The sequence below is a fragment of the Pseudomonas sp. SED1 genome (assembly GCF_034044025.1).
GTDB lineage: Bacteria > Pseudomonadota > Gammaproteobacteria > Pseudomonadales > Pseudomonadaceae > Aquipseudomonas.
The window spans coordinates 56943-113942 of record NZ_JAXCIS010000202.1 but is presented as its reverse complement, the minus strand read 5'-3'; the positions used below and the strand labels follow the sequence as shown (position 1 = coordinate 113942).

Below are 57000 nucleotides of genomic sequence, written 5' to 3'. Positions count from 1 at the left end.
ATGTGCCTGGGCAACGTCAAGCGCACCGTCGAGGTCAACCTCACCGACCGCAGCAGCTTCAACTATCCGCTGCTGATCGGCGCCAAGGCCCTGCGTGAATTCGGCGCTGCGGTAAACCCGGCTCGCCGTTACACTGCGGACAAACCGGACTGCTGACTGACCACCATGGCGCATATCCTGATTGTCGAAGACGAAGCGGCTATCGCCGACACGCTGATTTTTGCCCTGCAAGGCGAGGGCTTCACCACCACCTGGCTGAGCCTCGGCCAGGCGGCGCTGGCCCATCAGCGGCAAACCCCGGCCGACCTGATCATCCTCGACATCGGCCTGCCGGATATCACCGGCTTTGAAACCTGCAAACAACTGCGGCGCTTCAGCGAAGTGCCGGTGATGTTCCTCAGCGCCCGGGACGGCGAGATCGACCGCGTGGTGGGCCTGGAGATCGGCGCTGACGACTATGTGGTCAAGCCGTTCAGCCCGCGCGAAGTGGCAGCCCGGGTTCGGGCGATCCTCAAGCGGGTTGGCCCCGGTGTGGCTCCGGCCGTGTTCCAGGTGGACCTGGAGCGTATGCAGATCAGTTATCGCGGGCAGCCGCTTAACCTTACGCGCCATGAATTTCGCTTGCTGCAAAGCTTGTTGGAGCAACCCGAGCGGGTGTTCAGCCGCGAGCAACTTTTGGATGCGGTGGGCGTGGCGGCCGATGCAGGCTACGAGCGCAATATCGACAGCCATATCAAAAGTGTTCGCAGCAAATTGCGCACGGTGGCGCCTGAGTCTGAACCGATCCAGACCCATCGCGGCCTTGGCTACAGCTACAGCCCGGGCAACAGCTGATGCGCCTGGGGATCCGGTTCTTCCTGGTCTATGCGCTGTTTATCGGCCTGACCGGCTATTTCGTACTCAGCACCGTGATGAAGGAAATCCGCCCCGGTGTGCGCCAGTCCACCGAGGAAACCCTGGTGGACACCGCCAACCTGCTGGCGGAAATCCTGCGCGAGGATGTGAAGAACGGCACCCTCGGCCAGAGCCATTGGCCCGAGCTGCTCAAGGCCTACGGCGAACGCCAGCCCGGCGCCAACATTTGGGGCCTGCCGAAAAACCAGGTCAACCACCGCATCTACGTCACCGACGCCAAGGGCATCGTGTTGCTGGACTCCACCGGCGAGGCCGTGGGCGAGGATTACTCGAAGTGGAATGACGTGTACCTGACCCTGCGCGGCGAATACGGTGCGCGCTCGACCCGCAGTGAACTGGACGACCCCGCTTCATCGGTGATGCACGTCGGCGCGCCGATCCGCGATAACGGGCAGATTATTGGCGTGGTCACCGTCGCCAAGCCCAACAGCTCATTGCAGCCCTACGTGGACCGCACCGAAAACCGGCTGCTGTGGTACGGCGCCGGGCTGGTTGGCCTCGGCCTGTTGTTTGGCGCGTTGTTGTCGTGGTGGTTGAGTGTCGCGCTGCGCCGGCTCACGGCATATGCCCAGGCAGTCAGCGAAGGCCGGCGTGCCGAGTTGCCGCACTATCGCGGCGGTGAGCTGGAGCAGCTTTCTACTGCGGTGGAGCACATGCGCACCCAGCTGGAAGGCAAGGCGTACGTCGAGCGTTATGTGCACACCCTGACCCACGAACTTAAAAGCCCGCTGGCGGCGATTCGCGGGGCGGCGGAGCTGTTACAGGGCGACATGTCCCGGGATCAGCAGCAGCGTTTCGTGGGCAATATCGACAGTGAAAGTGCGCGCTTGCAGCAGTTGATCGAACGCCTGCTGAACCTGGCTCAGGTTGAGCAGCGCCAGGGACTTGAAGACCAGAGCAGCTTGTCGCTGGCAGTGCTGGTGAGCGAAGTGCTCAAGGCTCAATGCGCGCGCATCGAAGGTGCCGGGTTGCAGGTTGAGCAGGCGATTGCGGCGGATGTGCAGGTGTACGGCGAGCCGTTCCTGTTGCGCCAGGCCCTGGGAAATCTGCTGGAAAACGCCCTGGATTTCACCCCGCCCGGTGGCGCCTTGCGGTTCAGCGCCAAGGCCTTGAGTGACGGCATCGAATTCATCCTGTTCAACCAGGCCGAGCCGATTCCCGAATACGCCTTGCCGCGCCTCAGCGAGCGCTTCTATTCCCTGCCGCGCCCGTCCAGCGGGCGCAAGAGCACCGGCCTCGGGCTCAATTTTGTCGAAGAGGTGATGAAGCTGCACGGCGGCTCACTGCAGATCGGCAACGTACCCGGTGGCGTGCAGGTGAAACTGCATCTCCACACAGTCTCCACATTCCCTTCATAAAGTCCCCTTAAGCGCCCGCCAGACTCTCCCCCATCAAAACAGGGAGAGCTTCATGAACCGCAATCTGCTTTTCAAACTGGGCACCATCGCGCTGCTGGTGGTGCTGTTGTTGATTCCGTTGCTGATGATCCACGGGGTGATTACCGACCGTCAGCAGTTGCGCGACGATGTCTTGCAGGACATCGCCCGTAGCTCCAGCTACAGCCAGCTCCTCAACGGCCCGGTGATGGTGGTGCCTTATCGCAAGACCGTCAGGGAGTGGAAGCTCAATGAAAAGCTCAATAAACGCTACGAAGAAACCCGTGAGGTGCGCGGTCGTCTGTATTTCCTGCCGGAGCTATTTGCCCTCGACGGGCAGGTGCAAACCGAAGTGCGCTCCCGGGGCATTTACCAGGCGCGGCGGTTCCACGCCGACAGCCGGATCAGCGGGCGCTTTGTATTGCCGGAGCAATTGGGTATCAAGGAAGATTTTGCCGATTACCGGTTTGACCCGGCGTATCTGGCGGTGGGTATCAGTGACATTCGCGGCATCGAAAACGCGCTGAAGCTGGAGCTGGGCAGTCAGCAACTGGAGTTTTCGCCGGGCACTCAAGTGGCATGGCTGGGGGAGGGCGTACACGTGATGCTGCCCGAGCAGGACAGCAAGAAGCCGGCACCCTTTGACTTCGCCTTTGACCTGCGCCTGCAAGGCACCGAGCAACTGCAAGTGGTGCCGGTGGGCAAGACCAGCCAGGTCAAGCTGGCGTCCAACTGGCCGCACCCGAGCTTTATCGGCAACTTCCTGCCGTCCCAGCGCGAGGTCACCGCTCAAGGCTTTTCCGCCAATTGGCAGACCACATTTTTCTCCACCAACCTGGAAGAAACCATGCGCGGCTGCTCGTGGGACCAGGTGTGTGACGACTTCAATGGGCGCAGATTCGGCGTGAGCTTTATCGACCCGGTGGACCAGTACCTCAAGAGCGACCGGGCGATCAAATATGCGCTGTTGTTTATCGCCCTGACGTTTGCCGGTTTCTTTCTGTTCGAGGTGCTCAAGAGCCTGGCGGTGCACCCGATCCAGTACGCATTGGTGGGGGTTGCCCTGGCGTTTTTCTACCTGCTGCTGTTGTCGTTGTCGGAGCACATCGGGTTTGCCCCGGCGTATCTGATATCGGCGACTGCCTGTGTGGTGCTGATTGGTTTTTACGTCTGCCATGTGCTGCGCAGTGTCGCCCATGGCCTGGGATTTTCTGCGGGGTTGGCGGCGTTGTATGGCTTGCTGTACGGGTTGCTGAGTGCCGAGGATTACGCGTTGTTGATGGGTTCGTTGCTGCTGTTCGGGTTGTTGGGCACGGTGATGGTGCTGACCCGCAAGCTGGATTGGTATGGGGTGGGCAAGCGATGAGTCGATCTCTGGGCTTGCGTGAGGATCGGCGAGAGGGCGCGCAGTTGCTGGCGAGGATTATCGGCTTTCTCACCGATTCCGCCGCCCACTGTAGGAGCGAGCTTGCTCGCGAAGAACCTGAGAGCGCCGCGTTAAACCAGAAGCGCTGCGTTATCGTTGGCGATTTTCGCGAGCAAGCTTGCTCCTACAAGGGTGGCTTGGCTTTTAAATAGGCGGTTGGGTCTGGAGCATCGACGGCCGCTGACTCACCTCGGCATACCACGCCGCCAGCTTCGGATGGCTTGACCGCCACTGCATGTCCGGGTGGCGGAAGTCCAGGTAAGCCAGTGCACACGCCACGCTGATCGCCGCCACATCAAACGGCCCGGCCAGCTCGGCAATGGCGTCCTGTTCCAGCATGTCGAGGGCGCGGCGGATCTTGTCCCGCTGGCCTTCCAGCCACAGGTCCCAGTGTTTTTCCTCGGGGCGCATGGCGGTTTCATAACGCACCAGTACGGCGGCATCCATGATGCCGTCGGCGGTCGAGGCCAGGGTCAGGCGCCGCCAGCGGGCCGGGCCGTTCCGGGGGATCAGCGGGGTCCCGGTATGTTGATAGTCGAAGTAATCGAGGATCACCCGGCTGTCATGCAATACGTTGCCATCGGCCAGGCGCAGGGCGGGGATCTTGCCCAGCGCGTTGTCCAGGATTACATCGGCATCGGGCTTGACCGGCGTCGGCACGCAGGCGTGCAAGGTCACGCGATCCAGTTGGCCGGTCTCGTGCAGCAGCACCCGTACTTTGCGAACAAACGGCGAGGCAGGGTTGTGGAACAACATCATGCTTGGGGTGGACATGGGCATTCCTCTGTAGGAGCGAGCTTGCTCGCGAAAGGCGTCAACGATAACGCAGCGCGTCTGGTTTAACGCGGCGCTCTCAGGTTTTTCGCGAGCAAGCTAGCGCCTACAAAAGGCCCATACCCCAATTGCAGCCGGAATGCCCAGCCCCACCCAGCTCAACGAATCCCACAACCCATCCCCCAGCAACGCCGCAAACAACCCGGCAGCACTCAGCAGCCCGATGGCCAGCGGGATACCGAACACCTTCCAGAAATTCGACTGCCGCGGCTTCATGACTTGGCCGCCTTGCGCCGCACCAGCCACAGGTACACGCCACTGCCCAGAACGATAATGGTCAGCACATCCAGCACCGCCCAGAGAATCTTCATCGGCATGCCGCCGTAGTCACCGAAGTGCAGCGGTTGGGACATGCCCATGGCGTCCATGTACCACGGCCGTTGGGCGATAGCAGTGACGTGCAGGTTGCTGGCGTCGATCAACACCGGCGTCAGCAGGTGCGAGGTCAGGTGAGTGCTGCCTTTCATGAACACCGCGTAGTGATGCTCGCTGGAAAAGCGCGTGCCGGGGAACGCGATAAAGTCCGGCTCCATGCCCGGCGCGGCCTTGGCGGCGATCGTCAGCAGGTCGGCGGCGGGGGCGCGCAAGGTCAGCGGCGGGGCGTCTTTGTAGGGTTCGATCATCGCGCTGAGGCTGTCGGTACGCCAGGCGGCGATGATCAGGTCGGCGCAGGCGCTGATCACGCCGGTCACGCCCACCACCAGCGCCCAGGTCAGGGTGACCACGCCGATCAGATTGTGCAGGTCGAGCCAGCGCAGGCGGGTGGATTTGTCCTGGCGCACCGTGGCGAATTTCAGCCGGCGCATGAACGGCAGGTACAACACCGTGCCGGAGATGATCGCCAGCACAAACAGAATGCCCATGAACGCCAACAGCAACTTGCCCGGCAACCCGGCGAACATATCGACGTGCAGGCGCAGCAGGAACATCGTCAGCCCACCGTTGGCCGACGGCGTTTCCACCGCTTCACCGGTGCGGGCGTCGAGCATGAAGGTATGGGACGAATTGGGTTCGGTGCCGGCAGTGGCGGCCATGATCGCGATCACGCCGTTCTTGTCGTCTTCGTCCCACGCCAGGTATTGCATGGCTTCGCCGGGGCGATGGGCCTGGGCTTTGGCTACCAGTTGTTCGAGGTTCAGCTGTGGGGTGTCAGCCGGCATGTGTGCCAGTTCGGGTTCGTTGCCCAGCAGGTGATCGATCTCGTGGTGGAAGATCAATGGCAGGCCGGTGAGGGCGAGCAGCAGTAGGAATACGGTGCAGACGAGGCTGGTCCAGGTGTGGATGAAGGACCAGCGGCGGATGGTTTTGCTTTTCATTTTCTAGCCTTCAGACACACCGAAGCCGCCCACAGGGGCGGCCTGGTTGTTAGCTCAGTCGATTACCACTGGTAGGTGGCACTGGCGACCACGCTGCGTTGGTCGCCGTAGTAGCAGTACGAAGCGTCGCAGGTGGAAATGTAGTCCTTGTCGAACAGGTTGGTGGCGTTGAGTTTCAGCGATGCACCTTTGAGACTGTTGTCCAGGCGGCCGAGGTCGTAATGCACGGAGGCATCGAACACGGTGTAGGCATCGGCTTTGCCCAGCCAGGTGTTGCCTTGGTCGCCATAGGTGTTGCCGGTGTAGCGGGCACCCGCGCCAATACCAAAGCCGTCGAGTACACCGGCGTGCCAGGTGTAGTCAGTCCACAGGGACGCTTGCTGGTTCGGCATCAGTTGCAGGCGGTTGCCTTTGTATTGGCCTTTTTGAACTTCGGATTTGGCCAAGGTGTACGCAGCGATGACCTTGAGGTTCTCGGTCACGTCAGACACGGCTTCCAGCTCCAGTCCCTTGACCTTCACTTCGCCGGTCTGGTTGGTGATCGACTGGCCACCGGCACCGAAGCTGGTAACCAGCACGTTCTTTTGGGTCAGGTCGTAGACGGCCGCACTCAGCAGGGTATTTGAGCCGGGCGGCTGGTACTTGACCCCCAGTTCCCATTGCTTGCCTTCGGTGGGTTTGTACGACTCGGTCGGCGAGACGCTGGCGTTGCTCGCTGGCTGGAACGATTCGGCGTAGGAGAGGTACGGCACGAAGCCCGAATCGAACACATAGCTCAGCGCGGCGTTGCCACTGAAGTTCTTGCTGCGATCAGTGTTGGTTGCATCGTTTTTGTTGAAGTACGTGGTGCCTTGGTGCACCCAGTCTTCACGACCGCCCAATGTCAGGCGCCACTTGTCCAAGGCCATCTGGTCCTGGGCGTACAGGCCGGTCTGGATGGTTTTCTGGTTGTAGTCGTAATAGGCCGTGGAGCGCGCCGGGCGCACCACCGGTGTGGTGTTGACCGGGTTGTAGAGGTTGACCGTTCCGCCATCACCGAAGATCGACAGGTACGAGGTGTCGGTGCGCTGGTGATCCAGGCCGAGCAGCACGGTGTGGGTGATGTCGCCCGTGGCGAAGTCAGCCTGGAAATTGTTGTCGACGGCGAACTGGCCGATGTTTTCGTCCACGTTGGTCGACCCGCGGCTGGTATTACCCTCGGCATCAATGGTCGAGTAGCCGTAGGAACCCACGGTCAGTTGCTGGAAAGCCAGCTCCGACTTGGTGTAGCGCAGGTTCTGCTTGAACTGCCAGGTGTCGTTGAAGCGATGCTCAAAGGCATAGCCCAGTGCGTAGTAGGTGCGGTCGTAGTACTCGTAGTCCGGGTCACCCAGGTTCTTGTGGTGTGACACTTCGCCCAGTGGCGAGTGGATCTTGGTGCCGACAATCGGCAGGAACTGGCTGGTGGCGCCGGTATCGTCACGGGTGAACTGCGACAGGAAAGTCAGCTTGGTGTCGGTGTCGATGTTCCACGTCAGGCTGGGGGCGATGTTGTAGCGCTGGTTGTCAATGTGATCGACCTGGGTGCCGGCATCGCGCACCACGCCGCTGAGGCCGTAGAGAAACTGGCCTTCATCATCAATCTTGCCGGTGCTGGCGAAGTTGATCTGGCGGTAGTTGTCGCTGCCGTATTGCACTTGGATAGCATTGCTCGATTCAGCGCTGGGACGTCGGCTGACCATGTCCAGCAGGCCGCCTGGCGGGGTTTGGCCGTAGACCGATGAGGCTGGGCCACGCAGCAGCGCGAGGCGGTCGAGGTTCCAGGTTTCCGCTTTCGGGTTGGCGTACACGCCGCGTGGCAGCGGCAGGCCGTCGAGGAATTGGGTAGGTTCGAAGCCGCGAACACGCATCCAGTCGTAGCGGGTGTCACTGCCGTAGCTGGCGGACACGATGCCGGGCATGTATTTGACGGCGTCATCCAGGTTCTGGACGTTGCGGTCCTGCATTTGCTGGCGAGTGGCGACGGAAATCGAACGCGGGGCTTCAACCAGTGCAGTATCGGTCTTGGTGCCGGCAGCGGTACGAGACGCCAGGTAACCCTCCACCGGCCCCCACGCACTTTCCGCATCCGCCTGCCCGGTAATACTGGTCTCCGGCAACGCCACAACCCCATCCGGAATCGCTACCAGGCTGAACGTGCCCGCACTGCTTTGCTCCAGTTGCAGCCCGGTCCCACGCAACGCTTCACGCAACGCGCCCTGTGCATCGAATTGCCCTTTCACCGGCGCGGACGTCTTGCCCGACGCCAACCCTGGATTCAGCGTGAGCGCCAAACCAGCCTGGCTGGCGATCTGGTTCAGGGTGGTGGACAGCGGCGCTGCCGGCAGGTTGTACGCGCGCACGCTGGACGCCTGTTCGGCGGCGATCAGCTGAGTGCTGGCCAGCGGGGCGCTGAGGGCAATGGCCACGGCTAACAGGCTGGGGCGCAACAAGGTGTCTAGGGTGCGGGACATAGGGCGGCTCCTGAATGGAAATATTTCTCAATTGCCTATGTGCCGAACGAGATGCAGAAAGTGATAGGGCCGAATGAAAATAATTTCTATTTGGCCCGCATCGGTGGCTCCAGGCGCTATTTTCCGTAGCGGCTATTGCGTGGGCGGCTTGGCCTTTACGGTGACCCACCATGGGGTGTGCTGCTCGATTTGCACGGGCAAGGTCGGCAGCAGTGCATTCAGCGCCAGGTTGGTGTCGTGCAGCGGAAAGCTGCCGGTGATCCGCAGGCCGGCCACTTGTTTATCCACACCCAGGTACCCGGTGCGGTAGCGGCTCAGTTCCTCAATCACATCACCGAGGCGCGCGTTGTCTACCACCAGCATGCCGCGCGTCCAGGCGTCGGTGCCGGGGCTGACAGCCAGCATCGGGCCGAGGCCGTCGCGGCGCATCAGTACCTGCTGGCCTTCCTTGAAGACCTGCTCCTGATGCAACGCCTCAGGCTGCGCGCCGACGGCCGACTGCAACACGCTGAGGCGCGTGCCTTCCTCTTCGCGCTTGACGATAAACCGCGTGCCCAAGGCGCGCAGGCTGCCTTCGCGGGTTTCGACAAAAAACGGGCGGGCGTCGTTGTGGCCGGTCTCGACGAGGATCTCGCCTTCCTGCAACACGATCACTCGACGTTTCTCGTCGAAGCGCACGTCGATAGCGCTGTGGGTGTTGAGGTTGATCACCGTACCGTCCGCCAGCTTCAGCGTACGCTGTTCGCCGGTGGCGGTGCGCTGGTCGGCCAGCCAATAGTTGAGCGGCATGTAGCGCTGGCCGGCGAAGAGCACCAGGCCGCACACCAGCACCACACTGGCCAGGCCGCTGCCGAACTTGCGCACGCGGCGGCGAATGCCTTCGCGCGAGCTCAATAACGCCGCACGGGCCGGGCCCGAGGCCACGCTGAAACGCTGATCGAGCATGCCCAGTTGGCGCCAGGCCCGGGCGTGTTCTTCATTGCTGGCCAGCCATTTGGCGAATTCTTCCTGTTCCACGGCGCTGCCGTCGCCCGAATCGAGGGACAGTTGCCAGGCAATGGCGGCGTCGAGCACCCGTGCCGAGACCGGCTTGGAGCTGACCGGGCTCACAGCGGCTCGCCATACAGGGCGATGTAGCACTGGCGAATGCCTTGGGCCAGGTATTGCCGCACCCTAGGCACGGAAACCCCGAGGCGCTGGGCGATTTCGGCGTGGCCCATGCCATCGAGGCGGTTATAGAGGAAGGCCGCGCGGGCTTTGCTCGAGAGTTTGCCCAGCAGGCGGTCGATGGCCTTGAGGTCTTCGAGGATCAGTTGCTGCTCTTCCGGTGACGGGTGCTCGCTTTCCGGGATCAGCATCAGCTCGGTGAGGTAAGCCTGTTCCAGCGCGGCGCGGCGGAAGTAGTCGAACAGCAGGCCCTTGGCGATGGCCACCAGGAAGGCCCGCGGCTCGCGGGGTTCGCGCAGTTCTTCACGGCCCAGCAGGCGCATGAAGGTGTCCTGGCTCAGGTCTTCGGCACGGCTGGGGCAGGCCATATTGCGTCGCAGCCACGCCAATAGCCAGCTGCGATGGTCGCGGTACAACGCGCCAACAAGCTCACTGTGGGGACTTTGGATTGACGACAAGGCGACACCGATCGGGAGGTTTAAACTAACGAGAATTATTCGCGATTGTGGCAGAGGTGTTGGAAGGGTGCAATTGGCGTTGGTCGGGCGGCGGCGTAATGATATCTATCATGATGATGCAGCTTACTGTGGCGAGGGAGCTTGCTCCCGCTCGGCTGCGCAGCAGTCGTAATCCAGGCAGTGCATTTATTCAGTTGGAAATGGGTTGGCTGATTTTGGGGGCGCTTCGCACCCCAGCGGGAGCAAGCTCCCTCGCCACAATTAGAATGAGGGCGCTTGCTTGCGGCGTTTCCATTGGCCCAGGCGCTGTTGTAACGCGTGCGGGCTGTCGATCTGCTGCTGCCGTGCGCGGCTGAACAAAATCAACATCAACTCCGCCGTCGCCAATGCATCCGCACTGGCGTGATGGCGCTCGCCCACTTGCAGCTTGAAATGCGCGATCCAGTCATCCAGCCCCGCCTCGCGAATGTTGGCATCAGGGCACAGCAGCGGGGCGATGTCGGCCACGTCCAGGAAAGGGTGGTTCAAGCGATAGCCCAGGCTGTCCTTGAGTGCCCGGCACAGCATGTGTTGATCGAAGGGCGCATGAAACGCCAGCAGCGGGCTGTCACCGACAAACTCCATGAAGTCCATCAGCGCTTCTGCCGGGTCACTGCCCGCCGCGATGGCGCTGGGCCCCAGGCCGTGGATCAGCACACTGGGGCTGAGCTTGGTCTCGGCCCGTTGCAGGGTGCGTTCGAACAGCTGGGAAAAGTCCACCGCGCCGTCCTCGATCACCACCGCGCCGATGGAAAGCACTTGGTCACGATTGAGGTTCAGGCCGCTGGTTTCCAGGTCCACCACCACCCAACGCTGGTCCCGCAGCGAACCGTCCCCCAGCTCTCGAGGTTTGGGCAATTGCTCAACCCGCCGCTGTTGCGCTGCGTCCAGGCCAGGTTTGGTTTTTCGCAGCCAGCCAAACAAGCTCACAGCTGATACCGCAAGGTCAGGCTGCTTTGCAGGCGTTGGGCCTGGCGCAGGGATTCGCGCAGGATGCGCCGGTCCAGATGGTTGAGGCTGTCGGGGTCGACGCGGTTGGAATAGGGCAGGTTCTCGCGGGTTTGCAGTTGGTGCTGCTGCATGCGGGTTTGTTGGATGAAGTGGTAGGCCTCTTCATACGCCGCGCCGTCCAGGCGTTCGATGACTTCCTTGGCCACCAGTTGGCGCAAGCGCTCCAGGGTGTTGATGGCGCTGATGCCATTGGCCAATGCCAGCAGCCGGGCGCCGTCGACAAAGGGCGTGAGGCCTTGCACCTTGAGGTCGAGTGTCGCCTTGTCTGCGCCTTTGCGCGTCAGCACGAAATCCCGGAAACGCCCCACTGGCGGGCGCTGGCGTAACGCGTTGTCCGCCAGCATGCGCTGGAACAAACGGTTGTCTGCCACCTGGTCGAGAATGCCCTGGCGCAATTGCTCGCACCCTTGCTCATCGCCCCAGACCACCCGCAAATCAAAATAGATACTCGAACCCAGCAGGTTCTCTGGCGTTGCCTCGCGAATAAACCCGGCAAAACGCCGCGCCCATTCCGCCCGGGACAGGCACAGCTCAGGGTTGCCGGCCATTATGTTGCCCTTGCACAGGGTAAAGCCGCACAGCGCCAGGCTTTGGTTGATCTGCTGTGCCAGAGGCAGCAGGCGGCCACGAATCTCGGCGGCTTCGGCGGCGTCCTTGGCTTCGAACAGAATGCCGTTGTCCTGGTCGGTATACAGCGTTTGTTCGCGGCGACCCTCGCTGCCGAAACACAACCAGCTGAACGGCACGCCGGGGTCGCCTTTTTCGGCCAGGGTCAGCTCGATGACGCGGCACACCGTGTGGTCGTTGAGCAAGGTGATGATGTGGGTGATCTGCGTGGACGAAGCACCGTGGGCGAGCATGCGCTCCACCAACTGGCCGATTTCGCCACGGATCGCCACCAGGTTTTCGACCCTGGGCGCATTGCGAATGGTGCGCGCGAGGTGCACCAGATCTACCCGTTGCAGGGAAAACAGATCACGTTCGGAGACTACGCCGCACAGACGCTGATCCTTGACCAGGCACACGTGGGCAATATGCCGTTCGGTCATCGCGATCGCGGCGTCGAAGGCGCTGTGGTCCGGGGTGAGGAAGAACGGCGCCTGGGTCATATGGCGCTTGATGCTCTGGTTGAAATCACTGGTGCCGTCGGCCACCACCTGGCGCAGGTCCCGCAGGGTGAAAATCCCCAGGGGCGCCTTGTGCTCATCCACGATCACGATGCTGCCGACTTGTTGCTCGTGCATTTGCGTGACCGCTTCACGCAGCGGCGTCAGCGGGCTGCAGGTCACCGGGTGACGCATGGCCAATTCGCCCAGGCGGGTGTTCAGCGAGTATTGCGTGCCGAGGGTTTCCACGGCCTTTTGCTGGACTTGCTGGTTGACCTGGTCCAGCAGGCTGCTCACTCCGCGCAAAGCGAAGTCGCGGAAGGCGCTGGAAAGGGCGAACAGCTTGATAAAGGCCGGCTTGTTCAGTTGCAGGCAGAAGGTGTCTTCGGCGGCTTTATGCTCGGTGCGGGTCGCCCGTTCCCCGAGCAACGCCGCCAGCGGAAAACATTCACCGGTGGTGATTTCAAAGGTGGTTTCGGCCGAGTCGGGGCGCTCGCCGACCACGCGCCCTTGCTTGACGATATAGAAGTGTTCCACCGGCCCGCCCGACGGCTTGAGGATACTTTCGCCGGGGGCGTAGAAGCGCAATTGGCACTGCTCTACCAGAAATCCCAGGTGGGTGTTTTCCATCTGGTTGAACGGTGGGAAGCGTTGCAGGAATTGCAGGGTGCCGTGGATGTTCTGCAACACAGCGGTTTTCCCCGCTTGTGTGAAAGCATCAGCTTTACTCATACCTATGACCGCAGTTTTTTTGTCGTTATCGTGCCTCATGGTCGGCTCCTGCGCTGCGGGTGCCCATTGGACGTAAGTCTAGGTAGCGATTCGCCCTCACTGACTAGGGAAAAACCTTACATGAATATCGTCCAAACCCCGTAGAACGCCCACTAGGCAAACTTTCCGACGAAGTGCACATTGTTCGCCCTTCCGGTGATGTCTGACTTCTGTGCTGGGAGATTGATCAGAACTGCCGAGAAACGTATGTCCGACCACGATATTTTGAGTGACGCCGAGCGCGAGGCCCTGAGCGCGGTTATGCAGGAGCCTGATTTACCGCCACAACGGGTTTTGATCGTGGATGACGACAAGGACGCGCGTGAACTGCTGGCAGAAATTCTTGGGTTGGACGGCATTCGCTGCATGACCGCCGATAGCGGCGAGTCGGCATGGGACTTGTTGAGCTCCACCAGCTCCATTGGCTTGCTGATCACCGACCTGCGCATGGCACCGAGCAACGGGTTGCAATTGATTCGCCAGGTGCGCGGATCCACCCGGGCGGCACTGCCGATCATCATCATGTCGGGGGACGCCGAAGCGCCGGATGTGATCGATGCGATGCATTTGAGCGTGGTGGACTTTTTGCTCAAGCCGATTGATAGCGTGAAGCTGGCGAAGATGGTGAAGCGGGAGTTGGGGATGGCGCAGTAAAAGCGCCGCCACAAAAAAAGCCCTGATCTTTCGATCAGGGCTTTTTCGTTTCCAGCGATTAGTTACAAGCCATTTTTGGCCTTGAACTCCCGACGCCGACGGTGCAATACCGGCTCGGTGTACCCGTTGGGTTGCTTGGTCCCTTCAATCACCAACTCCACCGCTGCCTGGAACGCGATGTTGCTGTCGAAATCCGGAGCCAGCGGGCGATACAGCGCGTCACCGGCGTTCTGACGGTCCACCACCGGCGCCATGCGCTTGAGGCTTTCCATCACCTGGGCTTCATTGACGATGCCATGGCGCAACCAGTTGGCGATGTGCTGGCTGGAGATACGCAGGGTGGCGCGGTCTTCCATCAGGCCGACGTCGTTGATGTCCGGCACTTTCGAACAACCCACGCCCTGGTCGATCCAGCGCACCACGTAACCGAGGATGCCCTGGGCGTTGTTGTCCAGTTCGTTGCGGATTTCTTCGTCGGACCAATCGGTATTCTGAGCCAGAGGAATGGTCAGGATATCGTCCACCGAAGCACGTTCGCGCTTGGCCAGCTCGGCCTGGCGGGCGAATACGTCGACCTTGTGGTAGTGCAGCGCGTGCAGCGCAGCCGCCGTTGGCGAAGGAACCCACGCCGTGTTGGCGCCGGCCAGCGGGTGAGCAATTTTCTGCTCAAGCATGGCGGCCATCAGGTCGGGCATCGCCCACATGCCTTTACCGATTTGCGCGCGACCTTGCAGGCCGGTGCTCAAGCCGATATCGACGTTCCAGTTTTCGTAGGCGCCGATCCATTTCTCGGTCTTCATGGCGGCCTTGCGCACCATCGCGCCAGCTTCCATGGAGGTGTGGATTTCATCGCCGGTACGGTCGAGGAAGCCGGTGTTGATAAACACCACACGCTCGCTGGCCGCCTTGATGCAGGCCTTGAGGTTGACCGTGGTGCGGCGCTCCTCGTCCATGATCCCGACTTTGAGGGTGTTGCGTGGCAGCTTCAGTACGTCTTCGATACGGCCGAACAGCTCGTTGGTGAACGCAGCTTCTTCCGGGCCGTGCATCTTCGGTTTAACGATGTAGACCGAGCCGGTGCGGCTGTTCTTGCGGCTGTTGTTACCGTTGAGGCTGTGGATCGCCGACAGGCTGGTGAGCAGGCCGTCGAGAATGCCTTCCGGCACTTCGTTGCCGTCTTTGTCGAGAATTGCGTCGATGGTCATCAAGTGGCCAACGTTACGCACGAACAGCAGCGAACGACCGTGCAGGGTCACTTCTTTGCCGTCAGCACCGGTGTAAACGCGGTCGGCATTCATGGTGCGGGTAAAGGTCTTGCCACCCTTGGCGACTTCTTCCGACAGATCGCCCTTCATCAGGCCCAGCCAGTTGCGGTAGATCACCACCTTGTCATCGGCATCGACGGCAGCGACGGAGTCTTCGCAGTCCATGATGGTGGTCAGGGCGGCTTCCATCAGCACGTCTTTCACGCCGGCGGCGTCGGTCTGGCCGACCGGGGTGCTGGCGTCGATCTGGATTTCGAAGTGCAGGCCGTTGTGTTTCAGCAGGATGGCAGTCGGCTTGGCAGCGTCGCCCTGGTAGCCGATCAGTTGCGCATCGCTGCGCAGGCCGCTATTGCTGCCGCCCTTGAGGCTGACCACGAGTTTGCCGTCGACGATCTTGTAGCCGGTGGAATCCACATGACTGCCGGCAGTCAGTGGCGCGGCTTCGTCGAGGAAGGCGCGGGCGAAGGCAATGACTTTGTCGCCACGCACCTTGTTGTAGCCTTTGCCCTTCTCGGCGCCGTCGGCTTCGCTGATGGCATCGGTGCCATACAGCGCGTCATACAGCGAACCCCAGCGCGCATTCGAGGCGTTGAGGGCGAAACGGGCGTTCATCACCGGCACTACCAGCTGCGGGCCGGCCATGTGGGCAATTTCTTCATCGACGTTTTGGGTCGAAGCCTGGAAATCCGCGGCTTCTGGCAGCAGGTATCCGATATCTTGAAGGAAGGCTTTGTAGGCCACGGCGTCGTGTGCCTGGCCGGCGTGTGCCTGGTGCCAGGTGTCGATCCGCACTTGAAAATCGTCGCGTTTGGCGAGTAGGGCTTTGTTCTTCGGCGCCAGGTCATGGATGACCTTGTCGGCACCGGCCCAGAACTGGTCGGCGGTAATGCCGGTACCAGGAATGGCTTCGTTGTTCACGAAGTCGAACAGGACTTTGGCGACCTGCAGGCCACCGACTTGAACGTGTTCAGTCATTGCTTGCCTCACTCTGCGGAGCTTATGCGCTTTTCAGCTTTTCAATTTACCAATGAAGCCTCTGGCCATGTAAACCGTGAACACGCTGCACCAGTACATGCCGTTGAAGGCGGCTGGGCGGGCTGCGTCGCGGTGCGTGGTTGCCTTGGCAGACATCGACCTAACGTTATGTAGTGCGCGATTGGGCATACTACATGATGAGTTGCGGTTGTGAAAATTAGACTAAATACGTCGTTTAGCGACCCACTTTGGTCGTTCAGTCACAGTGGGGTACAGGATGTTCTCAAAAAACTATTGGATTGTTCCAGATAAATATAAAAATGGTACACGATTTGTTTTCACGGGCGCCTGCGTCCACCTTGTAGGAGCGAGCTTGCTCGCGAAGATCGTTAACGATAACGCGGGATGCCTGACACCCAACGGTGCTCTCACGTTCTTCGCGAGCAAGCTCGCTCCTACAGAATCATAAGAAGAGGACGACACCATGGACCATCTCGTACTGACTGTCATCGCCCCGGACAAACCCGGCGTGGTCGAACGCATCGCCCAATGCATCGCGTCCCACGGCGGTAACTGGCTGGAAAGCCGAATGGCGCATATGGCCGGGCAGTTTGCCGGGATCTTGCGGGTGAGCGTGCCGGCGGAAAATCGTCTGGATTTGATAGGTGCGCTGGAAGACTTGTCCACCCACGGCATTCGCGTGCTGCTGGGCGAAAGCAGTTCGGTCGCCGCCGGTGAGTCGCAACCGATCGCGATGGCACTGGTGGGCAATGACCGGCCGGGGATTGTTCGTGACATCACAGCGCTGCTCAGCAAGCAGGGCGTCAACCTGGAGCGCCTGATCACCGACGTGCGCCCGGCACCCATGAGCAGTGACCCGCTGTTCCACGCCGAAGCCCTGTTGGCGGTGCCTTTGACACTGCCGTTGGAGACCTTGCAGGCAGCATTGGAAACCCTGGCAGACGACCTGATGGTGGAGCTGGAACTGCGCAGCGAGGAATAGTTGCCCACAAGGTTATGCATGGAAATCTTGCATGGGCCTGTGGATAACCTGTAGAGACCCGCGTCCAGCCCAGGCGGGCCGTGGCTCTGTGCGGATTGAGCAAAAAACGAGCAGTTTCAAGGGCTTGTGCACAAACGCCGGGGATCAGGCTGTGGATAACCTTGGGGTGAATGCCTGGAAGCCGCGCCGGCTGTGGCTTGCAGGGGTTTGTACGTTATTTGATCAGTTTTTCCGCATGGTCAGCCACGCGTCGAGGCTGTAAACCACCAGGCCGGCCCAGATAAAGCAGAAGGCGATCAACGTGGCCGGCGCCAGGTGTTCATTGAACAGCAACACCGCTTCCAGCAGCACCAAGGTCGGTGCCACGTATTGCAGGAAACCCAGGGCGGTGTAGGGCAAATGCCGCGCGGCGGCGTTGAAACATACCAGCGGGATCAGCGTCACCGGGCCAGCGGCCACCAGCCACCACGCCTCGGAGGTGCTCCAGAATTCCATCTGTGCACTGTGGGCAGACGGGTTGAACAGCAGCCATGCAATGGCAATCGGCACCAACATCCAGGTTTCCACTACCAGCCCGGGCAGTGCCTTGACCGGCGCCTGCTTGCGGATCAAACCGTAGAAACCAAAGGTGGCTGCCAGTACCAGGGACACCCACGGCAAGCTGCCGACTTGCCACACCTGTTGCGCCACACCCACGGCAGCCAGCCCGACGGCGACCCATTGCAGGCGGCGCAGGCGCTCACCCAGGATCACCATGCCCAGCAGCACGTTCACCAGCGGGTTGATGTAGTAACCGAGACTGGCCTCGAGCATGCGGCCACTGTTCACCGACCACACATAGGTCAGCCAGTTGGCTGCGATCAAGGTGCCGCTCAGGGCCAGGATCGCCAGGCGCTTGGGATTGTCCCGCAGTTCGCGAAACCAGCCCGGGTGTTTCCAGACCATCAGCAGCAAACTGCCGAACAGCGCCGACCACAGCACGCGATTGACGATGATTTCTGCGGCGGGAACGCTGGCGATGGCTTTGAAGTAGATCGGGAACAGGCCCCAGATGACGTAGGCACTCAGGCCCAATATGTACCCGCGACGGGGGTTGGCGGCTTGCATGCAGAATCCTTGCTTAGGCAGCTAACAAAGCCGCGATTGTAAGGATATTTGTCAGGGGATGTGTGTTGAAAGTGTAGGGCCCAAGGTCAGGGCCCAGACGGTAGGGATCAGAACAGCTTCAACGGTTCTTCGTTGAGCGCCGACAACTGCTCACGCAACGCCAGCACTTGGTCGCCCCAGTAACGTTCGCTGCCGAACCACGGGAAGCTATGGGGGAACGCCGGGTCGTCCCAGCGCCGTGCGAGCCAGGCGCTGTAGTGCATCAGGCGCAGGGCGCGCAGCGGTTCGATCAGGGCCAGTTCGCGTGGGTCGAAGTCGTGGAATTCCTGGTAGCCGTCCATCAATTCCGACAGCTGCCCCAGGCATTCCTGACGGTCACCGGCGAGCATCATCCACAGGTCCTGAACGGCGGGCCCCATGCGGCAGTCGTCGAGGTCGACGATGTGGAACATCTCGTCGCGGCACATCATGTTGCCGGGGTGGCAATCGCCGTGCATGCGGATGTTCTTGTGAGGCGTGGCCTTGTAGACCTCTTCCACACGCTTGAGCAGGTCGCGGGCCACGGACTCGTAGGCCGGCAGCAGGCTGCGAGGAATGAAATTGCCTTCCAGCAGGGTGTTCAGGGAGTCGTGACCGAAATTCTTCACGCCCAGGGCTTCGCGGTGCTCGAAGGGCCGGGTTGAACCGACGGCGTGCAGACGCCCGAGCAGTTGGCCAAGACGGTACAACTGGTCGAGGTTGCCCGGCTCCGGCGCGCGGCCACCCCGGCGCGGGAACAGGGTGAAGCGGAAACCGGCGTGTTCGAACAGGCTTTCGCCGTTGTGAATCATCGGCGCCACCACCGGCACGTCGCACTCGGCCAGTTCGAAGGTGAAGCTGTGTTCTTCGAGGATCGCTTCGTTGGTCCAGCGCTGTGGGCGATAGAACTTGGCGATCAAGGGCTCGGAGTCTTCGATGCCGACCTGGTAGACACGGTTTTCGTAGCTGTTGAGCGCGAGGATGCGGGCGTCGCTGAGGAAACCGATGCTTTCGACAGCGTCGAGCACCAGGTCAGGGGTCAGTGTTTCAAACGGGTGTGCCATGCGAACTCCTGCGCGCAGCAGGGCGCCGCGTCCGGCCGGGTATGGTAACGCACCCAGGGTTGGATAGGTGGTGACTGTTCTGACGCCTTCGCGAGCAAGCCCGCTCCCACATTTGACCGCATTCCAAGGCTAGGACTCGGTTTAATGTGGGAGCGGGCTTGCTCGCGAAGAGGCCTTGTCAGGCGCCGACGATCCCCCCGTCGTCCCGACGAATCGCCATCACCGATGACCGTGGCTTGCCATTTGGCAGGTGCTCCGGCCAGGTCGAGCCACCGGTTTCCCCAGGATGCTGAATCCCCACAAACAGGGTTTTCTGGTCCGGCGAGAAGCTGATTCCGGTCACTTCACAGGCCACCGGCCCCACCATGAACCGGCGAATCTCACCGGTCGACGGGTCGGCACACAGCATCTGGTTGTTACCCATCCCGGCAAAGTCGCCACCGTTGCTGTAGTCGCCATCGGTCAGGATCCACAACCGCCCGGCCTTGTCGAAACCCAGCCCATCCGGGCTGTTGAACATGTTCTGCGGGTTGATGTTGGACGAGCCGCCCTTTGGCGTCCCGGCATGCAGCGCCGGGTTACCGGCCACCACAAACAAATCCCAGTTGAAGTCCGGCGCGCCATGGTCGTTGGCGTTGGCCTTCCAGCGCAGAATCTGCCCGTAGACGTTTTTCTCCCGCGGGTTCGGGCCGCCGACCGGCTGGCCTTCTTCGCCGCGCTTGGCGTTGTTGGTCAGGGTGCAATACACCTGGCCGTCGGTGGGGCTGACCACGATCCATTCCGGGCGGTCCATGCGGGTGGCTTTCACCACGCTGGCGGCGAGGCGTGCGTGGATCAGCACTTCGGCCTGGCTGGCAAAACCGCTGTTGGCATCGATGCCATTCTTGCCGTAGGTCAGTTCGACCCATTGGCCCTGGCCCTTGGGATGGTCGGCATTGCCGTCGCCCGCGTCGAAGATCGCCACGTACAAGGTGCCGTGGTCCAGCAGGTCCTTGTTGGCCTTGGGGTTCTTGTGATTGATCTTGTCGCGGCTGATGAACTTGTAGATGAACTCGCCGCGTTCGTCGTCGCCCATGTACACCACGGCGCGGCCGTCGCGGGTTTCCGCCAGGGCGGCGTTTTCGTGCTTGAAGCGACCCAGAGCGGTGCGTTTGACCGGTGTGGATTGCGGGTCGAACGGGTCGATTTCCACCACCCAGCCATGGCGATTGAGTTCGTTGGGGTTCTTGGCCATGTCGAAGCGCGGGTCGTGGGGGTGCCAGTTGATGTCTTTGCTCGCGGCCACCACACCGTAGCGTTTCTGCCCGGCGTCGAAGGTTTGTTGCGGGTTGCTGCTGCCGAAGCAGTCGGTGAAGTTTTCTTCGCAGGTCAGGTAGGTGCCCCACGGGGTCTTGCCGTTGGCGCAGTTCTGGAAGGTGCCCAGGACTTTCTTGCCGGTTTTATCGGCGCTGGTTTTCAGCCAGGCATGGCCCGCCGCCGGGCCACCGAAGCGGATCGGCGAGTTGCCGTGGATGCGGCGGTTGTAGCGCGAGTCCTGGACGAACTGCCAGGTGTCGCCTTTGCGCCGCACTTCGATCACCGACACGCCTTCGCTGGCCAGCGCCTTGCGCACGTCTTCAGCCGATTGCGGCGCGCCGCCGTGGGCGTAGAGGTAGCGGTAGTTGGTGTATTCGTTGTTGATCGCCATCAGCGCGCGGTTGTCGTCACCGGGGAAGGCGAACAGGCTCATGCCGTCGTTGTTGTCGCCGAACTGTTGTTCCTGGGCCTTGGCGGTGCCGTTACCGCTGGGGTCGAAGGCCGGCGCATTCTTGTGCAGCGGCTGGCCCCAGCTGATCAGTACCGAGGCGCTGTAGCCGGGCGGCAGGGTGATGGTGTCGCTGGTGGCTGCGGCGATGCTGGTGAAACCCAGTAGTGGGCTGTTTGCTGCGGCGTTGACCGCCAGGGCGCTGCGGGTCAGCAGGTTGCCGCCGAGAAACATCGCGGCACCGCACAGGGCGCCGGCGCCGATAAAACGCCGACGGGTGAGGCCGACCATCTGTTCCAGGTCGGTGGCTTGGTTTTCTTCTAATAGGCTCATTTCAGGCTCCCTGCGGGTTTTTGCAGACACCTTAGGGAGCGGTCGTGACGAAATTGTTGCAGTTTGAAGCGTTACACCGGGGTGCCCAGCAGCACGTTGCTGGGGGAGAACTGCACCTTCACCTGCATGCCTTTGGCGGCATTAATCTGCGCAAGCGCGTCGGGCCGGGCCAGAGCACATAAAACCTGGCCATTGGGCAGGGTGATACGAACCTCGCTGGGGCCGTCTTCGGCGTCGAGAATCGCCTCGATTTTTCCTTCCAGGCAATTGTGTCCAGGTGTTTCTGACTGCGAGGCGGCCAGCACTTCAAGCCAGCCGGCCTTGATCAGAGCCACCACTTCGGTGCCGGTCTCCAGCTCCAGATGCAAGGTGCTGTCGTGGGTGATCTGCGCAGCCAGGCTCAGCCCGCCGGCCAGTTCCAGGCGAATCAGGTCGTTGCGGCCATGGCTGTCGATGGCAATGACCTTGCCATGCAACTGGTTGCGCGCGCTGGTGCGCAGCATCAGGCGGCCCAGCAGGTTGAAGTCGCTGGCGTCTTCGGCGGAATCCAGCACCTGGGCTTGCAGCACTTGCAGGCGCTGGTAGAGGCGCAACACCCGTTCGCCCTCTGCCGTCAGCTTGGCGCCGCCACCGCCCTTGCCGCCGACACTGCGTTCCACCAAGGGCTTTTGCGCCAGGTTGTTCAGCTCGTCGATGGCGTCCCAGGCAGCCTTGTAACTCAGGCCGGCACTCTTCGCTGCGCGAGTGATGGAGCCTTGTTCGGCAATGTGTTGCAGCAGCGCAATGCGCTGGGGGCGACGGACGATGTGTTGGCTCAAGAGGGTTGGCAGGGACATGGGGACACGCTTCGATGGAATGGGCAGACGTTGCGGGCAGGGCGCCTTAGAGTCAAGTCATGTGCCGGGCTTGGGCGTGCGCGCGAGGCAATACACATCCACCTGTCGGGCGCCGGCGTCCATCAACAACCGGGCCAGGCTGTTGGCGGTGGCGCCGGTAGTCAGTACGTCATCGATCAGCGCCAGGTGCCGGCCTTTGATTTGCGCACCGTCCGCCAAGGCAAAGGCCTGGAGCAGGTTGCGCTTGCGGGTCTTGGCGTCCAGGTCCTGTTGCGCCACCGTTTCATGAGGCCGCAGCAGCAGGTGCTCGTCGTAGGGGATATTCAGGTCCTTGCTCAGCCAGCGCGCAAGCATGGCCGACTGGTTGTAACCTCGTTCCCGCAGGCGTTTGCGAGCCAAGGGCACGGGCAGCAGGCAGTCGGGGCGCGTCAGTTCGGCATCGTCATAACGGTGTTGCAGAAACTGCCCCAGCAGGTGCGCGAGCAAATGGCCCAGCGGCCATCGAGCCTGATGCTTGAAGCGGCTTATCAGGCTGTCGACGGGAAAGCTGTAGGTCCAGGGTGCAACCACCTGTTTAAACGCCGGTGGTCGCTTCAGGCATTGGCCGCACACCAGGCCCGCCATGGGCAACGGCAGCGCGCACACTTCGCAATGATCCATCAACCAAGGCAGTTCGGTTTCGCAGGCGTTGCAGATGGAATGGGCTGTTTCACTGCTTTCATCGCAGATCAAACAGATTTGGTTGTTTTTTTAACCAGATGTAAACCTCATGTTTGTTCTCAAGTTGACAGTGCATGAATCTTCCTTAAATATGCCGAGCATCCGTGTCGTGCCTGTGGGTATTACTTCCCGCAGGGCTTGCCAAAGCATAATCAAGGAATCGCCCATGAGCGCCAGCATCACTGCCAACCTGCGTCACGATTGGTCTTTAGCCGAAGTCAAAGCGCTGTTCGTGCAGCCCTTCAACGACCTGTTGTTCCAGGCGCAGACCGTGCACCGCGCGCATTTCGACGCCAACCGCGTCCAGGTTTCCACGCTGCTGTCGATCAAGACCGGCGCCTGCCCGGAAGATTGCAAATATTGTCCGCAGTCGGGCCACTACAACACGGGCCTGGAAAAAGAGAAGCTGATGGAAGTGCAGAAGGTCCTCGAAGAGGCCGCCCGCGCCAAGGCCATCGGTTCGACCCGCTTCTGCATGGGCGCCGCCTGGAAGCATCCGTCGGCCAAAGACATGCCCTACGTGCTGGAAATGGTCAAAGGCGTGAAAGCCATGGGCCTGGAAACCTGCATGACCCTCGGCCGCCTCGACCAGGACCAGACCGAAGCCCTGGCCCAGGCCGGCCTCGATTACTACAACCACAACCTCGACACGTCGCCGGAGTTCTACGGCTCGATCATCACCACCCGCACCTACGGCGAACGCCTGCAAACCCTGGCCTACGTGCGTGATTCAGGGATGAAAATCTGCTCGGGCGGCATCCTCGGCATGGGCGAGTCGCTGGACGACCGCGCCAACCTGCTGATCCAGCTGGCCAACCTGCCGGAGCATCCGGAATCGGTGCCGATCAACATGCTGGTGAAAGTCGCCGGTACGCCGCTGGAAAACGCCGACGATATTGACCCGTTCGACTTCATCCGCATGCTGGCAGTGGCGCGTATCCTGATGCCGCAGTCCCATGTGCGGCTGTCGGCCGGGCGCGAGGCGATGAACGAGCAGATGCAGGCCCTGGCGTTTTTTGCCGGTGCCAACTCGATTTTCTACGGCGACAAACTGCTGACCACTGCCAACCCGCAGGCGGACAAGGACATGCAACTGTTCTCGCGCCTGGGCATCTTGCCGGAGGCCCGCGAAGAGCACGCCGATGAAGTGCACCAGGCGGCGATCGAGCAGGCGCTGGTGGAGCAGAAGAGCAGCGAGCAGTTCTATAACGCGGCTGTTTGATAAGTCCACTTTGGAATGCCATCCAAATGTGGGAGCGGGCTTGCTCGCGAAGGCGGTGTGTCAGCCAATACATAAGCTGACTGATCCACTGCTTTCGCGAGCAAGCCCGCTCCCACATTTTTGACCGCGTTCAACCTGATCTACCGAGGTCTGCATGTCTTTCGATCTCACCGCGCGTCTTGCGGCTCGTCGTGCCGAACACCTGTATCGCCAACGTCCACTGCTGCAGAGCCCGCAAGGCCCTGAAGTGGTGGTCGACGGCCAGCCGTTGCTGGCGTTCTGCAACAACGATTACCTGGGCCTGGCCAATCACCCGCAAGTGATTGAAGCCTGGCGCGTGGGCGCAGCGCGTTGGGGTGTCGGTGGCGGCGCTTCGCATCTGGTGATTGGCCACAGCACGCCGCACCATGAACTGGAAGAGGCCCTCGCCGACCTGACCGGTCGCCCGCGAGCGCTGTTGTTCACCACCGGTTACTTGGCCAACCTCGGAGCCGTCACGGCGCTGGTGGGGCAGGGCGATACGGTGCTGGAAGACCGTCTTAACCACGCCTCGTTGCTGGATGCCGGTTTGCTCTCCGGCGCGCGCTTCAACCGTTATCTGCACAACGACGCCGTCAGCCTGGCCAAGCGCCTGGAGAAAGCCACCGGCAATACGCTGGTGGTCACCGATGGCGTGTTCAGCATGGACGGCGACCTGGCTGACCTGCCGGCACTGGCCCGTGAAGCCCGAGCCAAGGGCGCATGGCTGATGGTGGATGACGCCCATGGCTTCGGGCCTTTGGGCGCCAACGGTGGTGGGATCGTCGAGCATTTTGGCTTGAGCCAGGAAGATGTGCCGGTGCTGGTCGGCACCCTCGGCAAGGCCTTCGGTACTGCCGGCGCGTTTGTGGCGGGCAGCGAAGAGCTGATCGAAAGCCTGATCCAGTTCGCCCGCCCGTATATCTACACCACCAGCCAACCGCCGGCACTGGCCTGCGCCACGCTGAAAAGCCTGGAACTGCTGCGCACCGAGCATTGGCGCCGTGAGCATCTCAATGGGCTGATCCGCCAATTCCGCCAGGGCGCCGAGCAGATTGGCCTGGAGCTGATGGACAGTTTCACGCCGATCCAGCCGATCATGATTGGCGACAGTGCCCGTGCGATGCGTTTGTCGCAGATGCTGCGTGAGCGCGGGCTGATGGTGACCGCGATCCGGCCACCGACCGTGCCTGCCGGTAGCGCCCGTCTGCGGGTAACCCTGACGGCGGCCCACAGTGAAGCCCAGGTGCAGCTATTGTTAAACGCATTGGAAGAGTGTTTCCGCTTGTTAGGCCAGGAGCCCGACCATGCGTGATCGACTGATATTGCTGCCTGGCTGGGGGCTCGGCATTTCGCCGCTGGAACCGTTGGCGGCGGTGTTGCAGGGGCTGGATGAACACTTGCAGGTGCAGATCGAACCGTTGCCGGTGCTGGCTTCCAGTGACCTCGACGAATGGCTCGACGAACTGGACGCCAGCCTGCCGGACAATGCTTGGCTGGGCGGCTGGTCCCTCGGCGGGATGCTGGCTTCGGAGCTTGCAGCGCGCCGCGGTGATCGTTGCTGCGGCCTGGTGACTCTGGCCAGTAACCCGTGTTTTGTCGCCCATGGCGGCTGGCCGAGCGCAATGCCCGGCGAAACCTTCGATGCGTTTCTCGCGGGTTGCAATGCCGATTCTCAAGTCACGCTCAAGCGCTTTGGTTTGTTGTGCGCCAAGGGCGCGGAAGATCCTCGCGGGTTGGCGCGCTTGTTGGTCAGCGGGGCGCCGAATACGCCTTCTCCGGTCTTGATGACCGGCCTTGAGTTACTCGCTCAGATGGATACACGTGAGGCGTTGCTGGCCTTTCGCGGCCCGCAGTTGCACCTGTTTGCCGGCATGGACGGCCTGGTGCCCGCCGAGGCGGCCAGTGATCTGCTGACGTTGTTGCCCGATGTTGAAATCGGCCTGATTGAACAGGCCGGTCACGCTTTTCTACTGGAGGACCCCCACGGCGTAGCGGGGGCCATCCAGGCTTTTTTGCACGAGTGCGGTGATGACTGATTTGTCCCATGTGTTGCCCGGCGGCTTGCCAGACAAGCGCCAGGTAGCGGCCTCCTTTTCCCGCGCAGCCGCGAGTTACGACAGTGTTGCCGAGTTGCAGCGTGCGGTGGGCAGCGAGCTGCTGCGACGTTTGCCCGATGGTATTTCGCCGCAACGCTGGCTGGATCTGGGCTGCGGTACGGGTTATTTCAGTCGCGTGCTGGGCCAGTCATTTCCGGATAGCCAGGGTTTGGCCCTGGATATCGCCGAGGGCATGCTCAACCACGCCCGGCCCTTGGGCGGCGCGCAACATTTTATCGCTGGGGATGCCGAGCGTTTGCCGTTGCAGGATTCCAGTTGCGGGCTGATCTATTCGAGCCTTGCCGTGCAGTGGTGTTCGGATTTTGCCGCAGTACTCAGCGAAGCGCGTCGCGTGTTGCAGCCCGGCGGCGTGCTGGCGTTTGCCAGCCTGTGCGTGGGTACGCTGGATGAGTTGCGCGAAAGCTGGCGCGCGGCGGATGGCATGGTTCACGTGAACCGCTTCCGGCCGTTCAGTGCCTATGAGCAACTGTGCGCGGCCAGTGGCTTGCGGGTGCGTAGCCTGGAGCAGTGTCCCCATGTGCTGCACTACCCTGACGTGCGCAGCCTGACCCACGAACTGAAAGCGTTGGGTGCGCACAATCTGAACCCGGGGCGCCCCGGAGGCTTGACGGGCCGGGCGCGGATTGTTGCACTGGTGCAAGCCTACGAGCAGTTCCGCCAGGCCCAGGGCCTGCCGGCGACTTATCAAGTGGTGTACGCCGTCCTGGAGAAACCTCTATGAATGCCGCTTACTTCATCACGGGGACCGACACCGACGTCGGCAAGACCACCATCGCCGCCGGCCTGCTGCATGCCGCGCGGCAAGCCGGCAAAAGCACTGCGGCGGGCAAGCCGGTGGCCTCGGGCTGCCAACTGACGCCCAAGGGGCTGCGCAATTCGGATGCCTTGGCGTTGCTGGCTGAATGCTCGCTGCCTTTGACCTATGCCGAGGTCAATCCGGTGGCGTTCGAGCCGGCCATCGCGCCGCATCTGGCGGCCCGCGAAGCCGGTGTGGCACTGACGGTTCAGTCGTTGTTGAAGCCCATGCAGCATATCCTCGCCAAGCAGGCCGACTTCACCCTGATTGAGGGCGCGGGCGGTTGGCGTGTGCCCTTGGCGGATCAGGACAATCTGTCGGACCTGGCCCAAGCGCTGAAGCTGCCGGTGATCCTGGTGGTGGGGGTGCGACTGGGCTGTATCAGCCATGCGTTGCTGACCGCCGAAGCCATCGCCCGGGACGGTTTGCCGCTGGCGGGCTGGGTAGCGAATATCATCGATCCGAAGACCTCTCGTCTGGAAGAAAACCTCGCGACCCTGGCTGAACGACTTCCCGCGCCATGCCTGGGAAGGGTGCCCAAGCTCAAGCATCCCAGCGCCGAGGCGGTCGCCGGGTACTTGCAACTGGACCTGCTTGACTAGTTTTGCCTATCAATAAGGCATTATGCCATTAGTGTTTTTAACGGGCCTTTTGCCGGTATGTCTGCTTCAATAAGATTTCACGATTCTCTTTCAGGCAGGTTCACGCCATGGAAATCTCTGGCAGCAGTGCGTTTTACTCGGGGCTGAGCGCGATTCAGACCGGGCAGAACCGTGTCGACCAGGCCGCCGGCAAGATCGCCAGCGCCGCTACTACCCAGCCTTCGGACGCGCAAAATGATCGTTTGCGTTCGGTAGACGCCAATCAGGCAAGCAACTCGGCAAGCAATATGGTCGAGATGGCCCAAGGCAAGTTCCAAGTAGAACTGGGCGCCAAAGTGGCCAAGGCTTCCGACGAAATGCTCGGCACGTTGATCGATACCTACGCTTGAATATTGCGCTCTCCAGGTTCTCTGTGGGAGCTGGCTTGCCTGCGATAATGTCGCCCCAATCCTCCTGAAGCACCGTGGCGCCTGCATCGCAGGCAAGCCAGCTCCCACCCTGATCCCCGTCACCCTCGATTCCTTCTAAACCCTTGGAACTCCATGCGGCATTTCGCTGCAGGCCTTGCCGTGCCTGACGTTGACCTGCGTCATGACAAACGGCATTTGCACGACGCTTGACAAGGATAGGTCGTAAACGTATGTTTCAAACAACTGTTTGACCGCTACAACAATCCACGCGGTTGTTCATCCCAGATACATCAGCAGAGGTTTATCGCTATGCCTGACTACAAGGCCCCCTTGCGTGATATTCGCTTCGTTCGTGACGAACTGCTCGGCTATGAAGCGCATTATCAGAGCCTGCCGGCTTGCCAGGACGCTACCCCGGACATGGTTGACGCCATTCTCGAAGAAGGCGCCAAGTTCTGTGAGCAGGTACTGGCACCGCTGAACCGCGTGGGTGACATCGAAGGTTGCACCTGGAGCGAGTCAGGCGTTAAGACCCCTACCGGTTTCAAAGAAGCCTACAAACAATTCGTCGAAGGCGGCTGGCCAAGCCTGGCCCACGACGTGGCGCACGGTGGCCAAGGCCTGCCGGAGTCCCTGGGCCTGGCAGTCAGCGAAATGGTCGGCGAAGCCAACTGGTCGTGGGGCATGTACCCGGGCCTGTCCCATGGCGCGATGAACACCATTTCCGAGCACGGCACCCCCGAGCAGCAAGAGGCTTACCTGACCAAGTTGGTGTCGGGTGAGTGGACTGGCACCATGTGCCTGACCGAGCCGCACTGCGGCACCGACCTCGGCATGCTGCGCACCAAGGCCGAGCCTCAGGCCGATGGTTCCTACAAGGTTTCCGGCACCAAGATCTTCATCTCGGCCGGTGAACACGACATGGCCGACAACATCGTCCACATCGTGCTGGCCCGCCTGCCGGACGCACCGGCTGGCACCAAAGGCATTTCGCTGTTCATCGTTCCCAAGTTCGTACCGAACGCCGACGGTTCGATTGGCGAGCGCAACGCGGTGTCCTGTGGCTCCCTGGAACACAAGATGGGCATCCACGGTAACGCCACCTGCGTGATGAACTTCGACGCGGCCACTGGTTTCCTGATCGGCCCGGCGAACAAAGGCCTGAACTGCATGTTCACCTTTATGAACACCGCTCGTTTGGGTACCGCGCTGCAAGGCCTGTCCCACGCTGAAATCGGCTTCCAGGGCGGCCTGAAATACGCTCGTGACCGCCTGCAAATGCGCTCCCTGACTGGCCCGAAAGCGCCAGACAAGGCAGCCGACCCGATCATCGTGCACCCTGACGTGCGCCGCATGCTGCTGACCATGAAAGCCTTCGCCGAAGGCAACCGCGCGATGGTGTACTTCACCGCCAAGCAGGTTGACGTGGTCAAGTACGGCACCGACGACGAAGCCAAGAAACAGGCTGACGCACTGCTGGCCTTCATGACCCCGATCGCCAAGGCGTTCATGACCGAAGTCGGTTTTGAAGCTGCCAACCACGGCGTGCAAATCTACGGCGGCCACGGCTTCATCGCCGAGTGGGGCATGGAGCAGAACGTTCGCGACAGCCGCATTTCGATGCTGTACGAAGGCACCACCGGTATCCAGGCCCTCGACCTGCTGGGCCGTAAAGTGCTGATGACCCAAGGCGAAGCGCTGAAGGGCTTCACCAAGATCGTCCACAAGTTCTGCCAGGCCAACGAAGGCAACGAAGCGGTACAAGAATTCGTTGCACCGCTGGCGGCACTGAACAAAGAGTGGGGCGAGTTGACCATGAAGGTCGGCATGGCGGCCATGAAAGACCGTGAAGAAGTCGGCGCCGCTTCGGTGGATTACCTGATGTACTCCGGCTACGCCTGCCTGGCTTACTTCTGGGCTGACATGGCCCGCCTGGCCGCTGAGAAACTGGCTGCCGGCACCACCGAAGAAGGCTTCTACACCGCCAAGCTGCAGACTGCGCGCTTCTACTTCCAGCGCATCCTGCCGCGTACCCGCACCCACGTTGCAACCATGCTGTCGGGCGCCAACAACCTGATGGACATGAAAGAAGAGAACTTCGACCTGGGCTACTAAGCCTCGACGGGTTCATTTCAAAAGCCGCCGCTCCTTCGGGAGCGGCGGCTTTTTTATCGTCCCCATGCTCCGCTCGGGATTGCAGCCTGGGATGCTCTGCGTCCCGCTCCATGCCACTCAATAAAAAACCACAGCGCAGCACTCAGGGATTGCGCCGCTCGGCCGTTAAAGTGATGGCAATGTGATACGCATCACATCGAATGTGCTTAACTGTGATCAGTGAAGGCACTGTGCCATCTTTTTAGTGGGTCGGAGCTTTACCCTTGCCACGCGTGTCTGCTTTACGTTTCAGTCATTTTTTACCTTCACTGCTGTTGCTGCTGGCGGGGCTCTCGGCTGCGTACGTGAAGGACCTCAATGTGTTCTTCACCTCACTGTTCAATGTGCTGCCGACCCTCGTACTGCTGCTAGGCGGTTCGTACTGCGCGGTTTACCGTCGCCAGCGCGAACTGTTCCTGATGCTCACGGTGTACGTGGTCTATTTCCTGCTGGACACCCAGACCGATTACTACCGCGACCACGGCCGTGTTCGAGAGGACGCGGCCGTGGTCTTCCATCTGTGTTGCCTGTTGTTGCCGCTGCTGTTCGGCATCTATGCGGTCTGGCAGGAAAAAACCCACCTGTTTCGCGACTTCGTCGCACGGTGCGCGGTGCTGCTTGCGATCGGCAGCGTGGCGCTGGCCCTTGAGCAAAGTTTCCCCCAGGCGCTGTTGAGCTGGTTGGCCGAGATTCGCTGGCCCGCCTTGCATGGCCGCTGGATGAGCCTGATCCAGTTGTCGTACCCGATGTTCCTGATTGGCTTTGTGACCTTGGCCGCGCAGTACTGGTACCAGCCAAGACCGTTGCACGCCGCGCAACTGGTGGGTTTGCTGGGTTTGTTCTGGATGTTGCCGCAGACTTTCATCCTGCCGTTCACCCTGAACATCATGTGCAGCCAGGTGATGCTGATGATTGCCGCCGGCGTGGCCCACGAGGCTTATCAAATGGCCTTCCGTGACGAACTGACCGGCCTGCCGGGCCGCCGCGCACTCAACGAACGCATGCAGCGCCTGGGGCGCAACTATGTGCTGGCCATGGGCGACGTTGATCATTTCAAGCGCTTCAACGACACCCATGGCCACGATGTTGGCGACCAGGTACTGCGCCTGGTGGCCAGCAAGCTGTCCAAGGTCAACGGCGGCGGCCGGGCTTATCGGTATGGCGGTGAAGAGTTTGCCGTGGTGTTCGCCGGCAAGACCCTGGATGAATGCCTGCCGCACCTCGAAGAAATCCGCGAAATCATCGCCAACTACGACATCAAGCTGCGTAACCCCGATCGTCCCAACGATGATCAACAGGGCCGACAACGTCGTGCAGGCAGTGGTGCGTCAAGCGTGTCGGTGACCGTCAGCATCGGCGTCGCCGAGCGCCAGGCCGAGCAGCGCAGCCCTGAAGAAGTGCTCAAATCCGCCGATCAGGCGCTGTACAACGCCAAGGGCGCGGGGCGTAACTGCGTGGTCGCTTCGGGGCAGACCCGCCGCGGCGCGGTGCGCATGGACAGCGCTGCCGGTTGAGTGATGGTGGTGTATTCAGCGGCCCTACTGTGATTGTCCGGTGGGCCGTGCGGCAGTAGGTTGGAGGCATCTGCTGCCGGAGACATTGCCATGCCTGACTATAAAGCTCCCCTGCGCGACATGCGCTTTCTGATCGATCACGTTTTTGACTTCCACGGCCACTACGCGGCGCTGGGGGCAACTGACGCGAGCCCGGACATGGTCGGCGCGATCCTCGAAGAAGGCGCGAAGTTCTGCGAAAACGTTCTCTCGCCGTTGAACCGTTCCGGCGACGAAGAGGGCTGCCATTTCGACAACGGCGTGGTGACCACGCCAAAGGGCTTCAAGGAAGCCTTCGCCCAGTACGTGGAAGGCGGCTGGCACGGTTTGGCTGCAGACCCGGCCTACGGTGGGCAGGGCTTGCCAATGTCCCTGGGCCTGGTGCTCGCGGAGATGATCTCCTCCAGCAACACGTCCTGGGGCATGTACCCTGGCCTGACCCACGGTGCGATGTCGGCGATCCGTGCCCATGGCACTGAAGAACAGAAAAACACCTACCTGAGCAAACTCACCGCCGGCCAGTGGACGGGCACTATGTGCCTGACCGAAGCCCATTGCGGCACCGATCTGGGGCTGATCAAGACCCGCGCCGTGCCTCAGGCAGACGGCAGCTACGCGATCACCGGCAGCAAGATTTTCATCTCGGCCGGCGAGCACGACATGAGTGAAAACATCATCCACCTGGTGCTGGCCAAGCTGCCGGACGCGCCGGCCGGGACCAAGGGTATTTCGCTGTTTATCGTGCCTAAATTCCACGCCAACTCGGGTGAACGCAATGCGATGGCGTGCGGCTCGATCGAACACAAGATGGGCATCAAGGCTTCGGCCACCTGTGTGCTGAACTTCGATGGCGCCCGGGGCTTCCTGATCGGTGAGGCGAACAAGGGCCTGAACTGCATGTTCACCATGATGAACCATGCGCGGTTGGGCACCGGCATGCAGGGCCTTTGCCTGGGTGAAGCGAGCTTCCAGGGCGCGATCAAGTACGCCAACGACCGCTTGCAGATGCGTTCGCTGACCGGTGCCAAGGCTCCGGAAAAAGCCGCCGACCCGATCATCGTCCACCCGGATGTGCGGCGCATGTTGCTGACCATGAAAGCTTTCAACGAAGGCAACCGGGCGCTGACCTACTTCTGCGCGCAGTTACTCGATACCGCGCACTTGAGCGGCGACGAAGGTCAGCGTCAGGAGGCTGAAGACCTGTTGGCTTTCCTTACGCCGATCTGCAAAGCCTTCATGACCGAAACCGGGCTGGAGGTGACCAACCATGGCATGCAAGTGTTCGGCGGCCATGGCTACATTCGTGAGTGGGGCATGGAGCAGTTGGTGCGGGACTGCCGGATTGCGCCGATCTATGAAGGCACCAATGGCATCCAGGCACTGGATTTGCTCGGACGCAAGGTGCTCGGCAGCCAGGGCAAGCTGCTGCGGGGCTTTACCAAGATCGTCCACAAGTTCTGCGCGGCAAACGCCGAGCATCCGCAACTCAAGGGCCATGTGGCGCAGCTCAATGAGTTGAATCAGCAATGGGGCGAACTGACGGTCAAGGTCGGCATGGCCGCCATGAAGAATCCGGATGAAGTCGGCGCGGCGGCCCTGGATTACCTCATGTACAGCGGCTACATCATCCTCGCCTATCTGTGGCTGCGCATGGCGTTGGTGGCACAGGAGCAGTTGGACAGCGGCAGCGGTGATGCCGATTACGCTCGAGGCAAGCTGGCGACATGCGAGTTCTACTTCAAGCGCCTGCTACCGCGCACGGCAGCCCACCGGGCGGCAGTGGAGGCGGGCAGCGAATGCCTGATGAGTCTGCCCGCGGAGCTGTTCGCGCTTTAGTGACCGTAAAATACTTGTTGGTCATGATCAGACCCTATGTGTCACAAAAGTTGTTCGGTTACACTCGGGGTCTGTAAAACTGACCCCACCCGAATAACGTTTTAGTTCTCACGAGGTTTGCCATGGCTGACTACAAAGCGCCGCTGCGCGATATGCGCTTCGTCCTCAACGAAGTTTTCGAGGTCGCCAAACTCTGGGCCCAACTGCCTGCGCTGGCGGAGACCGTCGACGCCGAGACCGTTGAGGCAATCCTCGAAGAAGCCGGCAAAGTCACCTCCAAGACCGTCGCCCCGCTCAGCCGTGGCGGCGACGAAGAAGGCTGCCGCTGGGAGAATGGCGCGGTCTTCACCCCGGCCGGCTTCAAGGACGCCTACAAGACATACGCCGAAGGCGGTTGGGTAGGCGTCGGTGGTGACCCGACCTACGGCGGCATGGGCATGCCCAAGGCGGTATCGGCCCAGGTTGAAGAGATGATCAACTCCTCGGGCCTGGCCTTTGGCCTGTACCCGATGCTGACGTCCGGCGCCTGCGTGTCGATCAACACCCACGCCAGCGAAGAACTCAAGGCCACCTACCTGCCGAATATGTATTCGGGCGTGTGGGCCGGCTCCATGTGCCTGACCGAGCCTCATGCGGGCACCGACCTGGGGATTATTCGGACCAAGGCCGAGCCTCAGGCAGACGGTTCCTACAAGGTCAGCGGCACCAAGATCTTCATCACCGGTGGCGAGCACGACCTCACCGACAACATCATCCACCTGGTGCTGGCCAAGCTGCCGGACGCACCCGCCGGTCCCAAGGGCATCTCGCTGTTCCTGGTGCCCAAGTTCATGGTCAATGCCGACGGCAGCCTGGGCGCGCGCAACCCGGTGACCTGTGGCTCCATCGAACACAAGATGGGCATCCAGGCTTCTGCGACGTGTGTAATGAACTTCGACGAAGCCGTGGGCTACCTGGTGGGCGAGCCGAACCGTGGCCTGGCGGCGATGTTCACCATGATGAATTACGAGCGCCTGGGTGTCGGCATCCAAGGCCTGGCTTCCGGCGAGCGCTCTTATCAGAACGCTATCGAATACGCCCGCGACCGCCTGCAAAGCCGTTCGCCAACCGGTCCAAAAGCCAAGGATAAGGCTGCCGACCCGATCATCGTCCACCCGGACGTGCGGCGCATGCTGCTGACCATGAAAGCCTCGAACGAAGGTGGCCGCGCATTCTCCACCTACGTGGCGATGCAACTCGACACCGCGAAGTTCAGCGAAGACGCCACCACCCGCAAACGTGCGGACGACCTGGTTGCCTTGCTGACCCCGGTTGCCAAGGCGTTCCTGACGGACCTGGGCCTGGAAACCACCGTGCACGGCCAGCAGATTTTCGGCGGCCACGGCTACATTCGCGAATGGGGCCAGGAGCAACTGGTGCGTGATGTGCGCATCACCCAGATCTACGAAGGCACCAACGGCATTCAGGCCCTGGACCTGGTGGGACGCAAGATCGTTGGCAGCGGCGGGGCGTTCTATAAGTTGTTCGCCGACGAGATCCGCCATTTCACCGCCACTGCAGGCGCTGAACTGGCCGAGTTCACCAAGCCGCTGAACGCGGCGGTGGATGATCTGGACGATCTGACCGCCTGGCTGCTGGATCGCGCCAAGTCCAACCCGAATGAAATCGGTGCGGCGTCGGTGGAATACCTGCACGCGTTCGGCTACATGGCCTATGCCTACATGTGGGCCCTGATGGCCAAGGCGGCCTTGGGCAAAGAGGCTCAGGAAGATTTCTACGCCAGCAAACTGGGCACCGCGCGTTTCTACTTTGCCCGCTTGCTGCCGAGGATCGCGTCCCTCAGTGCTTCGGTAAAAGCCGGTAGCGAATCGCTGTTTTTGCTGGATGAAGCACTGTTCTAAGGGTTTGGAGGGCGTGTAAGCATTCTCTTACATGACGTGCTGCTATTCGTCCTCTATCGCCACATTGGATCCACGGATAATCTACTTCACATGGACGTCGCGCAGGAAGCGCAAAGCAACAACACGGACACGTAGGATTCTGCCAGGAAGGCGGAGTGAAATGGATGTCAGGGAAACAGTCTGCAAAGCCCCGCTTCGGCGGGGTTTTCTTTTGCCTGCGAAAAAGTCAGACAGGCGCGTTCATCACGTCTTCCAGCAGCGTACGCAACAATTCCAACGTTGCTTGCTGACGCTGCACATCCCGGCACACCAATCCTACTTTCAGCGGCACCCGTGGTTCGCTCAGGGGTTTCCACAGCAACGCCTTGCTGTTGTGTTCGTCCTGGGAGCGCCCGGGCAGAACTGTCGCCAGCTTGGTGTAGGGCAGGCTGTCGAGAATCCCCACCATCGTATTCAACTCTGCCTGCACTTGCGGACGACGGCCCAGGTTCGCCAGTTGGCCCTGCCAAATCTGCCGTACCTGAAACTCCTCCCCCAGCAGCAACATCGGTAGCTCGGCGGCTTGCTTCAAGGAGACTTTCTTGAATTCCCGCAGCGGGTGGTCAGACGGGATGACCACCTTGAGTTCATCTTCATACAGCAGCACACCGTGCAGCCCCGGCTGGCGCGGCGGCAGGTAGCTGATGCCGATGTCGAGCGAGCCGTTGAGCAGCCGGCGTTCGATTTCCATACCGGTCAGTTCGTAGATCTGTACCACCAAATGCGGCTGGGCCTTGCGCACCCGTTCGAGCATCTGCGGCACCAGGCTGGTGTGCACGGTTTGCAGCACGCCGATCGCCAGGGTACGCAACGCCTGGCCCTTGAAGTTGCGCAGGGCTTCCACGGCTTGCTGCATGCCGTCGAGTAAGGGCAGGGCGTGGTTGTATAAGGTATGGGCGGCGAGAGTTGGCAGCAGGCGCTTGCTGCTGCGTTCGAACAGGCTCACATCGAGGTTCTGTTCGAGCTGGCGAATCTGCTGCGACAAGGCGGGTTGGGAGATCGACAGGCGCTCTGCAGCCCGGCCCACGTGGCCTTCTTCATACACCGCGACGAAATAACGCAGTTGCTTGAAATCCATAAGTAACGCTTATCGAAAATGCTGGAAAATCGAAATGGCCGAGTGCCCCCGAGACGCCTAGTCTAGCGCCTATTCACAGGGCTTACAGGGCCGAAAAGTGCGATGAGTAGTGTTTATGTTGACGGTGTTTGCATAGGCAGGGCAAAAAACCTCAGCCGTGGGTTGATAGGTAATACCGACCAAGGTGCGATTGCCAGCGGGGTTTATCCATGAACCTGTTCAACCTGCGTCGCCCGGTCCCCAGCCTTGATGATCTGATCCTCGATGCGAAAACTCCGACACTGCGAGACGACCTTTCCAGCAACTGCCTGATGCCCAGCGTGACTCGTCCGCCCCAGGTGTTTGTACGCGGCCAGGGTTCCTGGCTATGGGACAGCGAAGACCGCGCCTATCTCGACTTCAGCCAGGGTGGCGGCGCCAACAGCTTGGGCCATAGCCCGCAGGTACTGACCCAGGCGTTGGCCGATCAGGCCCAATCACTGATCAACCCCGGCCACGGCCTGCACAACCGCATTCAACTGAGCCTCGCCGATCGCCTGTGCCACCGCACCGGCAGCGACCAGGCCTACCTGCTCAACAGCGGCGCTGAAGCCTGCGAAGCGGCGATCAAGCTGGCGCGCAAATGGGGCCAACTGCACCGCGGTGGCGCCTATCGCATCATCACCGCCAGCAACGGTTGCCATGGCCGCAGCTTTGCGGCGATGTCGGCATCGGCCGCTGCCAGTGAAAACCGTTTTGAGCCGCAATTGCCGGGCTTCAGTCACGTGCCGTTCAACGATCTGTCTGCATTACATGCAGCCGTCGACGCACAGACGGTGGCCATCATGCTGGAGCCGATCCAGAACGATGCCGGCGTCATCCCTGCGACCGAGCATTACCTCAAGGGCGTCGAACGCCTGTGCCGCGAGCTGGGCATCCTGTTGATCCTCGACGAAGTGCAAACCGGCACTGGGCGCTGTGGCACCTTGCTCGCCGAACAGCACTATGGCGTACGCGCCGACATTATCTGCCTGGGCAAGGGCTTGGGTGGAGGTGTGCCGCTGGCGGCGTTGCTTGCGCGGGGCAAGGCGTGCTGTTTCGAACTCGGTGAGCTAGAAGGCACCCACCACGGCAATGCGCTGATGGCATCTGCTGGCGTAGCGGTGCTCGATACGGTGTTGAACCACGGATTTCTTGAACACATCTGCGAGGTCGGCGCGTACATGGGCGATGGATTGGCCCGCCTGGCTCATCGTTATGGTCAGGGCGAGCTACGTGGCCAGGGCCTGCTTTGGGGCCTGAGCCTGTCGGAAGATTCGGCAGATGCGGTGGTAAAGGCAGCGCTGAGTGAAGGACTGATCCTGAGCGCGCCGCAACCCGACTGCCTGCGCTTCACTCCGGCGCTCACCCTGAGCAAAAGCAACACCGACGAAATGCTCCTGCGCCTGGCGCGAGCGTTCTCCCGAGTGCGTACCGCACAGCTGCAATGCCGCAAGGGCATTGCCGTTTAACCCCTTATTTCCTGAACCGTCTCGCGGTATACGCGGCGCCTCCAGCCTGATTCTTTTGGCAGGGGGCGTTTTTTTGTCTGCGTAATTTTTGGATTGAAAAGGGTGCTTGAGCATCGTTGGGAAAAATGGCCTTTTAGCGGACGTCGGCAAGGACTGCCGATTGGGCGTGGAGTTTTTCTTTACGTCCCATTTTTAATCTATACCACTGGGTGGTATGTTTATGGAGATGGATATCCATGAGGCTAAGGTTGTTCAAAACCCGGTATTTTGCGAATTCGGCTAGCAAGGCCTGGATTTGCGATTCGGAGTTGAAGGAGGCGTTTGGCGAGTTGCTCAGAGGGCAAGCGGATAATCTCGGAGGAGGTGTTTGGAAAAAACGCCTGAACCAAAACAGGCATCGCTCCATTGTCCTGGCCAAGGGCAGGCATTACTGGGTTTATCACTCTCTTTTTGACAAGCAGAAACAAAGCAATATCAGCCAGAAGGAACTCGTCAATTTGCGGCTGCTGGCCAAAGTCTACGAAGAATTAAACGAAGCACAGGTTCAACACCTTCTGGATGTCAGGGAGTTTGTGGAGATACATCATGACCAAAAAATATGAAACGGAAGTGCTTGAGTCCATCCACCAATCTGCTCAAGCGCTATATGCAATAGGTGCCATCAGCAAAACCACTCTACGTGAGTTCGATGAGGCATGCCTTGCTTCGGTCCCAGCGCAAATTCAGGCTGAGCAAATCAAACAACTACGCGAGCGCAGCCACGTCAGCCAACCTGTATTTGCCCGTTACTTGAACACCAGCGCCTCCACGGTGAAGCAATGGGAGTCAGGTGAGAAGCGGCCCAGCGGCATGGCGCTCAAGCTGTTGAGCATCGTGCAGAAGCATGGTTTGGAAATTCTGGCCTGAAGATGGCCCGGTGCCAGATCCCACTGAACCCTTACCAACGGCCAAGGTCGATTAGCTTGTACGGCTCACACGAGCCGATTTTCTGGAGCTGAACCCATGGATATCATTCGCATCATCATCGCCATTCTGCTGCCGCCACTGGGTGTGTTCCTGCAAGTGGGTTTCGCCGGCGCGTTCTGGCTGAATATTCTGCTGACCTTGTGCGGTTATATCCCGGGTATCGTGCACGCGGTGTACATCATCGCCAAACGCTAAAAAGACCTCAGCCTTTCGCGATAAGCCGTGAGTTTCGCTCGTTGCGAAAGGCCAGTTGCTCGATGGTCTGGGTGGCGTGCTCCGCTTCTTCACGGGCCTGAAGGATCAGCCCGTGGTGCTCCGATTTGCTGCACACCGGGTCGGCATTGCTGGCATCCCCGGTCAGCATGAACGCCTGGCAGCGGCAGCCGCCGAAGTCCTTTTCCTTCTCATCGCATGAACGGCACGGCTCGGGCATCCAGTCGTAGCCGCGAAAGCGGTTGAAGCCGAACGAGTCGTACCAGATGTGTTGCATGCTGTGGTCGCGCACGTTAGGAAATTGCACCGGCATCTGTCGGGCGCCGTGGCACGGCAGGGCAGTACCGTCCGGCGTCACTGTCAGAAAGATGCTGCCCCAGCCATTCATGCAGGCTTTCGGGCGTTCCTCGTAGTAATCCGGCGTGACGAAGATCAGCTTGCACGGGTGGCCTTCGGCTTCGAGTTTGGCGCGGTATTCGTTGGTGATGCGTTCGGCGCGCACCAGCTGCTCCTGGGTCGGCAACAGGCCGACACGATTGAGCTGGGCCCAGCCGTAGAACTGGCAGGTGGCTAGCTCGACAAAGTCCGCTTCCAGGGCAATGCACAGCTCAATGATGCGATCGATCTTGTCGATATTGTGCCGATGGGTGACGAAGTTCAGCACCATCGGGTAGCCGTGGGCTTTTACTGCCCGGGCCATTTCGAGTTTTTGCGCGAAGGCTTTTTTCGAGCCGGCCAGCAGGTTGTTCACTTGCTCGTCGCTGGCCTGGAAGCTGATCTGGATATGGTCCAGGCCCGCCTTCTTGAAGTCGCTGATTTTCTGCTCGGTGAGGCCGATGCCGGACGTGATCAGGTTGGTGTAGAAACCCAACTTGCGCGCCTCGGCGATCAGTTCGGCGAGGTCCTGGCGCACCAGCGGCTCGCCGCCGGAGAACCCCAGTTGCGCGGCGCCCATTTCCCGGGCTTCGCGAAATACCTTGATCCACTGTTCGGTGCTCAGCTCCTTGCCCTGCTCGGCGAAATCCAGCGGATTGGAGCAATACGGGCATTGCAGCGGGCAGCGATACGTCAGCTCGGCCAGCAACCACAGAGGGAGGCCGATCTCCGGTTTCGGTGGCAGGTCAGGCAAGTTCGATCCAGTGCTGAGCACGGGCAACCTCCATGAATTGCTCGATGTCTTCACCGAGCTCGGGCACGCCAGGGAATTGCTTGTCCAGCTCGGCAATGATCGCGCTTACATCGCGCTCGCCATCGATCAAGCCACCGATCAGCGCGGCGCTGTCGTTGAGCTTGATCATGCCTTCCGGGTACAGCAACACATGGCCTTTCTGCGCCGGTTCGTACTGGAAGCGATATCCCTGGCGCCAGGTCGGTTTTTTGCTGCGATCGAAGCTCATAGGGTGATCCCCTTATGCCATACACGCTGATCAGTCACGCTGTGATACGGCGGGCGTTTCAGTTCGTAAGCCATGCTCATGGCATCGAGCATGCTCCAAAGAATGTCCAGTTTGAACTGGAGAATTTCCAGCATGCGCTCCTGGCCTTCGCGGGTGGTGTAGTGCTGCAAGGTGATTGCCAGACCGTGCTCCACATCCCGGCGAGCCTGGCCCAGACGGGTGCGGAAATACTCGTAGCCTGCCGGGTCGATCCACGGGTAGTGCTGGGGCCAGCTGTCGAGGCGCGACTGGTGGATCTGTGGGGCGAACAATTCGGTCAGGGAACTGCTGGCAGCTTCTTGCCAGCTGGCGCGACGGGCGAAGTTGACGTAGGCATCTACCGCAAATCGTACGCCGGGCAGTACCAATTCCTGGGCGCGCAGTTGATCCGGGTCCAGGCCGACTGCCTGGCCCAGGCGCAGCCAGGCTTCAATGCCGCCGTCTTCGCCGGGGGCGCCGTCGTGATCCAGCAGGCGCTGGATCCACTCACGACGAATCTCCCGGTCCGGGCAGTTGGCCAGGATCGCGGCGTCCTTGAGGGGAATGTTCACCTGATAATAAAAACGGTTGGCGACCCAACCCTGGATCTGCTCGCGGGTGGCCCGGCCTTCATACATCGCCACGTGATACGGGTGATGAATATGGTAGAACGCGCCCTTGGCCCTCAGGGCCTGTTCAAACTCGGCAGTGGTCAGCGGTGTGTCAGTCATTTGGCTCACTCCTACAATTCAATGCTCATGCCGTCGTACGCCACTTCCACATTGCGTCGCAGCAGCTCGGCTCGCTCGGGCGAGTCCTCATCCAGGATCGGGTTGGTGTTGTTGATGTGGATAAGCACCTTGCGCTGCTTGGGCAACTGCTCCAGCACTTCCAGCATGCCGCCGGGGCCGTTTTGCGCAAGGTGGCCCATCTCGCGACCGGTACGGGTGCCGACGCCACGGCGCTGCATTTCATCGTCATCCCACATCGTGCCGTCCACCAGCAGGCAATCGCTGCCGGCCATGATCTCCAGCAGCGGCCCGTCGACCTTGCCCAGGCCCGGCGCATAGAACAGCTTGCCGCCGGTGCGCAGGTCTTCGACGATCAGGCCGATGTTGTCGCCCGGGTGTGGGTCGAATCGGTGAGGCGAGTAGGGCGGTGCCGCGCTGCGCAGGGGTAGCGGTGTGAAACGCAGGTTAGGGCAGGCGGGAATGGTGAAGCTGGCGTCCAGCTCGATGCGGTTCCAGGCCAGGCCGCCATTCCAGTGGGTCAGCATGGTGAACAGCGGGAAGCCGGTGCTCAGGTCCTCATGGACCATGTCGGTGCACCACACCTGGTGCGGGCAGCCTTCGCGCAGGCTGAGCAGGCCGGTGGTGTGGTCGATCTGGCTGTCCATCAGGATGATCGCGCTGATGCCGGTGTCCCGCAGTGCGCGACCGGGTTGCATCGGGGCGAACCCTTGAAGCTGGGCGCGGATGTCTGGCGAAGCGTTGCACAGCACCCAGTTCACGCCGTCATCGGAAATCGCGATGGACGACTGGGTACGCGCCTTGGCCCGCAGGCTACCGTCGCGAAAACCTGCGCAGTTCACGCAGTTGCAGTTCCATTGCGGGAAACCACCGCCCGCGGCGGAACCTAGAATCTGGACAAACATGGCCGCTCCACTACACATAACTCAAAAATAAAAACGCCCCGGGCGAGCCGAGGCGTTGCATTGCGATACAAAGCCAATCAGCGGCTGGCAAAGTACATGGTGACTTCAAAGCCGATACGCAGATCAGTGTAAGCAGGTTTGGACCAGGTCATGTTCTTACTCCTACGGATGGATGGGACATTTACTACCAATACATATAGTCCACCTCCAAGCGGAGATGTTCAGAGGTGTGCATGTGAATGTTACGTACTTCTTGTGAAGATAGCGCTGTCCTGTGGGAAAAAGCCTTTTACCGAAGCGGCAATGATCAGCCAGATAATTGCCAGGGGGCCGGCAGGCACTCGCTGTTAGCCACGCAGCGCCAGCCGCCTGCAGCAGCATTGAGATGCTGTGCCGCTTCCATTAAATCCTGGCGGGTGCGGGTCTGGATGAAATCTCGCAGCTGTTGGATGTAATCCGACGGGTGGCCTGCCAAATGCGCGTGCCAGAGCAGTTCGGTGGCTTGGGCGGTGGGTAGGGCGTCGAGGGAAAATTGCTGGGCCAGATCGTTTGGCAGTTCGCCGGCGTTGATCAGCGCGGGCAGCTGTTTCAGGAACGCGTGCAGGTGATCGAGGATTTGCGCGACGGAAACGTTCGGGGATTGCACCCCGAACAGCAGGCCGGTTTGTCCGTTGAATTGTCGGATACCGCTGAATACCGCGTAGCCCAGTTGCAGTTCGACCCGCAGGCGTTGGTAGAAAGGGGCCTGCAGTAGATGTGCGAGCAAACGCCAGCATGCCTCGTCGGCCAGGGACTGGGTCTGTGTAGGACAGAACAGCAGCAGCGCGCTGTCGCTGGAGTCGGTGCTTACTTCATGCCAAACCTGCTGGCCGCTGATTGATGGAAGCTTGCCGATAGTCGCTTCCGGTTGCCCCGGCAGTTTCCCCGCTGCGCTCTTTATCGCCATTTCGCAGGCGGCTGGCAGTCCGACGGCAAGTCCTTGCCAGCGAGCGGTCGACCATCGATCTTGCCCGGCCATCTGGTCTGCAGGTGTGATGCCGGCGCAATAGCCGGGCAATGTCTTGAGCAACTGCCGGATCGCCATGGTCTGTGCTGCGGCGGGTTGCGTCACAGTCGTTTCATCCAGCTGGGTCAGACCGCGTGCCACTTCCTCTACTATCGCGGGCATGGGTTCGTGCAGCCCGACCATCTTCAACTGCCAGTAACCGCCAATTGTCTCGAAAGACAGCTGGACGCCAGCCTGGCTGGCGTTCTCGCGCAACCGTGGGAAAAGCTCTGCATGCAGCGGCGAATCCAGATGCCAGCGCAGGTAAAGCGCGCCTTCATCTGTGTCGCCTGGCAGTGCTTGGCTGAAGGTCAACGCCGAAAGGTCCTTTCGGCCGCGGGAGCGATCCTGGGCGAACGTGCGCAAACCGCGATGGGCGCTGGTCTGGCCTCGAATCAACCCCGGGCGCTCTTCCTTGACCTCCGGGCGCAGGAACGGATTGGGGGGCGGCAGTTGCCAGGCGTGCCGGGACGGCGGCAATTGCAGCGAGTCCAACAGGACGTTGAGGGACGCGGCGCCATGTTCTGACAGGATGGGCTCGTGATTCTGTCGGGCCAATGCCAGGGCACCGCTGGCCTGTAGTTTGCGAGCGAGCAGCAGCGCGTACTCTTCCCGCAACAGGGTCCAGTCACTGTGGGCGAAAAAGCTCAGCCAGTCGTGCAGCAGTTCTTCGATCAGGGTCGTCTGTGGGCCTCCGTGAGTGTCCAGAGTGAACTTGATATCCAATACAGCCTGGCCGGCGAACTGATACAGGACAGTTGCGTTAATGGCGCTGACCAGCTGTTGCGTCTGCAACTCGGCGAGCAATCCGCCTGGCGCCGAAGCGTTCAGCCACAGGCAGAGGAAGTCCAACGCGTCAGGGGATGCCTCGCTTACCACAACCTGATGCCAGTAATGCTCATCGGTGTGTTGATAAGTACGTTGATTGCCGGCCAGCAACGCGGGCGCAGGCTTCTGTTGCAGCAGCGGTGCAGTCTTCAACGCAGCGCCAAACTGTTGCGCCAATGCCTCTAGCTCCGCCAGCGACTGAGGGCCCGCAAGGCTCAAGGTCATCTGCCCGGTCTGATAGAAACCTTCATAAAAATCCCGCAACGCCTGCTGAAAACCCTCACGTTCTACCGGCAAGCTATCCCGATTGCCCGCATGAAACGCCCGCAACGGATGATTCGCCGCAACACCTTCCAGCAACGCTTGTTGCTGTTGCGCCGTGGTGTCTTGCGACCAGGCGACAAATTCCGCGTGCAGCACTTCTCGCTCGCGCAGCTGGTCTTCAATGGCCAGGCGCGGATGGGCGAGCATATCCCCCAGGCGCTCCAACGCTGCCTCAAATGCCGAAACAGGCACCTCAAAGAAAAAGTCGGTAGTGCGTTCGCGGGTGCTGGCATTGACCTGCCCGCCCTGACGCTGCACGTAGGCCATCAGCCCTTCGTTCGCAGGAAAACGCTCGGTGCCCAGGAACAACAAATGCTCAAGAAAATGCGCCAGTCCCGGCCATGCCAAGGGCACATCGTGACTGCCCGCCGCAACGCGCAAGGCCGCCGCGCAGCGCTTCAAACGCGGAGCATGACGCAAGGAAACCCGCAGGCCGTTGGCCAGGGTCAATTGAAGGTGATGAGGGTGGGCCGGCGCAGGCATGAGCACTTCCGAAACGTAGGAAGTGCCTATGCTAGCGCAAACCTGCCGGATCAGTGCTTGTGCAACGCACCATAAAGCTCGGGACGCCGGTCCAGCAGGTAGCGATTGGCCGCGCGTGAGTCGACCATCAACTGCCGATCCAGAGTGCCGACAATCAACGCCTCATCGAGACCCGCCTGGGCAATGCGCTGGCCATCCGGCGCGGCGATGCTGCTTTGCCCGCAATACTGGATCTCGCCTTCCTGCCCACAGTAATTGGCGTAGGCCACATAACACTGGTTTTCAAACGCCCGGGCCCGCACGGTCACATCGGCGACGAAATCGAAGGGCATCATATTGGCCGTCGGTACCAGGATCAACTCCGCCCCGGCCAGCGCCAGGCGACGGGTGTTCTCCGGGAACTCCAGGTCATAGCAGATCAGGAAACCCAGCTTCCACCCGTTCAATTCCACCAGCGGGAAATCATCGTCGCCGGCGCTGAACATCGAGTTGTCGAGATCGCCAAACAGGTGCGTCTTGCGGTAGTTGCAGAGGCGTTGCCCATTGGCGTCGATCAACTGCACGGCGTTGTAGATCTGCCCATCTGCACCGCGTTCCGGATAGCCATACAGAATCGCCACGCCCGAATTTTTCGCCAGCGCGGCGATGGACTGCGCAGACGGGCCGTCCTGCGCTTCAGCCAGGGCGCCGACCGCTTCCACGCCGATGTTATAGCCGGTGAGAAACATCTCCGGCAGTACCAGCAGGTCGGCGTCGGTGGCCTCTTGCGCCAACTGATGCAGGCGCTTGAGATTGCCGGCCACGTCCAGCGGCAGAGGCGGGCATTGATACAGGGCGACACGCATGGGCAACTCCTTATTCGGGCAGAGCGATTGGCCCGATCTCGTCGAACACATCGCCCGGGCCCGGGTTCTGCGGGTGAGTGCTGCCGCCGAAGTGAGTCATGATGCCCCACACCGCATTCAGCGAGGTTTGCACGGCGCCTTCAACCCACGCAGGTGTCCACGATACGTCGTCGCCGGCGATGAAAATACCGCGTTGCTCCGCCGGCATGTCTTTCTGCATGAAGTGCGCGTACATCCGTTGGTTGTAGCGATAGTGGCCCGGCAGCGCACCCTTGAAAGCCCCGAGGAAGTGCGGGTCGGCTTCCCACGATACGGTGATCGGATCGCCGATGATCCGCGCGGCGATGTCGACTTTCGGGTAGATCTTTTTCAACGCGTCGAGGGCCAGTTTCACCCGCTTCTCGATGGGCTGCGGCAGCATTTTCAAGGCGTCGCTCATCCAGGAATAGGACAGGCAAATCACCCCTGGCTTGTCGTCGCCATTGTCGAACAGATAGGTGCCACGGGTCAGGCGGTCGGTCAGCGTCATGCTCATCAGGTCGCGGCCGGTCTCCGGATCCTTGTCCTTCCAGAATGGCCGGTCGACCATCACGAAGGTCTTCGACGACTGCATGTAGCGGGTGCGGTCGAGGGCCATCCACATCTTTTGCGAGAACAGGGTTTCGTCGCACTCGATCTGGGTGGTCAGCAGCCAGCTCTGGCAGGTGGTCAGCACGGCGGCGTATTCACGGGTGTCGCCGTAGTTGTCGGTGACCGCGAAACGGCCGTCCGGCGCGTGGGCAATGCGTTTGACCCCGGCCCGTGGCGCACCGTTGTGCAGCGAACTCAGGCTGGTGCCTTCGGGCCAGTGGGCGCAACGCTCCGGCACATGGCGCCAGATGCCCATGGGCACTTGGGCGACGCCGCCGACTACCAGGTGCTGGTGATCGTCGCAGTTGGTCATCACCACGCGGAAGATTTCCAGCATCGAGTTGGGGAAGTCCGAGTCCCAGCCACCGGTACCGAAGCCGACCTGGCCGAACACTTCACGGTGATGGAAGGACAACTTGGCGAACGCTTTGGAGGTCGCTACGAAGTCGTAGAAGGTGCGGTCGTCCCACAACGGAACCAGCGTATTCCACAGCTCTTTCAGACGCGGTACGTCGCGGTCGCGGATGGCTTGCTGGATATCGCTGAACTGCGAGCCGGCTTCCAGGGCGTCGGCCCAGGCGTCAGCCACTTCCTGGAACAGGGCAGGAAGGTCGGCGAGTTTCTGTGCGTAGTGCGTCTGGCCTTCGAGGTCGATGACCGTGCTGCCGGAGGCTGGGGTCAGTGGGTTGGGGAAGGGTTTGGTCTCAAGCCCGAGCTTGTCCACATAGTGGTAGAACGCAGTGGAGGACACCGGGAAGCGCATGCCGCCCAGTTCCGCGATGATGCCTTCGGCGCCTTCAAACGCCTGGGAGCGTAAGCGGCCACCCATTTTCGAGGCTTCGTACACCACGGGTTTCAGGCCCAGCTTCATCAGCTCGTAGGCGGCCACCAGCCCGGCAATCCCGGCACCGACGATCGCCACTTCGGCGCCGTGGTTGGCCGCCGGAATGCTGCCCAGGCCCGCCGGGTGTTCGATCCAGTCATCGAAGGCGAACGGGAAGTCCGGGCCAAAGATGGTGATCGGCTTTTTACCGGTGGCAGGGTGGCGGTTGGGCTTGCTGATGGTGCTGGAAGGAATGCTCATGGCTGACCTTGCTGGCGACTCGGCGGGGCGCGACCCGCTGAGTATAGGAAAAGATGGCAGCCATTCTAGGGAGCGTAGCGTTCGTTAATAAGACGCAATGTGTCGTCGGAATGAATTGTTTTTAGTCAGAGTGACGAGTCTTCTGGTCAGATTGGTTGGCCGCGATCCAGTTTGTTGCTGAGGATGATCGAGGTGGTGGTCTTCTCCACGCCATCGACGCTGCCGATCTGGTCCAGCAGTTGATCCAGCTGTTCCGGCGAATCGGTGCGCAGCCAGGCCACGTAATCGAACTCGCCACTGACCGCACACAGTCGCTGAACCTGCGCCATGGCGCTGATCCGACGCAGCACTTCCTTGCCGGAACGCGGTTGCACGGTAATCCCCACGTAGGCCTGCAAACCGCCATTTACCACGCGCTGGCTCAGGCGCACGCCATAGCCGGTAATCACTTGGGTTTTTTCCAGGCGCGCCAGGCGCGAGGTGACGGTGGTGCGGGCGATGCCCAGTTGCCGGGCGAGCATGGCCACGCTTTCGCGGGCGTTGATCTGCAACGCGGCGATCAACTGGCGATCGATTTCATCGAGGACGGGAGGGTGAGAGGCGGGCAAGGTGTTCTCCGGCGCGGGCATCAATGGGCGAGCATGTTACAGGCTTGGTCCCCTTGATGCTCGCGGCGGCATTTGGCTCAGTTGCGCAGGAACTGCTGGTAGTTTTCCGGAGTGACCAGTTGCGTAGGAATCCATACATCGCCTTGCAGGGCGGCATGCTTGATCAGCATCAGCGCGGCGTCCACCGAGCCGGCCCCGATGGCCACCGGGTCGCGGAACACGGTCACTGCCAGTTGGCCCTTTTTCAGCGCCTGCAAACCATCCGGCGTACCGTCGATGCCGCCCACCAGAATGTCCTGGCGCCCGGTCTGGCGCAGGGCCATGGCGGCACCGATGCCCATCTCGTCATTGTTGGAGGCCACGGCGTTGATGGTTTGGCCCTTGGTCAGCCAATCATTCATCAGGTCCATGCCTTTTTCCCGCTGCCAGTCGCCGGACTGTTCTTCGACGACCTTGATGCCGGGGTATTTGGCCAGCACGTCCTTGACCCCATTGGTGCGTTTGCCGGTATCACTGTGGGCGAGACGTCCGAGAATGATCGCCAGGTTACCTTTGCCGCCCATCTTCTCGGCCAGGTACTCCATCTGCATCCGGCCGATGGCGCGCTCGTCGGTGCCGACGAAGACCACGCCCGGCGGGAAGGTTTCGACCTCGGGACGGCTGTTCATGTACACCAGCGGGATACCGGCGGCGTTGGCTTTCTCGGTGATCTTGCGGGTAGCCGCGGTGTCGGCCGGGTTGACGATGATCGCGTCGACTTTCTGGCTGATGAAGCTTTCCACCTGGTTCAACTGGCGGACCACGTCGCTTGCGGAGTCTTCCACCTGCAACTTGACGCCATCAGGCGAGGCCTTGGCGCGGTCCTGCATGGCCTGCACCAGGTAGGAAACGTAGTTATCGAATTGTCCGACGGATACCCCGATGCGCAATTCAGCGTGGGCGGCGGTGGACAACAGCAGGGCACAGGCACAGCCAAGCAGGCGCTTCATGGGAGATTCCTTCTTATTGTTTTGGCGCGACAAAGATTCTGAAGTAGACACTATTGGAAATAAAATTCCACTTCAAGTAAGCCCCGGAATTTATTTTCGCCGCTGATCGCACACATTGATTTGTGCCAGATTGTTAAAAGTAACCGTTTGGTACATTATTTCCAGTTGGGTATACAGGAAGGACGTTTGCGCGATGAATAACTTTGGGGCTGCCATCGGCAGCAGAGTGTTGCTAGTTGGGCTGGGCCTGCTGATCGCCTTGATCGGCCTGGGTTTGGCAGGCGGTGGCGGTTACCTCGTAGCGTTGGGCGGCAGTTGGTATTTCCTGCTGATGGGCCTGGCGATGCTGGTCTCCGGTGTACTGATCGCCAAGCGCAGGCCTCAGGGCGCATGGCTGTACGCCGTGGCATTGGTACTGACCGCGATCTGGGCGGTGTGGGACACCGGCCTGGAATACTGGCCGCTTGTTTCGCGAGTGTTGACCTTTGCCGTCATCGGCCTGGTAGTTGCGCTGATTTATCCACAGCTCGCCCGCGCCTCCGGATCGACAGCCGGGCGCGGCGCCTATGGCGTTGCCGGGCTGCTGGGCCTGGGCGTGGTCGCCACCCTGGCGTACATGTTTGTACCGACCCACGTGGTCAAGGCCAGCAGCGAGCCGGCGGTGACGCCGGTAACGCCGGGCACTGAGCAAAAAGACTGGGCCCACTGGGGCAATACCACCGCTGGCAACCGATTTGCCGCGCTGGACCAGATCAACAAAGGCAACATCGACAAGTTGCAGGTGGCGTGGACCTTCCACACCGGCGACATCCCCGAGAGCAATGGCGCCGGCGCCGAAGACCAGAACACCCCGCTGCAAATCGGTGACAGCGTTTACGTGTGCACCGCCTATGGCAAAGTGTTTTCCCTGGATGCCGACACCGGCGCCCAACGCTGGAAATTCGACCCCCAGGGCAGCGGCCCCAACTGGCAGCGTTGCCGTGGCCTGGGCTATTTCGACAGCAGCGCCAGCGAGCAACCTGCCAGCGCTAAAGCCTGTGTGAAACGTCTGTTTCTGCCGACCGGCGATGCCCGGTTGATTGCGATTAATGCTGAAACCGGCGCGCCCTGCGACGACTTCGGCGACCACGGCACCGTCGACCTGAAAACCGACATGGGCGAAGTAAAACCCGGTTATTACCAGCAAACCTCGACGCCACTGGTGGCGGGCAATGTGGTGATCGTTGGCGGGCGTGTGGCAGACAACTTCTCCACCGGCGAACCGCCAGGCGTGGTGCGCGCCTTTGACGTGCACAGCGGCGAACTGGTGTGGGCCTGGGATCCGGGCAACCCGAACACCACCAAACGCCCGCCTGCGGGCGAGACCTACACCCGTGGCACGCCGAACGTGTGGTCGGCCATGTCCTACGACGCCAAGCTCGGCCTGGTCTACCTGCCTACCGGTAACGCCACCCCGGACTTCTTCGCCGGTGAACGTACCGCCTATGACGACAAGTGGAGCTCCTCCATCGTCGCCATCGACGTGAAGACCGGCCAGGTGCGCTGGCACTTCCAGACCACTCACCATGACCTCTGGGACTTTGACCTGCCGGCGCAACCGCTGCTCTACGACATCCCGGACGGCAACGGCGGCGTACAGCCAGCACTGGCTCAAGTCACCAAGCAAGGCGAAATCTTCCTGCTCAACCGCGAAACCGGCGTGCCCATCGCCCGGGTCGAAGAGCGTCCGGTGCCTCAGGGCAATGTGCCCGGCGAGCGTTATTCGCCGACCCAGCCGTTCTCGGTGGACATGCCTTCGATCGGCAATCAGCAACTGACCGAATCCGATATGTGGGGCGCCACGCCGTTTGACCAACTGATGTGCCGCATCCAGTTCAAGGGCATGCGTCACCAAGGCGTCTACACGCCGCCAGGCCTGGACCGGGCGCTGCAATTCCCGGGTTCGCTGGGGGGTATGAACTGGGGCAGCGTGTCGGTGGACCCGAACACCCACTACATGTTCGTCAACGACATGCGCCTGGGCCTGGCCAACTACATGATCCCGCGCGACAAGATCGCCGCCGGTGCCAGTGGCATCGAAATGGGCGTGGTGCCGCAAGACGGTACACCGTTCGGTGCCATGCGCGAGCGCTTCCTCTCGGCGGCGGGCATCCCGTGTCAGAAGCCGCCGTTCGGCACCCTGTCGGCCATCGACCTGAAAACCCACAAGCTGATGTGGCAAGTGCCGGTGGGCACGGTTGAAGACACCGGCCCGCTGGGTATCCGCATGCACATGCCGATTCCGATTGGCATGCCGACCCTTGGCGCGTCTCTGGCGACCCAGTCTGGTCTGTTGTTCTTCGCCGGTACCCAGGACTTCTACCTGCGCGCCTTCGATACCGGTAACGGCAATGAGATCTGGAAATCCCGGTTGCCTGTGGGTAGCCAATCGGGGCCGATGACCTACGTGTCGCCCAAGACTGGCACCCAGTACATCGTGCTCACCGCCGGTGGTGCGCGCCAGTCGCCGGACCGTGGGGACTATGTGATTGCCTACGCGTTGCCCAAGAAGTAGGGCCTGAAAAAGCCGCACGGATGTGCGGCTTTTTTTTGCGTTTCAGATCACGTCAGCCAGCAGGCAACGGGCAAAGAGTTGTGGCACCGGAAGGTTGCGCTGGCTGTAGCGGCTCAGCAGGATGATTTCCCGGTGAAAGGTCAGCTCGCCCAGCGGGATGACGCGCACCTGTGGCGTGCGATCCAGCCATAGCCCGGCATGGGGAACCAGTGACACCCCCAGGCCGCATTCGACCATTTTGACCAGCGCCTCGATCTCGTCCAGTTCCAGCGCCACTTGCACATCCAGCCGCTGCTCCCGCAGAAAACGACTGACCAGCCGCCCGCCAAACGAAGCACGGTCGTAGCGCACATGAGGATGAGCGGCGAGCAGTTGCAGCGGGTCGTCACCCTTGACCGTGTGCGGCACGATCAACACAAACGGCTCCTTGCGCAGCACCTGTACGTGCAGTTCCTTGGGCAAATCAAAGGGCGGGCGAATGATGATCGCCGAATCCAGCTCGCCTGCGTCTACCTGGCTGAGCAACTCCAGGGAAACCCCTGGCACTAATTTGCATTCGACCGTCGGCGCAGCCTGGCGCAAGCGCACGAGGGCTTGGGGCAGCAGTCCGGTCTGGGCGGTGGTGATCGCGCCGACTTTTAATTCGCCACGGTATTCGTTGGCGTCCACCGGCACCGCCATGCGGTTGAACGTTTCGAGGATTTCCTTGGCCAACGGCAATGCACGGATACCCGCCGCATTCAGCGTGGCCTGGCGCCCGGTGCGGTCGAACAACTGCACGCCGAGCACCTGCTCCAACTGGCGAATCTGCGCGCTCACCGCCGACTGCGTCAGCCCGATATGCATGCCAGCCGCGGCGAACGTGCCATGGCGGGTAACGGCGATAAAGGTTTTCAGTTCCCGCAGCATGGGCGTCTCGATTGATCAAAATAATTTGAGCTCGATGCGAAAACTATCGTCTTTCCATCGATGACGGCAAGGCTAGACTCGGAAGGACTTAATACCCACAGAGGTTAGACCTGATGGCACTGGCTCCTTTTCACCTGGCGATTCCGGTATTCGACTTGGCGGCTGCGCGGCAGTTTTATGGTGAGGTGTTTGGGTTGGAGGAGGGACGTGCCAGTGATCATTGGGTCGACTTCGACTTCTTCGGGCATCAACTGGTCATCCATGAACACCCGAAAACCGCTTCTCAGGAAGCTGCGCACACCAATGCGGTAGACGGCCACGACGTGCCGGTGCCGCATTTTGGCGTGGTGCTGAGCTGGGATGATTGGCATGCGCTGGCGGAGCGATTGCAGGCGCGGAATACGCGATTTGTGCTTGAGCCGCACATTCGTTTCAAAGGTCAGGTGGGTGAGCAGGCGACGTTGTTTCTGTTTGATCCGTGCGGCAACGCGTTGGAGTTCAAGGCATTCAAGGATATTGGGCAGTTGTTTGCCAAGTGAGGGCGCGTCGATGAATGACCTTGATGCGACGGACATTGCCGACGCGGTGGGCTCTGGTGCAATTACGCCTGCTTTGGTTGCTGAACACTTTCTTGAGCGGATAGGTGTCGACGAGCCAGATATCCAGGCGTTTGCATCCTTCGATGCTGAGGCTGTGAGAAATCAAGCCCGTGGGCTCTGCGCCGGTCTGCTCGCCGGCGTGCCCGTAGGGGTCAAGGACATCTTCGATACGGCCGACCATCCAACGGAATTCTATTCGCCGATTTACCAAGGCAATCGTCCATCGCGAGATGCCCATGTGGTAACGCTATTGCGCCAGGCGGGCGCGATCATCATGGGCAAGACCCACACCACTGAATTTGCCTACATGCACACGGGGCCGACGCGTAATCCGCTCGATCTGTCCCGCACGCCGGGTAGCTCCAGTGCGGGTTCTGCGGCGGGGATGGCGGCCGGGTTCTTCCCGTTGGCGTTGGGGACCCAGACGGCTGGGTCGCTGCTCAAGCCAGCCGCTTATTGTGGGTTGTATGCCTTCAAGCCATCGTTTGGACTCGTCTCGCTGGAAGGCGTGAAACCCCTGGCGCCGAGCTTCGATACGGTGGGTTGGTATGGGCGTTCGGTGCGTGATCTTGAGCGAGTGGCGCGGGTGTTGATCCCGGGGTTTCCGGCTGTTGAGGCAGGGCGCCGGCCTTTGCGGCTTGGCTTCTGCCGTACCTGTCGCTGGTCGGATGTGCAGCCGTCCGTGGCCCAGGCGATTGAGCTGGCGATAGCGAGGTTGGGGCCTCTTGTCAGTGAAGTCGTGTTGCCCGAGGCGTTCGACGGAGTATTCGACGATCACCAGTTGATCAACGATTGCGAGGGTGCCCGTTCGTTGGCCAAGGAGTTTCAGTCTCATCCCGACCTACTCAGCGACTCGACGTTGGCCATGATCGAGCGCGCCCAGGCGACGAGTTGGGAGCAGGAGTCGGCAGCCAAGGCACGCTTGGCGCAACTGGGCCCGCAGCTTGCGCAAATCTGCCAGCCGTTTGATGCGATGTTGAGTGTTTCCTGCGGGATGCTCGCGCCGGTGGGGTTGGAGACCACGGGGCCGTCGGACTTCATCAAGTTCTGGGGCGCGTTTGGGTTGCCGCAGGTGAATGTGCCGGTGGCGCGTGGTGACGGGGAGTTGCCGGTGGGGTTGCAGGTGATTGGGGCGTTCAGGGGGGATGCGCCGTTGCTGAGCGCGGCGCAGGTCATTGTTGATGCATTGGTAAGCTGAAAGGCACTATGGCGGAACACGTCTCTGATCTGTTGAGTGAGCCCCAGGCGGCTCATTCAGAGGATGAAAAATGAAATTCCCTGTGGTGATGCATAAAGACGCTGACTCAGATTACAGCGTGACAGTCCCGGACGTGCCAGGTTGCTTCTCGGCCGGCACTACGTTTTCGGAAGCTCTGGATAACGTGCGCGAAGCCTTGGCGCTGCATCTGGAGGGATTGGTTGCCGATGACGAGCGGCTCCCACAGGCAAGAGAGGTCGACTTCCATTTAGAGAATCGCGACTTTGCTGGTGGAGTGTGGGCGGTCATCGATTTTGATCTCACTCCTTACCTGGGCAAGTCAGTGAGGTTCAACGCCTCATTGCCGGAGCAACTTTTGAATCGTATCGATGAGCGAGTGCAAAAAGACCATCGCTATGCCTCGCGCTCTGGGTTCCTGGCGACGGCGGCTTTGCGCGAACTTTCCGTTTGATAACGGGCTGAGAGAGCACACAGTACAAAAAAGGCTTGTGCCGCAAAGCGTAAGCCTTTCTTTTATCCGAGGCGGGGTGATCAGCGAGATTACGACCCCTTGCACACCTTCGCAGCCGCAGCATCGTTCGGGATAAATGAATCCGGCGCGCCTGGCTTCAGCACCACGTACCCTCGCCGCCAGGGTTGATCGTCCACCAAATTCCAGCGATGCCCTGTACCGGTATTGTCTTCAGCAATCAGTACTTCACCCGGATGCAACGTGAACTTCTCACCGCCGCGAGTCACGAATGCCAAGGTACCGGAGAGCGTCATGACGTACTGGGGCTCCGGGTCGTTATGCCAGCCATACGAGGAGTGCGCCGGGGTTTGCTTGAAGTGGATGGCGGTCACGTCGTTGCGCATGCTCTGGTCGATGGTGCCTACCAGTACGTGGGAGGCGTTGTCGGCGCCGGTGCACAGCTTGAAAGCCTTGATGGTGTCAGTGGCAGCGGGGGCGGCTTGTGCGCCGCTCAAGGTGGCGAGGGTGATTGCGACGGCGGCAGCGGCACGTAGGCCCAGGCGGTGGATTGCGTTGTGCGGCGAACGTTTCTTCTGAGGCATGGAACAAGTTTCCCTCGTGCTGGAGTGGCGTTGACTTGGGAATCATGGTCTTCGCCGTCGCCGTTCGGGACAACTAACTAATCTTTCATTGCTGCACGCCTCAGGCGCCAGAAACGACAAAGCCGCGCAATGCGCGGCTTTCAAGATGGTGGGCCCAGTAGGACTCGAACCTACGACCAAGGGATTATGAGTCCCCTGCTCTAACCAACTGAGCTATAGGCCCTCAGTAGGCCGCGGATTATAGCGATGGTTTCTTCGCTGTGCCATCCGAAAAGTCCGAAACGCTCATACGAAGGAAAGTCGCGGCGAAAAGGTCCGGCGGTAGTGGCAGGCTGACGATGTAGCCTTGCATCTGCTCACAGCCTTCAGCCGCCAGAAACGCTTGCTGCGCAGGCGTTTCCACACCCTCAGCGATGATAGTGAATTGCATGCTGTGCCCCAGGGCAATAATGGCGCGTACGATCGCGGCATCGTGTGGGTCATCGGGTAGGCCGCGCACGAAGGATTGGTCGATCTTCAGGAAGTCCAGCGGCAGGCGCTTCAAATAGCTGAGGGACGAATAGCCGGTGCCGAAGTCATCAATGGCCAGTTGCACGCCCAGCCGCTTGAGTTGATGCAGCACCTCCAGCGCTTCTTCGGCCTGGCTCATGATGAAGTTTTCGGTGATCTCCAGTTGCAGGCAGCCGGGCTCCAGCCGGTTGTCCCGCAGCAATTGTTCGATGCGCGCCAGCAGGTTGGGGTGGCGCAGTTGCGCGCCGGCGAGGTTGACGGACAGCGTGCCGAATTCGTCATAGGACTCTCTCCAATCGTGCATTTGTCGGCATGCCTGTTCCAGTACCCAGTCGCCAATCTGCAGGATCATGCCGTTCTCTTCGGCCAGGGCGATGAAGTGCTCGGGTGGCACTTCGCCGAAGGTGGGATGGCGCCAGCGAATCAGCGCTTCGGCGCCGATCAGTTGTTGGGTGTCGAGGCTCAACTTCGGCTGGTAATAGAGAGAAAATTCGTCGCGTTCGATCGCCCGACGAAGTTCGTGTTCAAGCGCCACGCGCTCGTTGGCCTGGGCGGTGAGGTCCTGGGTGTAGCTTTCAACGCGGTTGCGGCCCTTGGCCTTGGAGCGGTACATGGCGGCGTCGGCATTTTTCACCAGGGTGGCAACATCATCTCCGTCCCGTGGATACAGGCTGGTGCCGATGCTGGCGCTGATAAAGAACTCGTGTTCGCCCGCCTGGAACGGCGGGGTGAAGCAGGCCAGCAGTTTATTGGCCAGGTGTTCGGCGTCGCTGGCTTGTTGCAGGCCGGGCAGGAGGATGATGAATTCGTCGCCACCCAGGCGCGCGACGGTGTCGACGTCCCGTAGTTGGTCCTTGAGACGCACGGCGATGTCTTTGAGCAGCAGGTCGCCAATCGGGTGGCCGAGGCTGTCGTTGATGTGTTTGAAGCGGTCGAGGTCGAGGAACAGCACGGCGCCCTGGCTGCCGTTTTCCTGTTGATTGTTGAGGGCGGCCTGCAGGCGGCTTTCGAACAGGGTGCGGTTGGGCAGGCCGGTCAGCGGGTCGTGGTGGGCCTGGTAATCGAGGCGCGCCTGGGCGTGCTTGAGGCTGGAGATGTCGGCGAACACCGCGACAAAGTGGGTGATCGATTGGTCGTGGTTGCGCACGGCGCTGATGGTCAGCCAGCTGGGGTACAGCTCGCCGTTCTTGCGCCGGTTCGAGATCTCGCCTTGCCAATGGCCG

Annotated in this window: 51 protein-coding genes, 1 tRNA gene and 1 pseudogene (2 of these 53 running past the window's edge); 24 read left to right on the top strand and 29 right to left on the bottom strand. The window is 61.0% G+C overall.

The window, feature by feature from the left end; all coding sequences use genetic code 11:
• The 4 genes in view from rloA2 to creD are tightly spaced (at most 52 nt apart) and all read left to right on the top strand, a layout consistent with a single transcriptional unit that may run on beyond the window.
• Positions 1 to 156: the 3' end of a retropepsin-like aspartic peptidase RloA2 gene (rloA2, locus tag SNL23_RS26160; RefSeq protein ID WP_076017844.1), read on the top strand. The gene continues 345 nt to the left of window position 1, outside the view; only the last 156 of its 501 coding nucleotides appear in the window; its start codon lies beyond the left edge, outside the window; it ends in the stop codon at positions 154 to 156.
• Positions 157 to 165: 9 nt separating this feature from the next.
• On the top strand, positions 166 to 834 hold the full coding sequence (gene creB / locus SNL23_RS26155; RefSeq protein ID WP_076017845.1) for a two-component system response regulator CreB: 669 nt from the start codon (positions 166 to 168) through the stop codon (positions 832 to 834).
• On the top strand, positions 834 to 2273 hold the full coding sequence (creC, locus tag SNL23_RS26150; RefSeq protein WP_318304075.1) for a two-component system sensor histidine kinase CreC: 1440 nt from the start codon (positions 834 to 836) through the stop codon (positions 2271 to 2273). The genes creB and creC overlap by 1 nt, the downstream gene beginning before the upstream one ends.
• Positions 2274 to 2325: 52 nt before the next feature.
• Positions 2326 to 3657 carry a cell envelope integrity protein CreD gene (gene creD, locus SNL23_RS26145; RefSeq protein ID WP_318304074.1) on the top strand — a complete coding sequence of 444 codons (1332 nt, stop codon included), beginning with the start codon at positions 2326 to 2328 and terminating at the stop codon, positions 3655 to 3657.
• 204 nt (positions 3658 to 3861) lie between these two features.
• On the opposite strand, the gene SNL23_RS26140 is transcribed toward creD, so the two are convergent.
• From SNL23_RS26140 to SNL23_RS26105, 8 genes are all read right to left on the bottom strand, one after another.
• Positions 3862 to 4491 (bottom strand): glutathione S-transferase family protein, encoded by a 630-nt coding sequence (locus tag SNL23_RS26140; RefSeq protein WP_318304072.1) that lies wholly within the window; start codon positions 4489 to 4491, stop codon positions 3862 to 3864.
• 99 nt (positions 4492 to 4590) lie between these two features.
• The gene (locus SNL23_RS26135; protein ID WP_167664150.1) at positions 4591 to 4767 is read right to left on the bottom strand and encodes a DUF4175 domain-containing protein; all 177 of its coding nucleotides are present in this window, start codon (positions 4765 to 4767) and stop codon (positions 4591 to 4593) included.
• On the bottom strand, positions 4764 to 5867 hold the full coding sequence (locus SNL23_RS26130; RefSeq protein ID WP_318304071.1) for a PepSY-associated TM helix domain-containing protein: 1104 nt from the start codon (positions 5865 to 5867) through the stop codon (positions 4764 to 4766). Before SNL23_RS26130 ends, SNL23_RS26135 begins: the two co-directional genes overlap by 4 nt.
• Before the next feature lie 62 nt (positions 5868 to 5929).
• A complete protein-coding gene (locus tag SNL23_RS26125; RefSeq protein WP_318304069.1) occupies positions 5930 to 8359 on the bottom strand; it encodes a TonB-dependent siderophore receptor in 2430 nt (809 codons plus the stop codon).
• A gap of 132 nt (positions 8360 to 8491) precedes the next feature.
• On the bottom strand, positions 8492 to 9469 hold the full coding sequence (locus tag SNL23_RS26120) for a FecR family protein (protein ID WP_318304068.1): 978 nt from the start codon (positions 9467 to 9469) through the stop codon (positions 8492 to 8494).
• Entirely contained in the window at positions 9466 to 9984 is a 519-nt protein-coding gene (locus SNL23_RS26115; protein ID WP_076017853.1) for an RNA polymerase sigma factor, read from the bottom strand. Before SNL23_RS26115 ends, SNL23_RS26120 begins: the two co-directional genes overlap by 4 nt.
• Before the next feature lie 261 nt (positions 9985 to 10245).
• Positions 10246 to 10953, bottom strand: a complete 708-nt coding sequence (locus SNL23_RS26110; protein WP_318304066.1) for a 3'-5' exonuclease — start codon at positions 10951 to 10953, stop codon at positions 10246 to 10248.
• Entirely contained in the window at positions 10950 to 12872 is a 1923-nt protein-coding gene (locus tag SNL23_RS26105) for a putative nucleotidyltransferase substrate binding domain-containing protein (RefSeq protein ID WP_318304065.1), read from the bottom strand. The genes SNL23_RS26110 and SNL23_RS26105 overlap by 4 nt, the downstream gene beginning before the upstream one ends.
• A 246-nt stretch (positions 12873 to 13118) precedes the next feature.
• On the opposite strand from SNL23_RS26105, the gene SNL23_RS26100 reads away from it, so the two are divergent.
• Positions 13119 to 13565, top strand: coding sequence for a response regulator (locus SNL23_RS26100; protein ID WP_076017856.1), 447 nt, complete (start codon positions 13119 to 13121; stop codon positions 13563 to 13565).
• A gap of 62 nt (positions 13566 to 13627) precedes the next feature.
• On the opposite strand, the gene SNL23_RS26095 is transcribed toward SNL23_RS26100, so the two are convergent.
• Positions 13628 to 15805: a malate synthase G gene (locus tag SNL23_RS26095; RefSeq protein ID WP_318304064.1), complete on the bottom strand. Its 2178-nt coding sequence runs from the start codon at positions 15803 to 15805 to the stop codon at positions 13628 to 13630.
• A 484-nt stretch (positions 15806 to 16289) separates the two neighbouring features.
• Between SNL23_RS26095 and SNL23_RS26085 the strand changes: the two genes are divergently transcribed.
• Positions 16290 to 16808 carry a glycine cleavage system protein R gene (locus SNL23_RS26085; protein ID WP_076017858.1) on the top strand — a complete coding sequence of 173 codons (519 nt, stop codon included), beginning with the start codon at positions 16290 to 16292 and terminating at the stop codon, positions 16806 to 16808.
• A 222-nt stretch (positions 16809 to 17030) separates the two neighbouring features.
• On the opposite strand, the gene rarD is transcribed toward SNL23_RS26085, so the two are convergent.
• The 5 genes and pseudogenes from rarD to SNL23_RS26060 form a co-directional block, all read right to left on the bottom strand.
• The gene (rarD, locus tag SNL23_RS26080; protein WP_076017859.1) at positions 17031 to 17915 is read right to left on the bottom strand and encodes an EamA family transporter RarD; all 885 of its coding nucleotides are present in this window, start codon (positions 17913 to 17915) and stop codon (positions 17031 to 17033) included.
• Between the two features lie 107 nt (positions 17916 to 18022).
• Complete coding sequence (locus tag SNL23_RS26075) at positions 18023 to 18997, bottom strand: serine/threonine protein kinase (RefSeq protein ID WP_017476395.1); 975 nt, start codon at positions 18995 to 18997, stop codon at positions 18023 to 18025.
• Positions 18998 to 19175: 178 nt separating this feature from the next.
• A complete protein-coding gene (locus tag SNL23_RS26070) occupies positions 19176 to 21074 on the bottom strand; it encodes a PhoX family protein (RefSeq protein WP_318304061.1) in 1899 nt (632 codons plus the stop codon).
• 71 nt (positions 21075 to 21145) lie between these two features.
• Complete coding sequence (locus SNL23_RS26065; RefSeq protein ID WP_167664157.1) at positions 21146 to 21910, bottom strand: TOBE domain-containing protein; 765 nt, start codon at positions 21908 to 21910, stop codon at positions 21146 to 21148.
• A gap of 57 nt (positions 21911 to 21967) precedes the next feature.
• Positions 21968 to 22706 (bottom strand): annotated as a pseudogene (locus tag SNL23_RS26060) (ComF family protein).
• Between the two features lie 90 nt (positions 22707 to 22796).
• On the opposite strand from SNL23_RS26060, the gene bioB reads away from it, so the two are divergent.
• From bioB to SNL23_RS26010, 10 genes are all read left to right on the top strand, one after another.
• Positions 22797 to 23852 (top strand): biotin synthase BioB, encoded by a 1056-nt coding sequence (gene bioB / locus SNL23_RS26055; RefSeq protein ID WP_003211072.1) that lies wholly within the window; start codon positions 22797 to 22799, stop codon positions 23850 to 23852.
• Positions 23853 to 24006: 154 nt separating this feature from the next.
• The gene (gene bioF / locus SNL23_RS26050) at positions 24007 to 25185 is read left to right on the top strand and encodes an 8-amino-7-oxononanoate synthase (RefSeq protein ID WP_318304060.1); all 1179 of its coding nucleotides are present in this window, start codon (positions 24007 to 24009) and stop codon (positions 25183 to 25185) included.
• Positions 25178 to 25909 carry an alpha/beta fold hydrolase gene (locus SNL23_RS26045; RefSeq protein ID WP_318304057.1) on the top strand — a complete coding sequence of 244 codons (732 nt, stop codon included), beginning with the start codon at positions 25178 to 25180 and terminating at the stop codon, positions 25907 to 25909. Before bioF ends, SNL23_RS26045 begins: the two co-directional genes overlap by 8 nt.
• A complete protein-coding gene (bioC, locus tag SNL23_RS26040; protein ID WP_076017866.1) occupies positions 25902 to 26711 on the top strand; it encodes a malonyl-ACP O-methyltransferase BioC in 810 nt (269 codons plus the stop codon). Before SNL23_RS26045 ends, bioC begins: the two co-directional genes overlap by 8 nt.
• Positions 26708 to 27388, top strand: coding sequence for a dethiobiotin synthase (bioD, locus tag SNL23_RS26035; RefSeq protein WP_076017867.1), 681 nt, complete (start codon positions 26708 to 26710; stop codon positions 27386 to 27388). Before bioC ends, bioD begins: the two co-directional genes overlap by 4 nt.
• A gap of 107 nt (positions 27389 to 27495) precedes the next feature.
• Positions 27496 to 27777: a hypothetical protein gene (locus SNL23_RS26030; RefSeq protein ID WP_010167428.1), complete on the top strand. Its 282-nt coding sequence runs from the start codon at positions 27496 to 27498 to the stop codon at positions 27775 to 27777.
• Between the two features lie 330 nt (positions 27778 to 28107).
• Positions 28108 to 29913, top strand: a complete 1806-nt coding sequence (locus tag SNL23_RS26025) for a phenylacyl-CoA dehydrogenase (protein ID WP_008434376.1) — start codon at positions 28108 to 28110, stop codon at positions 29911 to 29913.
• 263 nt (positions 29914 to 30176) lie between these two features.
• Positions 30177 to 31466 carry a GGDEF domain-containing protein gene (locus tag SNL23_RS26020; protein ID WP_167664163.1) on the top strand — a complete coding sequence of 430 codons (1290 nt, stop codon included), beginning with the start codon at positions 30177 to 30179 and terminating at the stop codon, positions 31464 to 31466.
• Between the two features lie 90 nt (positions 31467 to 31556).
• Positions 31557 to 33341 carry an acyl-CoA dehydrogenase C-terminal domain-containing protein gene (locus SNL23_RS26015; RefSeq protein WP_318304054.1) on the top strand — a complete coding sequence of 595 codons (1785 nt, stop codon included), beginning with the start codon at positions 31557 to 31559 and terminating at the stop codon, positions 33339 to 33341.
• Positions 33342 to 33463: 122 nt separating this feature from the next.
• A complete protein-coding gene (locus SNL23_RS26010; RefSeq protein ID WP_076017871.1) occupies positions 33464 to 35242 on the top strand; it encodes an acyl-CoA dehydrogenase C-terminal domain-containing protein in 1779 nt (592 codons plus the stop codon).
• A gap of 226 nt (positions 35243 to 35468) precedes the next feature.
• Here SNL23_RS26010 and SNL23_RS26005 read toward each other — a convergent pair whose 3' ends face one another.
• Positions 35469 to 36359 carry a LysR family transcriptional regulator gene (locus SNL23_RS26005; protein ID WP_063026719.1) on the bottom strand — a complete coding sequence of 297 codons (891 nt, stop codon included), beginning with the start codon at positions 36357 to 36359 and terminating at the stop codon, positions 35469 to 35471.
• A 209-nt stretch (positions 36360 to 36568) separates the two neighbouring features.
• Between SNL23_RS26005 and SNL23_RS26000 the strand changes: the two genes are divergently transcribed.
• The 4 genes from SNL23_RS26000 to SNL23_RS25985 all read left to right on the top strand — a co-directional run bounded on the left by SNL23_RS26000 (position 36569) and on the right by SNL23_RS25985 (position 39010).
• On the top strand, positions 36569 to 37849 hold the full coding sequence (locus tag SNL23_RS26000; RefSeq protein ID WP_318304053.1) for an aspartate aminotransferase family protein: 1281 nt from the start codon (positions 36569 to 36571) through the stop codon (positions 37847 to 37849).
• A gap of 236 nt (positions 37850 to 38085) precedes the next feature.
• Complete coding sequence (locus SNL23_RS25995) at positions 38086 to 38451, top strand: type II toxin-antitoxin system RelE/ParE family toxin (protein ID WP_076017873.1); 366 nt, start codon at positions 38086 to 38088, stop codon at positions 38449 to 38451.
• Entirely contained in the window at positions 38435 to 38755 is a 321-nt protein-coding gene (locus tag SNL23_RS25990; protein ID WP_076017874.1) for a helix-turn-helix domain-containing protein, read from the top strand. Before SNL23_RS25995 ends, SNL23_RS25990 begins: the two co-directional genes overlap by 17 nt.
• Before the next feature lie 96 nt (positions 38756 to 38851).
• Complete coding sequence (locus SNL23_RS25985) at positions 38852 to 39010, top strand: YqaE/Pmp3 family membrane protein (protein ID WP_003211049.1); 159 nt, start codon at positions 38852 to 38854, stop codon at positions 39008 to 39010.
• A 7-nt stretch (positions 39011 to 39017) separates the two neighbouring features.
• On the opposite strand, the gene pqqE is transcribed toward SNL23_RS25985, so the two are convergent.
• The 10 genes from pqqE to SNL23_RS25935 form a co-directional block, all read right to left on the bottom strand.
• Positions 39018 to 40157 (bottom strand): pyrroloquinoline quinone biosynthesis protein PqqE, encoded by a 1140-nt coding sequence (pqqE, locus tag SNL23_RS25980; protein ID WP_172834599.1) that lies wholly within the window; start codon positions 40155 to 40157, stop codon positions 39018 to 39020.
• Positions 40150 to 40425, bottom strand: a complete 276-nt coding sequence (pqqD, locus tag SNL23_RS25975) for a pyrroloquinoline quinone biosynthesis peptide chaperone PqqD (RefSeq protein WP_003211043.1) — start codon at positions 40423 to 40425, stop codon at positions 40150 to 40152. Before pqqD ends, pqqE begins: the two co-directional genes overlap by 8 nt.
• Positions 40422 to 41174 carry a pyrroloquinoline-quinone synthase PqqC gene (pqqC, locus tag SNL23_RS25970; RefSeq protein WP_318304052.1) on the bottom strand — a complete coding sequence of 251 codons (753 nt, stop codon included), beginning with the start codon at positions 41172 to 41174 and terminating at the stop codon, positions 40422 to 40424. Before pqqC ends, pqqD begins: the two co-directional genes overlap by 4 nt.
• 11 nt (positions 41175 to 41185) lie before the next feature.
• Positions 41186 to 42097, bottom strand: coding sequence for a pyrroloquinoline quinone biosynthesis protein PqqB (pqqB, locus tag SNL23_RS25965; RefSeq protein WP_167664168.1), 912 nt, complete (start codon positions 42095 to 42097; stop codon positions 41186 to 41188).
• A 77-nt stretch (positions 42098 to 42174) separates the two neighbouring features.
• Positions 42175 to 42249 carry a pyrroloquinoline quinone precursor peptide PqqA gene (pqqA, locus tag SNL23_RS25960; protein WP_003194766.1) on the bottom strand — a complete coding sequence of 25 codons (75 nt, stop codon included), beginning with the start codon at positions 42247 to 42249 and terminating at the stop codon, positions 42175 to 42177.
• A gap of 155 nt (positions 42250 to 42404) precedes the next feature.
• Positions 42405 to 44777, bottom strand: coding sequence for a pyrroloquinoline quinone biosynthesis protein PqqF (gene pqqF, locus SNL23_RS25955; RefSeq protein WP_318304051.1), 2373 nt, complete (start codon positions 44775 to 44777; stop codon positions 42405 to 42407).
• Between the two features lie 50 nt (positions 44778 to 44827).
• Positions 44828 to 45622, bottom strand: a complete 795-nt coding sequence (locus SNL23_RS25950; RefSeq protein WP_318304050.1) for a carbon-nitrogen hydrolase family protein — start codon at positions 45620 to 45622, stop codon at positions 44828 to 44830.
• Positions 45623 to 45632: 10 nt separating this feature from the next.
• The gene (locus SNL23_RS25945; RefSeq protein ID WP_063033888.1) at positions 45633 to 47315 is read right to left on the bottom strand and encodes a flavin monoamine oxidase family protein; all 1683 of its coding nucleotides are present in this window, start codon (positions 47313 to 47315) and stop codon (positions 45633 to 45635) included.
• 167 nt (positions 47316 to 47482) lie between these two features.
• The gene (locus SNL23_RS25940) at positions 47483 to 47965 is read right to left on the bottom strand and encodes an Lrp/AsnC family transcriptional regulator (protein ID WP_318304048.1); all 483 of its coding nucleotides are present in this window, start codon (positions 47963 to 47965) and stop codon (positions 47483 to 47485) included.
• Positions 47966 to 48021: 56 nt separating this feature from the next.
• Positions 48022 to 48933 carry a sugar ABC transporter substrate-binding protein gene (locus tag SNL23_RS25935; protein ID WP_093204399.1) on the bottom strand — a complete coding sequence of 304 codons (912 nt, stop codon included), beginning with the start codon at positions 48931 to 48933 and terminating at the stop codon, positions 48022 to 48024.
• A gap of 193 nt (positions 48934 to 49126) precedes the next feature.
• Here SNL23_RS25935 and SNL23_RS25930 point away from each other — a divergent pair, with 193 nt between their 5' ends.
• Positions 49127 to 51487 (top strand): glucose/quinate/shikimate family membrane-bound PQQ-dependent dehydrogenase, encoded by a 2361-nt coding sequence (locus SNL23_RS25930; protein WP_318304046.1) that lies wholly within the window; start codon positions 49127 to 49129, stop codon positions 51485 to 51487.
• Positions 51488 to 51529: 42 nt separating this feature from the next.
• Here SNL23_RS25930 and SNL23_RS25925 read toward each other — a convergent pair whose 3' ends face one another.
• Positions 51530 to 52396, bottom strand: a complete 867-nt coding sequence (locus SNL23_RS25925; RefSeq protein WP_167664171.1) for a LysR family transcriptional regulator — start codon at positions 52394 to 52396, stop codon at positions 51530 to 51532.
• A 113-nt stretch (positions 52397 to 52509) separates the two neighbouring features.
• Here SNL23_RS25925 and SNL23_RS25920 point away from each other — a divergent pair, with 113 nt between their 5' ends.
• From SNL23_RS25920 to SNL23_RS25910, 3 genes are all read left to right on the top strand, one after another.
• The gene (locus tag SNL23_RS25920) at positions 52510 to 52935 is read left to right on the top strand and encodes a VOC family protein (protein WP_010167388.1); all 426 of its coding nucleotides are present in this window, start codon (positions 52510 to 52512) and stop codon (positions 52933 to 52935) included.
• A 10-nt stretch (positions 52936 to 52945) separates the two neighbouring features.
• Positions 52946 to 54193 carry an amidase gene (locus SNL23_RS25915; protein ID WP_318304044.1) on the top strand — a complete coding sequence of 416 codons (1248 nt, stop codon included), beginning with the start codon at positions 52946 to 52948 and terminating at the stop codon, positions 54191 to 54193.
• A gap of 70 nt (positions 54194 to 54263) precedes the next feature.
• Complete coding sequence (locus SNL23_RS25910; RefSeq protein WP_318304043.1) at positions 54264 to 54665, top strand: type II toxin-antitoxin system HicB family antitoxin; 402 nt, start codon at positions 54264 to 54266, stop codon at positions 54663 to 54665.
• An 89-nt stretch (positions 54666 to 54754) separates the two neighbouring features.
• Here SNL23_RS25910 and SNL23_RS25905 read toward each other — a convergent pair whose 3' ends face one another.
• The 3 genes from SNL23_RS25905 to SNL23_RS25895 all read right to left on the bottom strand — a co-directional run.
• The gene (locus SNL23_RS25905) at positions 54755 to 55267 is read right to left on the bottom strand and encodes a cupin domain-containing protein (RefSeq protein ID WP_318304042.1); all 513 of its coding nucleotides are present in this window, start codon (positions 55265 to 55267) and stop codon (positions 54755 to 54757) included.
• A 146-nt stretch (positions 55268 to 55413) separates the two neighbouring features.
• A tRNA-Ile gene (locus SNL23_RS25900) sits at positions 55414 to 55490 on the bottom strand.
• A gap of 15 nt (positions 55491 to 55505) precedes the next feature.
• Positions 55506 to 57000: the end of an EAL domain-containing protein gene (locus tag SNL23_RS25895; protein WP_318304041.1), read on the bottom strand. 2249 nt of this gene lie beyond the right edge of the window; 1495 of the gene's 3744 nt are visible here — the last part of the coding sequence; the start codon falls outside the window, past its right edge; its stop codon occupies positions 55506 to 55508.

Excerpts from the sequence above, each read along its gene's own strand:
- creB (WP_076017845.1), top strand. The coding sequence starts at position 166 with ATGGCGCATATCCTGATTGTCGAAGACGAAGCGGCTATCGCCGACACG.
- creC (WP_318304075.1), top strand. The coding sequence starts at position 834 with ATGCGCCTGGGGATCCGGTTCTTCCTGGTCTATGCGCTGTTTATCGGC.
- creD (WP_318304074.1), top strand. The coding sequence starts at position 2,326 with ATGAACCGCAATCTGCTTTTCAAACTGGGCACCATCGCGCTGCTGGTG.
- SNL23_RS26140 (WP_318304072.1), bottom strand. The coding sequence starts at position 4,491 with ATGTCCACCCCAAGCATGATGTTGTTCCACAACCCTGCCTCGCCGTTT.
- SNL23_RS26135 (WP_167664150.1), bottom strand. The coding sequence starts at position 4,767 with ATGAAGCCGCGGCAGTCGAATTTCTGGAAGGTGTTCGGTATCCCGCTG.
- SNL23_RS26130 (WP_318304071.1), bottom strand. The coding sequence starts at position 5,867 with ATGAAAAGCAAAACCATCCGCCGCTGGTCCTTCATCCACACCTGGACC.
- SNL23_RS26125 (WP_318304069.1), bottom strand. The coding sequence starts at position 8,359 with ATGTCCCGCACCCTAGACACCTTGTTGCGCCCCAGCCTGTTAGCCGTG.
- SNL23_RS26105 (WP_318304065.1), bottom strand. The coding sequence starts at position 12,872 with ATGAGTAAAGCTGATGCTTTCACACAAGCGGGGAAAACCGCTGTGTTG.
- SNL23_RS26100 (WP_076017856.1), top strand. The coding sequence starts at position 13,119 with ATGTCCGACCACGATATTTTGAGTGACGCCGAGCGCGAGGCCCTGAGC.
- SNL23_RS26095 (WP_318304064.1), bottom strand. The coding sequence starts at position 15,805 with ATGACTGAACACGTTCAAGTCGGTGGCCTGCAGGTCGCCAAAGTCCTG.
- SNL23_RS26085 (WP_076017858.1), top strand. The coding sequence starts at position 16,290 with ATGGACCATCTCGTACTGACTGTCATCGCCCCGGACAAACCCGGCGTG.
- rarD (WP_076017859.1), bottom strand. The coding sequence starts at position 17,915 with ATGCAAGCCGCCAACCCCCGTCGCGGGTACATATTGGGCCTGAGTGCC.
- SNL23_RS26075 (WP_017476395.1), bottom strand. The coding sequence starts at position 18,997 with ATGGCACACCCGTTTGAAACACTGACCCCTGACCTGGTGCTCGACGCT.
- SNL23_RS26070 (WP_318304061.1), bottom strand. The coding sequence starts at position 21,074 with ATGAGCCTATTAGAAGAAAACCAAGCCACCGACCTGGAACAGATGGTC.
- SNL23_RS26065 (WP_167664157.1), bottom strand. The coding sequence starts at position 21,910 with ATGTCCCTGCCAACCCTCTTGAGCCAACACATCGTCCGTCGCCCCCAG.
- bioB (WP_003211072.1), top strand. The coding sequence starts at position 22,797 with ATGAGCGCCAGCATCACTGCCAACCTGCGTCACGATTGGTCTTTAGCC.
- bioF (WP_318304060.1), top strand. The coding sequence starts at position 24,007 with ATGTCTTTCGATCTCACCGCGCGTCTTGCGGCTCGTCGTGCCGAACAC.
- SNL23_RS26045 (WP_318304057.1), top strand. The coding sequence starts at position 25,178 with ATGCGTGATCGACTGATATTGCTGCCTGGCTGGGGGCTCGGCATTTCG.
- bioC (WP_076017866.1), top strand. The coding sequence starts at position 25,902 with ATGACTGATTTGTCCCATGTGTTGCCCGGCGGCTTGCCAGACAAGCGC.
- bioD (WP_076017867.1), top strand. The coding sequence starts at position 26,708 with ATGAATGCCGCTTACTTCATCACGGGGACCGACACCGACGTCGGCAAG.
- SNL23_RS26030 (WP_010167428.1), top strand. The coding sequence starts at position 27,496 with ATGGAAATCTCTGGCAGCAGTGCGTTTTACTCGGGGCTGAGCGCGATT.
- SNL23_RS26025 (WP_008434376.1), top strand. The coding sequence starts at position 28,108 with ATGCCTGACTACAAGGCCCCCTTGCGTGATATTCGCTTCGTTCGTGAC.
- SNL23_RS26015 (WP_318304054.1), top strand. The coding sequence starts at position 31,557 with ATGCCTGACTATAAAGCTCCCCTGCGCGACATGCGCTTTCTGATCGAT.
- SNL23_RS26010 (WP_076017871.1), top strand. The coding sequence starts at position 33,464 with ATGGCTGACTACAAAGCGCCGCTGCGCGATATGCGCTTCGTCCTCAAC.
- SNL23_RS26005 (WP_063026719.1), bottom strand. The coding sequence starts at position 36,359 with ATGGATTTCAAGCAACTGCGTTATTTCGTCGCGGTGTATGAAGAAGGC.
- SNL23_RS26000 (WP_318304053.1), top strand. The coding sequence starts at position 36,569 with ATGAACCTGTTCAACCTGCGTCGCCCGGTCCCCAGCCTTGATGATCTG.
- SNL23_RS25995 (WP_076017873.1), top strand. The coding sequence starts at position 38,086 with ATGAGGCTAAGGTTGTTCAAAACCCGGTATTTTGCGAATTCGGCTAGC.
- SNL23_RS25990 (WP_076017874.1), top strand. The coding sequence starts at position 38,435 with ATGACCAAAAAATATGAAACGGAAGTGCTTGAGTCCATCCACCAATCT.
- SNL23_RS25985 (WP_003211049.1), top strand. The coding sequence starts at position 38,852 with ATGGATATCATTCGCATCATCATCGCCATTCTGCTGCCGCCACTGGGT.
- pqqD (WP_003211043.1), bottom strand. The coding sequence starts at position 40,425 with ATGAGCTTCGATCGCAGCAAAAAACCGACCTGGCGCCAGGGATATCGC.
- pqqC (WP_318304052.1), bottom strand. The coding sequence starts at position 41,174 with ATGACTGACACACCGCTGACCACTGCCGAGTTTGAACAGGCCCTGAGG.
- pqqB (WP_167664168.1), bottom strand. The coding sequence starts at position 42,097 with ATGTTTGTCCAGATTCTAGGTTCCGCCGCGGGCGGTGGTTTCCCGCAA.
- pqqF (WP_318304051.1), bottom strand. The coding sequence starts at position 44,777 with ATGCCTGCGCCGGCCCACCCTCATCACCTTCAATTGACCCTGGCCAAC.
- SNL23_RS25950 (WP_318304050.1), bottom strand. The coding sequence starts at position 45,622 with ATGCGTGTCGCCCTGTATCAATGCCCGCCTCTGCCGCTGGACGTGGCC.
- SNL23_RS25940 (WP_318304048.1), bottom strand. The coding sequence starts at position 47,965 with ATGCCCGCGCCGGAGAACACCTTGCCCGCCTCTCACCCTCCCGTCCTC.
- SNL23_RS25935 (WP_093204399.1), bottom strand. The coding sequence starts at position 48,933 with ATGAAGCGCCTGCTTGGCTGTGCCTGTGCCCTGCTGTTGTCCACCGCC.
- SNL23_RS25930 (WP_318304046.1), top strand. The coding sequence starts at position 49,127 with ATGAATAACTTTGGGGCTGCCATCGGCAGCAGAGTGTTGCTAGTTGGG.
- SNL23_RS25925 (WP_167664171.1), bottom strand. The coding sequence starts at position 52,396 with ATGCTGCGGGAACTGAAAACCTTTATCGCCGTTACCCGCCATGGCACG.
- SNL23_RS25920 (WP_010167388.1), top strand. The coding sequence starts at position 52,510 with ATGGCACTGGCTCCTTTTCACCTGGCGATTCCGGTATTCGACTTGGCG.
- SNL23_RS25915 (WP_318304044.1), top strand. The coding sequence starts at position 52,946 with ATGAATGACCTTGATGCGACGGACATTGCCGACGCGGTGGGCTCTGGT.
- SNL23_RS25910 (WP_318304043.1), top strand. The coding sequence starts at position 54,264 with ATGAAATTCCCTGTGGTGATGCATAAAGACGCTGACTCAGATTACAGC.
- SNL23_RS25905 (WP_318304042.1), bottom strand. The coding sequence starts at position 55,267 with ATGCCTCAGAAGAAACGTTCGCCGCACAACGCAATCCACCGCCTGGGC.